Origin of the sequence: Acrocarpospora sp. B8E8 (assembly GCF_039871605.1) — a bacterium.
Taxonomy (GTDB): domain Bacteria; phylum Actinomycetota; class Actinomycetes; order Streptosporangiales; family Streptosporangiaceae; genus Acrocarpospora; species Acrocarpospora macrocephala.
On record NZ_JBDPLV010000003.1, the window covers coordinates 57,672 to 113,979 of the forward strand.

Here is a 56,308-nt window from a genome sequence, read left to right on the forward strand (position 1 = left end):
CAGGAAAGACGTGGTGAGCTGGCTCAAGCCCGCGTCGAAACTCAACGGCAGCGCCGCGAGCACCACATCGCCGGAGGTGTGACCGAGGTAGCCGGCGACGCTCTCCGCGCCCGCGAGCAGATTGCCGTGACTCAGCACGACGCCCTTCGGCGGGCCAGTGCTACCAGACGTGTAGAGAATGGCCGCGATACCCGAAATATCGGGATCGGTGCTGGTGGAGGCGGCCAGATCGGTGCTGGCGGAGGCGACCGGATCGGTGCTGGCGGAGGCGACCGGATCGGTGCTGGCGGAGGCGACCAGATCGGTGGTCGTGGAGGCGGCCGGAACAGCCGCGGCGGTCGCTCCGGCCTGGTCAGGGAGGCTCGTGCCCAAGTCTCCGACCAGCAGCGTGCGCACCGAACCGCTCAGCGTGCGACCCCGCTCAGGAGTAGTGATCAGCAGCGCGGCGCCACAGTCCTCGATCACATACTCAACCTGCCGAGCCTTAAAAAGCGGATTTATCGGGACAAAAACCCCACCAGCCGCGGCCACCGCGAACATCGCCACGACCATTTCAAGCCGCTTCTCCGCATATATCGCGACCCGAGCGCCAGGCTCCAGCCCCCGCAACCCCTCAGCCGCCCGCGCGACCCGATCACGCAGCTCACCATAGGTAAGAGTCACGTCCTTGTACGTGACAGCCACATGCTCAGCGCCCCCGAACCGCAGCAGGTCCTCGAATCGCGTAAGCATGGCTCAGCCGACCCGCTCTGACTCCAGCAGCACCGCCAGCGCCGCCCACAGCGACCCCACCGTCGCGAACGTCTCCTCATCGAGGATGTCGTCAGGCAGTTCGAGGCCGTACCCGTCCTCCAGATCGACCAGCAACTGCACGACCCCCATCGAATCCAGCCCGAGCGCCGTGAGCTCGTCGCCGGGGGTCAGCTCACCCGGCTCGGCATACGGCAGATGCCGGCGAAGAATGGCCTGGAACTCGTGAGGTATTTCCATCAGGGGTCTCCTCACAATACCTGCGCTGAATTACCTCGTTTCAGAGTCGTTGAATTCCGCGACAGGTGTCAAGCAAGAACTCTGGCAGCTTTTACCCGAAGACAATATGCCAGCGCCAACCCGGTACGGCGACCTTATTCTCATTTAGCCTGAGTGGGCTGGACTGTTCAACCGTGGGAGGCCGGGATGTCCGGTGCGAAGAACGCGAATCTCGGCTGGGGCCAGCGTTATATCTGGCTCCGCTATCACGAACTGCCACCACACGCTCGCCACGATACACACATCATTCTGAATCTAGAGATTCCATCCGGTCTGACGATCCAGAACTGCCGGGCGATCCTCAACCAGCTGGTCCGCCGCCACGAGACCCTGCGCACCACCTACCACGTCGACCCCGACGGCGACCCGTACCGGGTGGTGCTCCCACCGGCCCCGTGTCCCCTCATCGTCATGACCACCGAGAAGGACGGCACACCCATGCCGGCCGAGGTCGTGGACCAACTCGGCCGCGCCGAGTTCGACATCGCCGCGGACCTGCCGATCCGGACCGCCATCAGCACCACCGCAGGCGAGCCCCGGCGGATCGTGCTGGTCCTGAACCATCTCGCGGTGGACATGTGGACGGTCCGTGAGCTCAAGCGCGAGCTGCGGCTGAACTGCGCTGCCCTGGTGGCCCGCCGGCCCGCCGCGATCGAACCAGTCCGGCACCGCCCATCCGATCTCATCCGGTACGAGGCGACCCTGGACCCGGGCCCGGCGCTGGCCTACTGGGAGAAGGAGATCGAGACCATGCGGGCGGACGCGTTCGCCGACCGCCGCAGGCCCGACGGGCCCCCGGAGACCCGGCGGGCGACGCTGGTCTCCCCAGCCTTGCTGGCCGCCTCGCGCAGGATCGCGGCCCGCCACCGGGTGTGGCCGTCGCAGGTGCACCTGGCGGCCTACACGGCGCTGATGGCCGCCTACACCGGCGGCCCGTCCTTCGACCACCTGACGTTCACGGGCAACCGCGAGACCGGCCCGTACGCGACGGTCCTGACCTGCATGTTCTCCCCGCTGCTCATGCGCGTCGACGTAACGGACGACCCGAGTTTCGCCGAGCTACTGGCCCGGGTCGCCGACCGATTCGAGCAGGCGCGGGCGCACTCCTACGTCCCGTACGACAAGGTCGTCGAGCTGCTGGCCAAGAAGGGCGCGCGGCTGGCGTCGGAGTTCAACTTCATCAAGCAGACCAGCCGCGAGTCCCGCGCGCGGCGCAGCCGGGTCACCTGGCAGGCGCCATCGGAAGATCACGGCGCCGACACCTACGTCCGGATCGACGAGTGGAAGGACGCCGTCGTGATCGCGCTGAGCGCCGCGTCCTCGGTCATGGAGGCGGACACCATCGAGCGCTTCCTGCGCGCCATGGAAACCGCGATCCTCACCTACGACGCGACCCCGGACGGCCTGCGGACCAGCGACATCGCCGCGCTGGCCGGCTTCCCCCCAGCACCTCCGCCCAGCCAGCAGACCGACCCGACGACCGGAGTCCGATCATGAGTGAAGTGTTCGCAGAGACCATAACCAAGTCCCAGCAGCTCGTCGGTTCGGAGCAGGAGCTCCGCGCCGCCATCGACCGCGAACTCGCGTCGGCCGCCCTGGACGAGCTCGTCGTCATGGGCGGCCATTTCATGCTGTTCGAGGAGGAAGGCACCGGCAAGCTCGTCCCCGGCGTCCTGGAGGAGCAGTCCTCCGGCACGATGCGCGACCGGATCGCGGGCCGGGTCGGGATCTTCCCGAAATACACCTGGCAGCTGTCCGTCGACCTGATCACGTCGTACGCGGAACTCGTCAACGACGCCAAGCTGCTGCTGCTGATCAACGACTGGCAGTACGTCCCCACCGGCGGCCGCCCCGCCAGCCAGCTCCGCGCCGAGTTCTTCGAAAGCTTCACCGAGCTGCCGGACGGCTACCAGCAGGTCCTGCGCGAGGCGGGTCTGGACGCGGGCAGCGTGCTGCCCAGCCGCAAGCACGCGCTGGCGTTCCCGGAGACGTGGCTCAAGTACCGCTTCCAGAAGGCCGCCGACAAGTTCGTCAAGCAGGGCAAGCTGGAAAAGCGCGTGCTGGAGTCCGGCGCGAAGGACACCGAGGTCGCGTTCCTTGACGAGGCAGGCAACTACCGCACGCTGATCAGCTGCGGCATCACCGGCTGCGCCGGCGAGATCACCGAGATGATCTCGGAGGTGTACCTGGCCGGCTACCGGACCATCGTGATCTTCGCCCCGGGCGAGTGCCTGTCCCCGGTGCGCACCGGAGTGGAGATCGCGCTCAGCCTCTACCGGCTCACCGGCATGGTCGTCGTGATCGCCGACCCGGGCGGCAGCGGCGAGATGTCCACCGACGAGATCTACTCAAAACTGGTGACCGTCAGCACCTTCCGGAGCTGAGATGGACGTCATTTACCTGGACAACTGCGCCACCACCCGGGTGGACGAGGCCGTGCTCGACGCGATGCTGCCGTACCTGCGGGAGGAGTTCGGCAACCCGTCCTCCCCGCACCTGCTGGGCAAGCGGGCCCGCCGGGCGGTGGACGCGGCCACCGAGTCGGTCGCCGGACTCCTCGGCGCGGAGCCGGCGAGCATCGTGTTCACCTCGGGTGCGACCGAGAGCAACAACATCGCGCTGCTCGGCGCGTTCGCGCACGGCGACCGCGCCCCGGTCAACGCGGTGTTCTGCCCCACCGACCACAAGTCGTCGCTGTCGATCGCCCGGGCGCTGCGCGAGCGCGGCGTCGACATCCGGACCATGGCGGTCCGGGCCGACGGCGTGGTCGACCTCCCCCAGTTCGCCAACCGGCTCGACTTCGACACCCGGATAGCCACGGTGGCCTGGGTGAACAGCGAGATCGGCACGATCCAGCCGGTCCGCGAGATGGCCGCGCTCTGCCACGAGAGCGGCGCGCTGCTGCACGTCGACGCCGCCCCGGCGGCGGGCCGGATCCCGATCGACGTGACCGGCACGGCCGTCGACACGCTGGCCGTGTCCGCCCACAAGATCGGCGGCCCGAAGGGCATCGGCGTCCTCTACGTCCGCCCGGAGATCCGCCGCCGGATCCGCCCGATCATCCACGGCGGCGGCCAGTACGACCTGCGCAGCGGCACCATCCCCACCCACCTGGTGGTCGGCCTCGGCAAGGCCTGCCAGCTGGCCGCCGCCCGGATGGAGGAGGACAGGAAGAAGGTCGCGCTGCTGCGCTCGATCGCGATGGAGCTGCTCACCCGCCGCATCCCCGGCCTGCGGATCAACGGGCACCCGCGGGCCGGCGTCCCGCACGTGCTGAACCTGGTGCTGCCGGGGGTGCGCGGCGAGAGCCTGGTCGCGAGCCTGCCGTCGGTGGCGCTGTCCACCGGCTCGGCGTGCAACTCCGACTCCCAGGAGCCCTCGCCGGTGCTCACCGCGATCGGGGTGAGCGCCGAGGACGCCAACAGCTCCATCAGAATGTGCCTGAGCCCCAGCATGACGGCCGAGGAACTGGTCAGGGGACTGGACCTGGTCTGCGACCGGGCCCATGGCCTCGCCGACGTCGTGGTGGCGATGCACGGCGCTGTCCTCTGAAGACGCGGGGCCCGCCGGAACTACGGCGGACCCCTCCTCACGCGCCGCTGGCCAGGAACTTTCTGGCCGCCTGCACCCCCGCCTGGAACCTGCTGGTGGCATCCAGGTCCCGCATCAGGGTGGCGATGTGCCGGCGGCAGCTCCGTACCGACATGCCGAGCTTGCGGGCCACCACCTCATCGGTGTAACCCTTCGCCATCAACCCGGCGATGGCCTGCCGCAGGTCGTCGGCCACGTTCGCGTAGCCGGACTCGGCGCCCTCCAGCGGCATCGCGGTGTCCCACAGGTGGTCGAACAGGTCGAGCAGGAACCGCACGATGCCGTCGTGGTGCACCCGCGCCACATTGGTCTCCCCATCGGCCAGGCCGAACAGCACGACCAGCGACCGGTCGAAGACGACCGCCGAGCGCGGGATGTGGCTGACCGTGCCGATCGCGGCGCCCGCGTCGGTGAGCTGCTTCAGCTTCATCCGGGTGGACAGGTCGGCCCGGTTCCGGTGCTGGCAGATGATCCGCACGGTGACGCCGCGCGAGAGCAGCGGCAGGTACGCCTGCGCCAGCTCCTCGGCGTCATCCTCGCTGGACTGCAGGACCAGCACCTCGGTACGGCACGCGTCGCCCGCCATCTTGAGAAAGCCCCGCACCTCCAGCGACCCGACCAGATACTCGATCTGCGACGGCGCCGCGGCAGGTCCGCCGTAGTCTTCTCGGAACACGTCGATCCGCTCCCGGATCTGGTCGATCAACTCCCGCCGCTGGTAGATCTCCCGCTCCACCGAGGAGACCAGCGCGTTCGCCGCGACCTGCGGGTCCACCGGAATGAACCGGCGGGCCGCACCGTCCACGGCGCGTAACAGGCGGCTCTCGACGAGCTGGTCCACCGCCTCGTTCAGCTCGCGCATCCCGATGCCGAGCTCGACGGCGGCCACGTCGAGCGCGTCGATGGCGCCGTTCCTGGTCGCGTAGCGGTAGACACCGGTGACGTGGGCGCCCCCGGCGCGGACGGAATCGGCAAGCCACGTGGTGGTCGAATTCTTCATGGACTGTCTCCTCAGAGGGTTCTCGTGCGTCGGCTGAACAGGACGAGGGACAGGCTCAGCAGGGCGGCGGCCATCAGGGCCAGTACGGCGACGTCGAGCAGCACGTCGCCGAGCCCGGTGCCGGGCCGGGACAGGGTCAGCAGGGCGTCCATTCCCCAGGCGTGCGGGAAGAGGCGGCCGATGGCGTTGAGCACGTCGCCGGCGGCCTCGCTGGGCCACAGGCAGCCGCCGAGCATGCCGAGCACGATGCCGAGCGGCGGCCCGATCGCGGACGGCTGCGCGGACGAGCGCACCAGGCTGCCCATCAGGATCGCGGCGCCGGTGGAGACCAGCGCGAACACCCCGACGACGACGGCGACGCCGAGCGGCTCGCCCCAGGAGACGCCGAACAGCAGCGAGCTCACCACCATGATCAGCACGGCCTGGGCGGCGGCCACAAGGAACCGGCTGAGCGCCTCGCCGAACAGGACGGCGCCGCGCCGCACCGGGGCGGTGAAGGCCCGCTGCAGCATGCCGATGCGGCGGCTCTCGGCGAGCGCGGCGGCGACGGCCATGGAGTTGATGAACGTGAACAGCAGCAGGTTGGCCGGGGCGGTGTAGGCGAACCCGCGCGGGGTGCCGGACGCGGTGTCGGAGTTGACCACTTCGACGTCGGCCGAGGCGTCCTGCGCCTTCCGTACCAGCGCGGCGGCCTCGGCCGGGGTCGCGCCGGCCGACGTGGCGGCGCGGGTGGCCTCGAGGACGGCCGCGACCTTGCCGACGGCGACGTCGACGGCGCTGCGGGCGGCCATGCCGCTGCCGTTGGACTGGGTCATGACCAGCTCGAACCTGGTCGAGCCCGGCGGGATGACGAGCCCGGCGGCCAGCGAGCCCTCCCGGACGCCGGCCCGCAGCTCTTCCTTGCCGGCGACGGCGGTGATCTCCAGGTCGGGGTGCGCGCGCAGTTCCGTCAGGACGGCGGCGGCCACCGGATCGGAGCCCTGGGCGACCACGCCGACCGGCAGCCGGGACGCGGCGGTGCCGCCGCCCAGCGCCATGCCGACGAAGATGATGCTGACGAACGGCATCACCACGATGAAGAACAGGCCGACCCGGTCGCGGGAGTGGCGGCGCAGGTTGGCGGCGACGAGCGCCAGGACGGGGTGCGGTCTCATCCGAGTAGTCCCTTCCTGAAGCCCATCGCGGCGAGCCCGAAGGCGGCCACGGCGATCGCGCACAGGACGCCGATCGGCGCGGCCACCGAGGCAAGACCCGCGCCGGAGCCGGCCAGGCCGGTCAGCCCGGTGGTGGTCCAGGCGTTCGGGGTGAACAGGGCGATCTTCTGGAGCACGTCGGGCAGGTTGTAGAGCGGGACCAGGCTGCCGCCGAAGAACGCGGCCACGAACGAGATCACCATGATCACTCCGTCCGCCTGGGCGTCGGTCCTGGCCCGGCTGGCGACCAGCATGGTGATCGCGGTGGCGGCCAGCACGTGCGCGAGCAGGAGGGTGAACACGGCCACCGGATCGCCCCAGGTGGAGCCGAAGATCAGCACCGAGGAGGCCCAGGTGACGCAGACGCTGACCATGGCGAGCGCGAACCCGACGACGGCCTTGCCGGCGATCGGGACCCAGGCGTGGATCGGCCCGGCCCGCATCCGGTCCAGGGTGCCCTGCTTGCGTTCGATCAGCAGGCTGCGGAAGGACGCGCCGACCACGAAGAAGGCGAACAGCGCGGCCATGCCGGCGCCGTAGTAGACCGACAGGTCCACCTTGCCGCCAGCCATCGGGTCGTTCTCCAGGGTCAGGGCGGGTCCGGCCGCGCCGTTGCGCTCCACGAACTCCTTGACCTCGGCGGCGGGGATGCCCGCGTCCAGGGAGGCGCGGACCGCGAGCGTGCGGGCCCGCACCAGGGACGAGATCCGGTCCACGACCGCGTTCGCGACCACTCCGGCCAGCGGCGAATCAGCCGAGGTCAGCACGCCGACCTGGCCGCCCTCGCCCGCGCCGACGCTCGCGCTGAACCCCTTCGGGAACACGATCGCGGCCCCGATGTCGCCGGCGTCCAGGGCGGTCTGGGCCTGCTCGCGGCCGGGCAGGTCGCGCAGCGTCAGCACGCCGTCGAGCTCGGTCGACGCCATGACCTCGCGGCGGACGCCGGCCGGGAACTCGCCGCCGTCCAGGTCGACGAAGCCCACGGTGGCCCGCAGCGGCGGGTCGTCGCCGCCGAGCGCCACCCCGAACAGGGTGGCCATGGCCACCGGCACGATGATCGCGATGACCAGGGCGGTCCGATCCCGCACCCGGGTGCGGAGCTCCAGGGCGCTCACGGTGAGCAGCGGTCGCAACATGTCAGTCCCTGAGCGTGCTGCCGGTGAGGTGCAGGAAGGTGGCCTCGAGGTCGGGTTCGACGACCTCGACGGCGGTGACGGTGGCGATGCCGTCGACGGTGGAGATGATCGCGGGCAGCAGGTACCGGCCGCCTTCGGCGATCAGCCGGACCGACCCGGCCGCAGTGCGGGCCGCTTCGGTGACGCCGCCCACGCCGCGGAGTTTCGCGATCGCGGTCTCGACGTCACCGTCCAGGGTGAGCTCGATCCGGTCCGCGCCGCCGACCAGCTCGACCAGCTCGTGGCGGGTGCCCTCGGCGACGATGGCGCCGTGGTCGATGATGGCGACCCGGTGGCAGATCCGCTCGACCTCCTCCATGTAGTGCGAGGTGTAGAGCAGGGCCATGCCGTCGGCGACCAGGCGTTCGACGCCGTCCAGGATGGCCTTGCGGCTCTGCGGGTCGACGCCGACCGTGGGCTCGTCCAGGATGAGCAGCTCGGGGCGGTGCAGCAGGGCGGCGCCGATGTTGATGCGCCGCTTCATGCCACCGGAGTAGGTGTCGAGCTTGGCGTCGGCGCGGTCGGCGAGGCCGACCAGGTCGAGCACCTCCTCGACGCGCCCGCGCAGCGATTTGCGCGGGAGGCCGAACAGGCGGCCGAAGAAGCGCAGGTTCTCCCGGCCGGTCAGGTCCGGGTAGAGGGCGATCTCCTGCGGGACGTAGCCGATCTTCGCCTTGGCCGCCATCGGGTCGGTCGCCAGGTCGGTGCCGCCGACCACGACCGTCCCGGTGTCGGGCTTGAGCAGGCCGACCAGCATGGAGATCGTGGTGGTCTTGCCGGCGCCGTTCGGGCCCAGCAGCCCGTACGCCTCCCCCGGCGCGATGGTGAACCCGACATCGGCCACCGCGACGGCGCCGCCGTAGCTCTTGCTGAGATTTTCGCAGGTCAGGGTATTCGTCATGGCCGCCACCCCGCCACTTCGTCGGGCTCTCCCTTGGCGGCCACGTTGCCGGCGAAGGTCTGGAGTTCGAGGTCTACGCCGAGCTGGTAGTCCAGCGGCGTGTTACCGGTGACCCGGTTCCAGAGGACGTGGTTGGCCACCGCGTCGTCGCCGCCCCAGCCCTGGGACGAGCCCATCACGAACCCTGCGCCCATCACGGACTCGCCGCTGGGGTGGTTGTCGTGGATGTGGTTGTCGACCACGCTGACCCGCTCGGTGCCGATCAGCGCGATCCCGACCCCCGAGATCGGCGGGCCCGCCGCGCCCAGCGCGCCGGGGTCCTCGCCGCCGGCGGCCAGGTCGTTGCCGTAGACGTCGTTGCCGGCGATCAGGCAGTCCCGGACCCCGCCGTCCGGCTCCCCCTCGTAGGTCTGGTTGAGCAGCATCAGCCCGATCGCGTTGCCGTGGCTGGTGTTGCGCAGCACCCGTACGCCGCTGGAGTTGTCGACGAACACGCCGAACGCGTTGCCGAACGTCTCGTTGCCCTCGATGAGCGCCTCGCCGCGGGCGCAGAAGCTGACCGCGACGCCGGCGTACTGGCTGCCGGAGGCCCGGCACCGGAGCACCTCGCAGCCGGTGGTCTCGCGCACGTAGACGCCCCAGACCGCGTTGCCGGTGACCGTCACGTCCCGGACGGCGAGGCCGGTGACGGAGTGGGCGTAGATCCCGGCCCCGGAGAAGCCGCGCACCGTGAGCCCGGTGACGGTGAGGTCGCGGACGCCGTGCGCCGTGATACCGGAGACCACGCCCTCACCCGCGTCGTGCAGGTTGGGTATGCTGGCGCGGACCACCGGCCCGGGAACCAGCACGGCCCTCTCACCGCGCAGGGTCACCCCGTCGTGCCTGATCCAGACGTTGCCCGCGTACTCACCCGCGGTGAGCAGGATCGTCGCGCCTGGGCCTGCCTCGTCCAGGGCGACCTGGATCGAACCGCCGGGCTGGACCGTTCTGGTTGTGACTCCTCCGCTCCCTGAAGAGAGCGGCTTCTCGCTTTCCCCAGCTGAGGTAGCCGATGTCAGCGACGGCCAAGCCCTGACCGACGCCCTTTCAGGGCGCGAGGAAACACTATCAGGGAGGCGATTCCCCTGCCGGGCAAACCCGGCAGTCCCCTCGTTAGATCCGATGGACATCAGGCGTCCTTCCTGTCGACGTAGACGACGGCGAGGGAGACGAGCAGCCCGTCGCCGCTCCCCCAGCGGGCCGCGCCCGCCACCGGGCCGGCCAGGCGCAGGCGGGCGGCGTCCCGGCAGGCGCCGCGCAGGGTGTAGGCGGCGCCGCCGGTCAGGGCCAGGCCGGTGGCGGCGGTGAGCTCGGCCGCCGCCTCGTCGAGCAGCTCGCCGGTCCAGGCTGGCGGCGGTTCCGGCGTGGCCTCGAAGTCGTGCCAGGTGAAGCCGGGTGGACGGCCGCCGACCGCCTTGATGAAGCTCTCCTTGACCGAGAACGTCGCCGTGCCCGGGCCGAGGTCGCGCTCGGCGACGGTGGTGAGGTGGCGGGTGAAGGTCGCGCCGCCGCGCGCGGCGGCCCTGGCCAGCCGGTCGGCCGCGACGATGTCCACCCCGATCAGGACGGCCGGCGTCATCATCGGCGTGGTCATGCCGGGACCCGTCCGCAGCGGTCCAGGAACGGCTCCAGGATCGCGGTGTACTCGGCGGCCCGCTCGATCATCGGGATGTGGCCGCTGTCCGCCACAACGACGACCTCGGTCTCGGGGTATTCGGCGAGCAGCTCCAGCCAGGGGTCGACGGGGGTCATCCGGTCGTGCCGGCCCCACACGTACGCGGACGGGCAGCGCACCTTGTCCAGCGCGGGCCGTACCTGGTAGCGGCGGGTGGCCTTGATGCTGCGGGCCATGCTGACCATCGCCTCGGGCCGCAGCAGCATGGTGCCGACGCCGTCCATCTGCTCCTGGGTGAAGAACCGCTCCTCGCCGTGGAACAGCGCGGCCATCATCCGGTCGCCGAACTCCGCGCCGACCGGCCGCACGCTGGCTCGCCGGTCGAAGCTGAGGCCGACGTCGGGGTCGGGGGTGAGGCCGGGGGCGCCGCTGACCGCGATGCCGCGCACCCGGTCGGGGTGCCGCCCGGCGAGGTCGATCGCGACCAGCCCGCCGAGCGAGTTGGCGCACACGATGACATCGCCCACGCCGGCCGCGTCGCAGGTTTCGAGGAGCGCGTCGCCGAGCCGTTCGATCGACCCGGCCACCCGCCGGTCCAGGGCGCAGATGGCTTCGTGGGTGCGGAGCACCGGCCGGCCGGCCGCCGCCAGGTGCTGGTAGGGGTGCTCCCAGATCCAGCCGCCGGCGAACAGCGCGGACATGAACACCACGGTCGGCCGGTCGCCGTCCCCCGGCGCGTGCTCGAAGGTGAAGACGGTCATCGCTGCTCCAGTCACAGTAGGGGGACGTCGTCAGGGGTCCACCCACAGCCGCAGGCGGCGCCGTGCTTGACGACGGTGCCGCAGTCGGCGCAGCGGGCGTACTCGCGGATGGCCTCGGGGATCAGGACGCTGGTGAGGGCCCGGGTGCAGAGCCCGGCCTTGAAGAATCGGCGCATCGCCCGCTGGTGCGGCCGGGCGTGCACGGCGCGCACCGACTCCGGCCGGTCGAACGCGGTGAGCGTGTACTTGCGGTCGCCGATGTCGAACGTGGCGACCCCGAGGAAGCCCTTGGAGGTCCGCAGCCCTTTGACGATCTCCACGCTGAGCAGATCCACGTCGGCCGCCTCCGCCTCGTCGCGGACCTCCAGCCAGGTCAGGGTGAACGCGCCGGGCCGGTCGGTACGGCTGCTCGCGGCCCGCGCGCTGACCCCGAACTCGCGCACCTCGTCGGCGGCGGGCACGAACCTGGCCGTGTACCCGAGCGCTTCGGCGACGGCCAGCCGGTCGAAGCAGCGCCGGACCCGCCCGTCGGCGGTGACGAGGTCGGTCCCGGCGAATCGCACGGCGCGGCCGACGGCGGGCATGCCCAGGTAGGTGGCGCGGTGGTCGCCTTCGATGGTCCACCAGACGGTCGCCGCGTCCGCATCGCCGGTCACCTGCTCCACCTGGAGGCGCAGGTTCTTGAAGCGCTCCAGCACCGCCGCCGCGTGCGCGGCCAGCGCGTCACCGGCCAGCGAACCCGCGGTGTCGGGATCCTGGAACCCGGTGACCGCGGCGGCCACGGCGGCGGGATCGGCGTTCCGCCAGGCCTCCAGATGCGCTTCGGCGATCTTCCTGGCGTCCATCACACGTCCTCCGGAAGCCCGGCCGAGGCCACGGCCATCGCCAGGGCCCGGCCGGAGGTGTGGCTGAGCGAGAGCCGGATCCGCTGGTCGGTCCGGGCGGCGAGAGCCGGGCTGAGCCGTACGAAAGGAGGGTGGCCGTCGTTGCAGGCGGCGGTACGGGCGCAGGCGGCGGTGGGCTGGGGCAGGACCTCGACCTGGGCCAGGTGCTCGGCCGTCGGCGGCACCCCGAGCAGGCGCAGGACGGCGCGCTTGGCGGCCAGCCGGCCGGCCCAGTGCTGGAGCGACCTGCCTGCGCCGGAGCGCAGCCGCTCCGCGGGGGTGTAGACGTCCTCGAGCCGCATGCCGTCCAGCAGGTCGTGCGGCAGGGTGAGCCCGGCGAAGCCGACCACGGCGCTACCCCAGCGGTTCATGCCGCCGGCTCCCTGGCCAGGCGGCGCAGCGTGCCGGGGTCGGCCATGCTCAGGCAACGCGCGCCGGTCCGGCGGGACAGCCCGGCCAGCACCTTGCTGTCGCCCACCTCGACGGCGGGCCCGAGCGCGTCCACCACCGCGACGGTGTCCGTCCAGCGGACCCGGCCGGTCAGCTGGGCGATCAGCGAGTCCCTGATCAGTTCGAGATCGGTGGTGGGCCTGCCGGTGACGTTCGGGACGACCGGCACCCGGGGCGGACTCATCGGCGCGGCCCGGACGGCCTCCGCCCATCCCGGCACGGCCGCGGCCATCAGCGGCGAGTGGAACGCGTTGCCCACCGCCAGCTGCACGATCTTGCTGGCGTCGGTGGCCAGCTCGGCCAGCCGGTCCAGCGCCGCCGGCGAGCCGGAGACGACCACGTGTCCCGGCGCGTTCTCAAGCCCGACCACGAGCGGCTCTTCGGCGGTCCCGGCCAGCGCGGCCAATTCCTCGACCCGCTCGACCGGCAGGCCCATCACCGCGCGCATCCCGCCGGTGACGCCGACCCCCGACATCAGCCGCGACCTGGTCTCCACCAGCCGGACCGTGTCGGCCCGCCCGAGCACCCCGGCCGCGTGCAGCGCGGCCAGCTCGCCAACGCTGTGACCGGCCACGATGTCCGGCTCGAAACCCTCTTCTTCGAGTACGGCCAGCGCCGCCAGATTGCACGCGGTCACCGCGATCTGCGCGTGCTCGGTGGCCACCAGCCGATCCAGCGGCCCCCGCACACACAGCGCCGAGATCGGCCGCGCCAGCAGCTCGTCCACCTCGTCGAGCACGGCCCGGGCGACCGGCCGGCGGCGCAGCCAGGCGCCCATGCCGACCCGGACGGTGCCCTGACCGGGGAACAGGTAGCCGAGCATCAGAGCCGCCGGCGCGGGCGTCGCTCGGCCTGCGCGGAGTCCTCGGTGCCGAGGAAGCCCAGCAGCAGCTTGTTGACCACCTCGGGGGCATCGAGCGGAATCCAGTGACCGGCGTCCTCCACCCGCTCGTACCGCCACGGGCCCTTCACGAACTTGGCCGAACCGAGCATGCCCTCCTCGCGGAGCGCCCGGTCGCCGGCCCCCCAGATGCCGAGGGTCGGGGCCAGGATGGGCGGGAACGGCCGGGCGGGCCGCAGCTCCGACTCCGGCGAGCGGTTCGCGCGGTACCAGTTCAGCCCCGCGGTCAGCGCGCCGGGGCGGGCCATGTCGCGCAGGTAGCGGTCGTAGTCGCCGTCCCTGCCCATGATCTCCTTGAACAGCCGCCAGCCGTTGCGGCGCAGCAGCTCCTCGCTGATCCCGGGGAACTGGTAGAGCAGCATGTACCAGGAGGCGGCGCGCTGCTCGATGGACGGGTTCGCGAACACCCCCGGGTGGCCGACCGACAGCACGGCCAGGTGGTCGATCCGGCGCGGCATCAGGAACGCGTACATCCAGGCGATGGCCGCGCCCCAGTCATGGCCGACCACGTGCGGGCGGCGGATGCCGAGCTTGGTGGTGAGCGCGACGATGTCGTTGACGATCGTCTGCATGCCGTACGCCTCGATCTCCTGCGGCTTGGAGGAGTCGCCGAAGCCGCGCAGGTCCGGCGCGATCACCCGGAAGCCGCCCTCGGCGAGCGCCGGGATCTGGTGCCGCCACAGGTAGGAGGAGTCGGGGTAGCCGTGCAGCAGGATGACGGGGTCGCCCTCGCCCGCCTCGACGTAGGCGATGTCGACGTCGTTGACGCGCACCGTCTTCTTCTCAGTCATGCCGTCTCCCTGAACAACCGCTCCGCGAAGAACTCGCTGAATCCGAACTCGGGCACATCCTCGGGGGCCACCATGTTCAGCAGGCCCGTGACCTGGGCGGCGAAGTTCTTCGCCATCAACCGGCGGGCCCGCCGCCGGCGCTCGACCGCCACCTCGCCGAACTCCACGTGCAGCCGGCTGACGATGTCGGCGCCGAACGCGAGCCGGTCCAGCCGGAACTGGCGTTCTGCCACGTACGGATCGAACGCCGCCGGCGACCAGTCGTCGGAGCCGAGCAGGATGTCGCACACGGTCCGGGAGTCGCGCATCGCGCAGGACAGGCCGGTACCGAGCACGGTGTCGGCGTTGCCGGCCTCGTCGCCGATCAGCACCACGCCCTCGGCCAGCGGCGGCCCCTCCGGCACGCTCGACACCGACGGCCACACCGACAGCGGCCCGGCCGGGATCGCCTCGGTGACGGCCTTGCCGCGGTCGGGCAGGCAGTCGAGCTCGAACGCGGCCAGGAAGCGTTCGACGCCGCCCTCGCCCCGGTAGCGCAGCTTGTTCTCGGCGGGGAAGTTCAGGTAGAGGCGGGCGCGGCCGTACCCCTGCGGGAAGACCATGAACATCACGTCGCCCTCGGTGCCCATGGCCTGCACGTCGGCCGGCCAGGAGTCCAGGCCCTCGACCATCATGCCGCCGCCCCAGTGGTGCATGGAGTTGCGCATGGTGACGCCGATCTGCCGCCCGATCGTGCAGCCGCGTCCGGTCGCGCCGAGCACCAGCCGGGGGCGGATCTCGTGCTCGCCCTCGGGGGTCTTGTAGGTGACGACGGGTTCCCGCCCGGCGGTGACGTTGATCCGGGACGCGTCCATCACCAGGCGGGCGCCGGAACCGGCGGCCTGGGTGGCCATCAGCTCGCACACCGCGTGGTGCGGGAACGACATCGGGCCGCCGATGCCGGGGATGAACCGGGTCATGTCCACGGCTTCGACCTCGTCGTCGGCGACCGCCTCGTCCCAGGTCATCCACTCCCGGATCTCCCAGCCGCCGCCCGCGCCGAAGCAGTCGTACACGCCGAGCCGCTGCGCCTCGCGGATGCCCCAGGGGGCCAGCCACTCGCCGCGGACCAGGTCGTGGTAGGCGGCCTGCTTCTCCAGCAGCACCACGTCCAGCCCACCGGCGGACAGCTTGCAGGCCGCCGACGCGCCCGCGATGCCACCTCCGACGATCACGACATCGGTCATGCCTCCCACCTCTCCCAGTACGTGCGTTCCTTCGCGCTGGCCCGATCGGCCGGGCGGAACCCGGTGCCCACCGTGTAGGCGACCGGGATCATGCAGACCTGCGTGACCCCGGACGGGATGCCCAGCAGCTCGCCGACCTGCCGCTCGTGCGGGACGTGCATGCAGGTGATCGTGCTGCCGAGGCCACGGCTGCGCAGCGCCAGCTGGAAGGACCAGATGGCGGGGAAGATCGAGCCGTAGAAGATGCTGGCCCGCATCGGGCCGAGCCGGACGTGGTGGCCCGGGTCCTGCGGCGGCTTGGTCGACATGCGCTCCCGCCAGGCGGCGTCGATCGCCTCGGTGTCCGGCGGGCGGCCGAGCACGCACGGGATGACCAGGATCGGCACCCGCGCGATCGTCTCGGCCAGCACGACCACCGACTCGTTGTTGCGGCGCGCCTGCGCCGTGTTCCGCCGCCGCCCGGCGTTGGTCCACACGTCGTTGCGGTGGAACAGCCAGGACGACAGCGTCATCTCGGCGATCTTCTCCTTGACCGCCGGTTCGCTGATCACCATCCAGCGCCAGTTCTGGTGGTTGTTGGCGGTGGGCGCCTGGACGGCGACCTCCAGCGTCTCCTCGACGATCTCTCTGGGCACCGGGCGGTCCAGATCCAGGCGGCGGCGTACGGACCGGGTCGTGGTCAGCAGCCTGTCCGTCTCGCCCACGTCGAAGGGGGTCATACCGCCCCCAGCAGGACCGCGCCGCGCACCGATCCCGGCGCGGAGCTGAGCACGAGCGCCCGCCCGGGCGGTTCCGGCAGGTTCGGTTTGCTCAGGTAGTCCGCCAGCCCGCCCGCCGCCGGAGTGGTCAGACCGGTCAGCGCGGGGGCGACCCCGTCCCTGATCGCGAGCGCGGCCAGCGCGATGTTGAGCGCCCCGGTCGCGGCCTGGCAGTCGCCGGTGAGCCCGGCCGACGCGGTCAGCGGCACGCCGGGCAGCGCGGCGAGCACCGACGCGGCCTCCTCAGCGTCGCCGCCGCCGATGACCAGCTCTGGCCGCTCATCCCAGGTGGGCCCGTCGGCGTGGCTCGTGCCCAGCACCCGCGCGTAGGGCGTCCCGCCCCGCGCCGCGCAGTGCTCGGCCGCCTCCACCACGAACGCCACCGCCGCGGATCCGGGCACGCTGCCCGAATCTCGGTCGTACGGCGACACGAACGCGCCCTCGGGCACCGCCCCGACATGCTCGTCCGCGGCCACCACCAGGACGACGTCCGCCTTGCCCGCTCTGATCATCTCCAGCGCGCAGTCCAGCGCGATCGACGCCGACGCCCCGCCGTTGCAGATCGTCGTGGTCGGCCCGCGCAGCCCGAGGGTCTGGCAGACCGCGCCGCCGGTGGCGTTCAGCACCACGTTGGAGAAGCTCAGCACGGCCGGTTTGTTGGGGTTGACCGCGATGCTGTCGTCGAACCCGCCGGTGCTCTCGGCCGACCCGGCGCCGGTGGCGAACACCAGACCGACGTCGTCGAGCTCCTTGCGCGGCAGCTTCAGCCCCGCGTCCTCCCAGCTCAGCCGGGAGGCCGCGATCGCCATCCTGGACAGGTTGTTCATGTGCCGCCAGAGCGAGCGGGGCGCGAACGTCCTGCCCTCCAGGGATGGCCGCGCGCCGAGCGCCTGCCGCCCGGCCAGGATCGCCTCGGTGGTCTCGGCGATCCCGACCCCCAGCCCGCTGACCGGCCCGAGCCCGGTGATAACGGCCTCCCGCTGGGGCAACTCCTCGTACGCCCGGTCCGGGCCGGGCGTGGTCAGGATCAGCGAGACGTTGTTCCCGCCGAACGCGTAGTTGTTGGACACCACCGTGTCGATCGGAAGCTTCCGCGCCACGTTCGGCACGAAGTCCAAATCACCCGGTACGGCATCCGCCGCGAAGCCGATCGTGGGCGGCGCGATGCCGTCCCGCAGGGCGAGCACCGCGGCGACCGCCTCGACCGCGCCGGCCGCGCCCAGGGTGTGGCCGACGAACGACTTGATGCTGCTGGTCGGCACCTGCCCGGCGCGCGGCCCGAAGACCGTGCGCATGACCTTGGCCTCCATCGCGTCGTTGGCCGGGGTGCCGGTGCCGTGCCCGCTGACGTAGCCGACGTCGCCGGTGGTCAGTCCGGCGTCGGCGAGCGCCCGCCGCATCGCGGACGTGCCGCCCCGGCCGGTGGGGTCGGGGGCGGTGGCGTGGTAGGCGTCGGCCGACAGGCCGTACCCGGCGACCTCGGCCAGCGGCACCGCGCCCCGGGCCAGGGCCAGATCCAGCGGCTCCAGCAGCAGGAACGCGGCCCCCTCGCCGAGGTTCAAGCCGTCGGAGTGGCTGTAGGGACGGCAGGGTCCGGTGCTCAGGGCCTTGAGCCCGGCGAAGCCGGCGTAGGTGCCGAACAGCAGCGGGTCGACGCCGCCGGCGAGGACGGCGTCGGCCGCGCCGGTGAGGATCTTGTCCTTGGCCAGGCCGACCGCGTTGCCGCCGGCCGCGCAGGCCGTCGACACCAGGATGCGCGGGCCGCGCAGGCCCAGCCGGTCGGCGAGCACGTCCTGGGTGCGGTGCATGGGCTGGTAGTGGCCGGCCGCGTCCGGGGTGGCCTGGCATTTGCCGAGGATCATCCCGAACCGGGCGGCGTCGATGCTGGTCAGCCCCGCCTGGGCGACCGCCTGGCGGGCCGCGATCAGGGCCAGCCTGGCGGTGCGGTCCAGGGCGGCGTCGGACTCGGGCAGTTGCCGGTTGATCCACTCGTCCGGGACCTGGCCGGCGTACCTGGCCTCGAAGACCGCGAAGGCCGGGTCCTGGATGGGGGTGAGGCCCCCCTGGCCGGTGGTGAGCCGGTGCCAGAATTCGGCGGGGTCGCGGCCGATGGCACAGATGACTCCAAGGCCGGTGACGACGACGGGCCGCAGCGCCATGCTGGTCTCCTTACCTGGCGGAACCGATCAGATGATCGGGATGCTCCAGCTCTTGGGCACGATGTAGGGGCTGGTCAGCGTGGTCACACCGGTGCCCTCGACGGTGAACTCCAGACCGGCGGCGGCCAGCTCGGCGGCCACCCTGGCCAGGCCGAGGGTCGCGCCGAGGCCGACGCTGCGGACCGCGAGCACCACCTCGCCGACGTCCTCGCCGCCGGCCAGGACGCGCGCGCCCGGCTCGGGCACGGTGCCGCCGCCGGAGAAGCCGACGGTCCTGCGTCCCTGTCCGGACTCGAACGCGGCGAGCACGGCCTCCTTGCCGACGAAATCGTCCTTGGTGACGTCGACCAGCCAGTTGGCGCCGATCTCGATCACGTTCGCGCCGCCGGCGGTCTCCAGCCTGGGGATCGGCTGGCGCACCTCCAGCATGGCCAGCTCCAGCGCCTCCTGCCCGGCGGCGGTGACGTGCTCCAGGGAGGCCTGCCACAGGTCGGCGGCGGACTCGATCGGCACGATCATCTGGTAGCCGTACTCGCCGGTGAACCCGGTCCTGGCGAAGATGATCTCGATGTCGTTCCAGACGGTGTCCGCTACCGCCTCGAACGGCAGCGAGGCCAGCTCGCCGTCGATCAGCCGGCCGACCACGCCCCACGCGTACGGGCCTTCGAGCCCGAGCACGGTCAGGTCGCCGGACCGGTCGGTGATCTCCACACCCTCGTCGTTGTTGGCCCGCAGGTGCTCGATCAGCCGGTCACCGGCCCCGACCGAGCTCTCCAGCAGCAGTCCGTTCTCCCGGCCGAACGCCAGGACCTGGTCGACGACCTGCCCGCTGTCGTCCAGCACCAGGCTCATCATGCAGCGCTCGGAGGTGAGGTACTCGACGTCGCGGGCCAGCAGCCGCTGCGCGAAGTCCACGGCGGCGGGGCCGCTGATCTCGATCAGCCGGTGCCCGCTCAGGTCGAGCAGCGCGGCCCGGTCCCTGAGCACCTGGTACTCATCCGGCAGGTCGCCGAAGCGGAGCGGGACGGAGGCGTCACCGACCTGGCCGTAAACGGTGTCCCCCGGATGCACATGCGCGAGGACGGTAGTCATTGCTCACACCTTTCGTACGGCGGTGTTGCCCGCCGGATCAACGATCGTGAGGATTCCTTCGGCCGCGACCTGGCCGTCGACCCGGGCCGAGACCCGGAATTCGGCGAAGCCCGCGCCGCCCCCGGTCCGCTCGGCGGTCAGGGCGAGCTGGTCGCCGGGCACGACGGGGCGGCGGAACCGCATCGACCTGACCCCGGCCAGGTAGCTGATCCGGCTGGCCCCGGACAGGGCGAAGACCAGCCCGGCGAGCTGCGCCAGCGCCTCGATGATCACCACGCCGGGCAGCACCGCCTCGGTCGGGAAGTGCCCCTGGAACCACAGCTCGGTCCCGGTGACGTTCTTGGTGGCCGTGCCCTTCGTGCCCGGCTCGACCCTGCCGACCCGGTCCAGCAGCAGCATCGGCCAGCGATGCGGCAGCACGTCGCGGATCTGATCGTTGGTCAGCCCCGTGATGGGGGCCACCTCTGTGATCGTCATGCGGTTGCCTTGAGCTGCGGATTGACCTCGTCGGCGAGGCGGGAGACGGACCCGAAGACGGCCATCTCGCTGTCGTACAGGGCCACCCCGAACTCGGCCTCGATCGCGACGTACAGCTCCAGCACGTCCAGGCTGTCGAGTTCGAGGCCGCGCCCGAAGAGCGGCTGGTCGTCGGTGATCCAGTCGGGCTCGATCTCCAGGTCGAGGCGGGACACGATCATCTTCTTGATCTGGGTGCACGTCTGCTGGCGCTCGGCGGCCTTGGCGCGCAGCTCGTCGATGGTCATCTGTCCTCCAGGTTGGGGGTACCGGGGTCTTCAGCCGAGGCCGCCGCCGTGGGCGACCACGACAGCGCCGGAGATGTAGGACGCCTTGTCCGAGGCGAGGAAGCTGACGATCGAGGCGATCTCCTCGGGCCGCCCCATCCGGCCCAGCCGGATGCGGGACTCGTACTGCTTCCTGATCTCGGCGGGCACCCTGCGGGTCATGTCGGTGGCGACGAAACCGGGCGCGACGACGTTGGCGCGCACCCCGTGCGGGGCGGCCTCGTTGGACAGCGCCCGGGTGAACGCGATGATCGCGCCCTTGGACGCCACGTAGTTGGTCTGGCCGGGGAAGCCGCCGTCCAGGCCGCTGGTCGAGGACAGCGTCACGATCGCGCCGCTGCGCTGGTGCTGCATGAGCCGCAGGCCTTCCCGGCAGCTCAGGAACGTGCCGGTCATATTGATGTCCATCGGCTTGCGGAACTGCTCCAGGTTCATCGCGACGAGGTAGCGGTCCAGGGTGATGCCGGCACTGGTCACCAGGACGTCCAGCCGGCCGCGGGTGGTGCGGATGTCGCGGAACATCTGCCGCACCGCGTCCTCATCGGTCACATCCGCCTGTACGGCCGTCCCGGTGCCGCCGCGCTCCTCGATGAGGGCGACGACCTCCTTGGCGTCCGCCTCGGAGCGGGCGTAGTTGACGATGACGTGCGCGCCCTCGGCGGCGAGGTCGAGCGCGACGGCCCGGCCGATGCCGCGGGAACCGCCCGTAACCAGGGCCACGGAGCCTTCGGCAAAGAGACCTTCAGGAGAGAGACCTTCAGGAGAGAGCATCATCGTCTCCAGATTCGCGGGACAATCACACTGCAAATAGTCCGTATCTTCACGAATCAAGCTACTAAGGCGCGATATCACGCCTGTATCACCGAGTTATCCCAGGATTGACGCGCATTAGCGGATATATGACTCTGGCGCAATGGACGAGCTGCGCAGCGAAAAAGTTGAAGTTTTGATCGTCGGCGGCGGCCCGGTCGGGCTGGCCGCGTCCATCGAGCTGTCCCGGTACGGAATATCGTCGCTGCTCGTCGAAAGGCACCCGGGCACCTCCCTTTTCCCGAAGGCGCGGCTGGTCTCCACCCGGACCATGGAGATCCTGCGCGCCTGGGGCCTCCAGGAGGAGGTGGAGCGGGCCGGCATGCCGCGCGAGGACGTGCTGGCGGTCGGCGTCGGCACCTCGCTGAGCGCCGACGACTACCTCCGCAAGGCAGCGGCCATCGCCGAGGACGCGGCGCAGAGCCCGACCTACACCTATCTCTGCTCGCAGGACATCCTCGAAGTGATCATGCGCAGGCTCGCCGAGTCGGCCGGTGACGTGCGCTTCGGCACCACCATGACGGACCTGTGCGTCGACCGGGACGGAGTCGAGGCGGTGGTGGAATCCGGCGGTGCCGCCACCAGGGTCAGCGCCCGCTACCTGATCGCCGCCGACGGCAGCCGCAGCGGCATCCGCGAGCGGCTCGGCATCGCCGTCGAGGGCCCGCCCCCGCTCGGCCACATGGTCAGCATCATGTTCGACGCCGACTTCGACTTCCTGCCCCCCGGCCGCCGGGCCGCCCTCTCCTTCGTCCGCAGCACCCCGGGTGGCGCGATCGAGGCGGTCGACAACCGCCGCCGCTGGATCATGCAGACCGGGTACGACCCCGCCAAGGGCGGCAGCGCCGACGACTTCACCGAGGAGTACTGCCTGGCCGCGGTGCGCTCGGCGATCGGCATCCCCGATCATCCGGTCCACATCGTCGGCGTGATGCCCTGGCTCCAGCAGGCCGTGGTGGCCGCCGAGTTCGCCAGGGACCCGGTCTACCTGGTCGGGGACGCCGCGCACGTGGCCACCCCGCAGGGCGGGTTCGGCATGAACTGCGGCATCCAGGACGCGCACAATCTGGCCTGGAAGCTGGCCGCCGTCCTGCGCGGCACGGCTGGCCCGGAACTGCTGGCCACCTATGCGGTGGAACGCCGCCCTGTCGCGGCCCGTACCGTGGACGAGAGCCTGGTCAACGCCATGATCACGTTCCGGATGATGGCCGGGCTGCTGTCCATGCACGAGGCGATCGAGCAGCAGGCGGGGCGGCGCGGGTCGGAGGGTCTGGTGCTGGGATTCCACTACGAGTCGGCCGCCGTCGTGCCGGATGGCACGCCGGAGCCCGCGCCGGCGGATCCGTACCGGACGTATGTGGCGACCGCGCGGCCGGGGCACCGCGCGCCGCATGTCTGGGTGTCGCCGGGGGTGTCCACGCTCGACCTGCTCGGCCCGTCGTTCACGCTGCTCACCGCGCCAGGGAGCGGGTGGGCGCGGGCCGCGGCGGAGGTGGCGGTCGTGGAGATCGATTCGACCGAGTGGGCCGAGGAGTACGGGGTCGGCGCCGCCGGCGCGGTTCTGGTGCGCCCCGACGGCCATGTCGGGTGGCGCACCCAGAACGCGGATTTCGCCGAGCTGGAGAAGGCGCTGAGCGTCATCCTGGCCAGGTCGTGACGTGCCTGCCCCGGGAGCGCATCCGGGCCGCGCCCATCCGCAGCCGCAGCGGGTTGCCGAAGGAGTGCGCCAGCAGGTCGGTCACGGCCTGCGCCTCGACCTTGCCGACCAGCAGATCGGCCAGCTCCCTGGCGGCCTCGGTGCCGAGCGGGCGGACGAACTCGCGGTGCGCGCCCTGCCGGGCGACCAGCTCGTCCAGCGGATTGGTGCTGGTCACGAGCACCCGGCAGTTCGCGCCGCCGGGCAGCAGCGGCAGCACCTGGGCGCCGTCCCTGGCCCGGTCCAGCACCACGACCAGCCGGCGGCGGGCCGTCCAGCTGCGGAACAGCGCGACCTTCTCGGCGCGGTCGGCGGGGAGGTCGGAGCGGGGCACGCCGAGCGCGCGCAGGAACCGGTCCAGCACGACGGGGGGCTCGGCCTCGTCCAGGTCGGCGAAGAGGTGGCCGTCGGGGAACCAGTCGGCCCGATCGTGCGCCCACTGCAACGCCAGCGCGGTCTTGCCGACGCCGACCGGGCCGCTCAGCACGGTCGTGCCGGGCAGCGCCACCTCGGGGTCGGGCCGCAGCACCGCGTCCAGCGCGGCCATCTCCTCACCCCGCCCGACGAACGGCACGACCCGCGGCGGGAGCTGGGACGGCACGACCATCCCGGCCCGGGGCACGGGCTGCCGCATCAGGCTGGACTCGTCGCGCAGGATCTGCTCGTGCAGGTGGCGCAGCGCGGGGCCGGGCTCCAGGCCGATCTGGTCGCGCAGGTAGCGGCGGGTCTCCTGGTAGGTGCGCAGCGCGTCGGCGCGGCGGCCGGCCCGGTAGTGGGCCAGCATGAGCAGGGCCCGGACCCGCTCCCGGAACGGGTGCTCGGCGACCAGCGCCAGCAGTTCTGGAATCACCTGGTGGTGCTGGCCGAGCTCGATCTCCAGCTCCAGGCAGGCCTCGGCGGCCTCCAGCCGGGACTCCTCCATCCGGGCCACGTCGTAGCGCAGGCCCCGGATGTCCTCGAACGGGTTCCCGCGCCACAGCGCGAGCGCCTCCCGCAGCAGCCGGACCGCCTCTTCCCGGTTCTTGCCCGCGACCTCGCTGCGGGAGCGGGCCACCAGGGCCCGGAACTGCAGCCAGTCGACGCTGTCGGGGGCCGGGCGGATCAGGTAGCCGGGGCTGGACGTCTCGATCGCGCCGGCGCCCAGGATGCGGCGGAGCCGGGACACGCAGATGGCGATCTGGCGGCGCGCGCTGCGCGGGGCGGACCCCGCCCAGACCGTCTCGATCAGGCGGTCGACGCTGACCACGCGGCCCGCGTTGAGCACCAGGCTGGCCAGGATCGCCAGTTCGCGGCTGGCGCAGATCTGCAGCTCGGCGCCGTCCCTGAGCACCTGCATGGGGCCGAGCAGGCGGAATCTGAGGCCCTCGTCCATCATCGGGCCCGCACAGGTATCGAGAAATTTCCACATGGTAGGGAAATTGCTAGTAGGGAAGGTATTACACTGCCGTCATGCGGAGGTAACATGAAGCGATATTTTTGCGCCATTTAAGAATCTCTCCCGCAGATTGCTGGAGGGGGATCCGCTACTTCCGAACCTAATGAATAGGCCTGCTATCCCGGCACCCCTAGGCGCCCCCTGACAGCCCCCTGCGGCCGGCGCCCGATAAGGGTTCCCCTATTTCTCCGGGAACCAGCGGCGTTCGGACCGCCGCTTGTACGCTTTTGACCGGGCTTTGACCGGCGCAGGCTATCAATGGAATCAACCGGCGCGCTAAGGGGGCCAATTGCGTTACACGAGGCTCGGGCGGGACGGCCCGATGATCTCCAGTATCGGGCTCGGCACGCTCGCGCTGTCCGGGGCGTACGGGCCGGTGGACCCCGGCGACGCGTTCGACCTGATCGGCCGCGCGCTGGACGCGGGCGTCAGCTTCGTCGACACCGCCGACCAGTACGACGACGGCCAGGTCGAGCGCCTGATCGGCCGGGCGGTCGCGAGCCGCCGCGAGGAGATCGTCATCGCCACCCGGGGCAGCGGCACCGCGCAGGCGTGCGAGGCGTCGCTGAAACGGCTCGGCGTCGACGCCATCGACCTCTACTACCTGCGCCCGCAGCAGGACGCCCCGATCGAGGAGGGCATGTCCCAGCTGGCCGACCTGGTCAAAGCCGGAAAGATCCGCCATGTCGGCCTGTCCAACGGCTCGCTGCGGCAGCTCCGCGAGGCCCATGCCGTGCATCCGGTCGCCGCGCTCGCGGTGGAGTACTCGCTGTGGGGGCTGCGCGCCGAGCCCGACCTGCTGGCCGAGGTCCGGCAGCTGGGCATCAGCGTGGTGGCCGCGCGCCCGGTCGGCCGGGGGTTCCTCACCGGCCGCATCCGCTCCGCCGACCAGCTGACGCCCGGCGACTGGCGGCACCGCGACCCCCGCTTCCAGCCCGCCAGCCTGCGCCGCGAGCTGGGCCCGCTGCGCGAGGTCGAGGATGTCGCCGCCCGGCTGGACCTGGGCGCGGGCCGGCTCGCGATCGGCTGGCTGCTGTCCCAGGGCGAGCACGTCGTCCCGGTGCCGAGCACCCGCGACCAGGTGCACCTGGAGATGAACCTCGCCGCCTCCGAAGTCACCCTCGCCCCTGACATCCGGGACAAGCTCGGCCTGATCTTCCCGCCTGGGGCGGCGGGTCAGTCCGACTCCCTCCTGCTCTGAGCCGGGATCAGCGATGCGGCCAGCGCCTTGTTGACCGCGTCGATCCGGGAGACCGCGTTGAGTTTCACGAAGATGTTCCGCATGTGCCGCTTCACGGTCGCCTCGGCGAGCCCGAGCCGGCGGGCGATCTGCAGGTTGCTCAGCGCCTGCGCCGCCAGCTGCAGGATCTCCTTCTCCTTGTCGGTCAGCACCCCCGCCTGCGGGCCTTCCACCTGAGCCAGGCTGGTCCGGGACACGGCGAGCACGACCCGGCCCGGGTCCTCGTACACGCTCCGGACGGCCGCGATCAGCTCGTGCCGGTGGATGCTCTTGAGCAGGTAGCCGCTGATCCCGGCCGCCAGCAGGCGGGTGAGCAGCTGCGGGCCGTCGTACATGCTCAGAATGATGATCTGCGTGCACGGCGACAGCGCCCGGATGCGGGTGACGGTCTCGGTCACCTCGTCGCCGGGGATCTCGACGTCCAGCAGCACCACGTTCGGGCGGGTGTCCTCGACCAGTTGTACGGCGTCTGCCGAGTTGCCCGCCTCGCCGACGATGACCAGGTCGGCGGTGGATTCGAGGATCTCGCGCAGGCCCTCCCGGAACAGGGCGTGGTCGTCCACGAGCGCGACCGAGATCTTGCCGTCAGAGCTGCTCGGGCTCACGTGACTGCCTCTTGAGCGGGATGAACAGCTCGACCAGGCAACCGTTGCCCGGTTCGCTGGTGATCGCCAGCCGGCCGCCGAGCAGCTCGGCCCTTTCCCGCATCGAGGTCAGCCCGACCCCGCCGTTGCGGACCCTGGGCCGGGACGGCTCGAAGCCCCGGCCGTTGTCCTGCACGAACGCCTGGAGCACATGCGGGGCGATGTCCACCCGCATCAGGATCACCGTCGGCGTGCCGTGGGTCAGCGCGTTCCTGGTCGCCTCGCGGATGATCAGGAAGGACTCGTCCAGGACGCGCGGCTCGGCCCACGACTCGTCGCCGTTCACGTCCAGGCCGACCGAGACCGTGTCCTCCTCGACCGCTTCGAGGAAGCCGAGCAGCGCCTTCTCCAGGCTCTTGACCGGCACCTGCGGGTGCAGCTCCGAGGTGATCTGGCGGAGGTTCTCCATCGCCTCCCTGATCGCCTGCTGGGCGACCCCGATCTTGATGGCCGCCCGGGCCGGGTCGGTGCCGCGGTGCAGCTCCGACAGTGCGAGCTGCTGGTGGGCGACGCTGATGCCATGGCCGATGCGGTCGTGCAGCTCGCGCGCGATCCGGCGCCGCTCCTCCTCCTGCACCTCCTGGACCTGGTTGAGCAGGAACCCCGTGTAGCTCTCGGAGGCCTCCCTGACCCGGCGCGACAGGCTCTCCTCCATGCCGGTGGCGACCAGCGCGAACGTGTCGGAAGGGCGATCGGAATCGGCCGCTATTCGCCGCGCCAGATGCGTCAGCGCGGACTTGAAGAAAAGTGAGCCCGCCTCAAGAGAGGCCCTCGGATGAACTCCGGAAGCGGCCCTACTGATGCCGACTTCCCAGGCGTGAAATTTATAAAGGTCGTTGACCTGCACTTTTCCGGTGCGTAGCGTCGCGGCCACGTCGTCGAGGACGTACTGGGCGGTCATAAGAGCCTGGCGGATGGCGCTCGGATCCGCGGAGAGCGCGTTACCGGTGGCTTGCAGCTCCGACTCGAATTCCGCAAGGATTTCGGCCCGGCACGCATCTACGAATCTCGCTGGATCGCTCCCGGCCGCGAATTCAGCACCCAAGGAAGCCCCTCCGCTTTGGGACGCGTGAGACCCTTACTATCTCTCACTTACGTCTGCAAAGCAACATATCGTGTCAGATATTGGAGAACAGGACGGTAATGTGAACGATATGTTGTGTGGCCATGAACGCTCGGTAAGGTCTGCGCCGGCGGCTCCGATCGGCGCCGGCATCCGCCGCGCGGCCGGCCAGGGTGACCGCCACCGCGCCGACGAGCATGGCCAGCGCGGCCCAGGCGAGCGGCACCCCGAGGGCCAGGCTGACCACGCAGAATGACGCCGCCAGGATCAGCGCGGCGGCCGACATGACATTGCTGGTCACCCTCGCGCCGCAGGTCACGGCTATGGTGCGCCGGCCGGCGGCGGCGTCCCCCGCGATGTCGGACAGGTCCTTGGCCGGCACGCCGACGAGCGTCATCCAGCAGGTCGCGGCCACCGCGAACATGATGAGCGGGATCGGCGTGGACTCGCCCGTGCCGCCGATGACCACGGTGAACCCGCCCCAGTAGGCCAGCAGCCCCGACCCGCAGAGCACCACGATGGTGCCGCCGGATCGGCTCTTCAGGTGGAACGGCGCGCCCGAGTACAGGTACCCGAGGACCAGATTGGCCGCGATCACCCAGGTCATCGCGCCGGGCAGCCCGGCGGTGGCCACCAGCGACACGACCGCGGCGGCCGCGGCGACCCAGGCCGCCACGCGCGGGTCCAGGTCGCCGCGGGCGATCGGCCGGCGGGACCCGTTCACCTGGTCCTCGGTGACGTCCGAGACCCCGTTCCCGACGTAGATCGCGAAGATCGACAACACCCAGGCGGCGCCGCCCTGCAGCACCTCCGCCGGTACCGGGGCGACGGCGACCGGCAGCGCCAGCATCGCCCCCGCCAGGAACCTCAGCATGGACACGGCCAGCACGGCCGGCCGGGCCTCGACCACGCAGAATCGCAGCACTCGCGCCGCGCTCATGAGGGCGGAGGTGCCGGACGCCCGGCCCGATGCCCATGTACTTGCCATGACCGGATTGTTACGCCGGGACGGTCATCCGTTAAGGGGATAATCCGAGAGTTGTAGGCCGGAATACAACTTTGGATACCCCCCCTTACCACTCCGGGCTACTTTCCCTGAACTGCTGATTCCCGGTCTTGTCGGGTGGGGGTGACCCTTATTAGCTTGGGGCCAGCGGAATAAGGGTCGTACAACTTTCAACAAGACCTTAGGGAATCAGATGCCGGATTTCAAGCTGCTGGGCCCGACCGAGGTGCTGGACGGCGACGGCCATTCTCGCACCCCCGGTGGCCCCAAGCTCCGGCAGGTGCTGGCGCTGCTGGCGCTCAATGCGGGAAAAGTCGTCAGCGTCGACGTCTTCGTCACGGAATTGTGGGGCGAGGTCGCCAAGAAGGCCGAGATAAAGACGCTGCAGACGCATATCTACCATCTGCGCCAGGTGCTGGCCGGCGGCATCGTCGCCACCCAGGCGCCCGGCTACGCGCTGCGGGTCGATCCGCACCGGGTCGACGCCCTGGTCTTTCCCCGCCTGGTCGACCGGGCCGCCGAGCACCAGCAGGCGGGCGACCATCGGGCCGCCGAGCTGGTCCTCCGCGACGCGCTGGCCATGTGGACCGGGCCGGCGCTGGCCGATGTGCGGCTCGGGCCGGTGCTCGCGCCGTACGCGACGGCCCTGCACGAGCGGCGGCTGCGCGCGCAGGAGATGCACATGGACGCCAGGATCAGCCTGGGCCTGCACGGCGAGGTCATCGAGGAGCTGCGCATGCTGGTCGCCGCCCATCCACTCAACGAGAACTTCCACGCCCAGCTCATCACCGCGCTCAGCCACACCGGCCGGCGCACCGACGCGCGGCACGCCTACGAAGGGCTGCGCGCGCTCCTGCACGCCGAACTCGGCGTCGGGCCGTCATTCGCCATCCCCGATCCGCACGTCAGGAGCCATCCAGGAAAGGAAATCCGACGATGAAGGGTGTCGAGCGTTATTCCGGATTCACCCCCCTAGCTCTGACCGACCGCACCTGGCCGGGAAACCGCATCACCGCGGCGCCGCGCTGGCTCTCCACCGACCTCAGGGACGGCAACCAGTCGCTCGCCGATCCGATGACACCCGAGCGGAAACTCCTGATGTTCGACCTCCTGGTCGGGATCGGCTACAAGGAGATCGAGGTCGGTTTCCCGGTGGCCAGCCAGAGCGACCACGACTTCGTCCGGATGCTGATCGAAGGCGACCGGATCCCGGACGACGTCCGGATCACCGTGCTCACCCAGGCCCGCGAAGACCAGATCCGGCGCACCGTCGAGTCCGTGCGCGGCGCGAGCCGCGCGCTCGTGCACATCTACAACGCGACCTCTCCCCTGTTCCGCCGCACCGTGTTCAACCTGGGCCGGGCGGGCGTGCGGGACCTCGCCGTCCAGGGCACCCGGACGATGCTGGAGCACGCCGAGCGGGTGCTGCGCGACTGCGACCTGGCCTTCCAGTACTCCCCCGAGCTGTTCAACGAGACCGAAGCCGACTTCGCCCTCGAGGTGTGCGAGGCCGTCATGGACGTCTGGCAGCCCGAGCGCGGGCGCGGCATCATCCTCAACTTCCCGACGACGGTCGAGCGGTCGCTCCCGAACGTCTTCGCCGACCAGATCGAGTGGCTGCACCGCAACCTGTCCAGGCGCGAGCACGTCTGCCTGTCGGTGCACCCGCACAACGACCGGGGCACCGGGGTCGCCGCCGCCGAACTGGCCCTGCTGGCCGGCGCCGAGCGGATCGAAGGCTGCCTGTTCGGCAACGGCGAGCGCGCCGGCAACGTCTGCCTGGTCACGCTCGCGATGAACCTGTACAGCCACGGCGTCGACCCCGGCATCGACTTTTCCGACATCAACGCGGTCCGGCGCACGGTCGAGCGGTGCACCGGGCTGCCGGTCCACCCGCGTCACCCCTACGGCGGCGATCTCGTCTACACCGCGTTCTCCGGGTCGCACCAGGACGCCATCAAGAAGGGGTTCGACGCGCTCGAACGGCAGGCCGCCGAGACCGGGGTGCGCCCGGACGCGCTGCCGTGGCAGGTGCCGTACCTGCCGGTGGATCCCAAGAACGTGGGCCGCACGTACGAGGCGGTGGTCCGGGTGAACGGGCAGTCCGGCAAGGGCGGCGTGGCGTACATCATGAGCGCCTGGCACGGCCTGAACCTGCCGCGCGGCCTGCAGGCCGACCTGTCCGCCCGGGTGCAGCGGCAGGCCGACGCGGGCGGCGGCGAGCTGAGCCCGAGCCGGATCGGCGCCCTGTTCGCCGAGGAGTACCTCTACCACGGCGATCCGTCCGATCCGCTCCAGGTGGGCCGCGAACCGCTCGCGACGGCCCTGCACGTGGACGGCGGGTTCGACGTCAGCGGCGACCAGGCCGACGCGTTCCGCACCCTCGGCTCGGTGCTGAGCCCGTGGGGCATCCAGGTCGGCGTCGTGCACCGGACCGGGCGGCCGCTGGATCACGCGGATCTCACCCCGAACCAGACGGTCCGGTCCGGCGACGAGACCGTGATCTACGCCGAGTGCCGCAGCGGCGGAGCCGTCGCCTGGGGCGCGGGCATCGACAGGGACATCGCGGCGGCGGCCTTCTCCGCCGTCCGCGCGGCGGCCGACCGGCTCGCCCGCGACGGTCATCTGGACGGCGGCGAACCCGCCGCCCACCGGCTCGCCGCCGCTGGGCACTAGGGAGCACATGGTGGACGACAGACGTGAGGGTATGGCGACCCTGCGGGCGCTGCTGACCGAGGCGGTCGCGGGCAAGGGCAGGATCGCGATGGTCACCGGCGCGGTGGCGACCGGCAAGAGCGAACTGCTGTACGCGCTCGCCGAGCGCGCCTTCGACCTGGGCGCGCTGCCCCTGACGGCCACCGGTTCACCGGCCGAGAGCGGGCTGCCGCTGGGTGTGCTGTCCCAGCTCCTGCACCAGGCGCCGCTGCTGGACCAGCAGCGGGTCACCACGCTCCGCCTGCTGCACGAGGGCGCCCGCTCGCAGCTGCCCAGGGACCCTGCCACCGAGTCGATCGAGCACGTGGACCTGCAGATCGTGGACGCCCTCTGCACGGTCCTGCTGGAACTGGCGGAACGCTGCCCGCTGGTGATCGCGGTCGATGACGTGCACCACGCCGACCGGGCTTCCCAGCTGTGCCTGGCCTACCTGGCCAGGCGGGTCAAGTTCGCCAACGTCATGCTCGTGCTCAGCGCCGCGGAGCACAGCCCCCACCTGCGCACCCTCTTCCACACCGAGATACTCAGGCAGCCGCACTGCCGGCCGGTACGGCTCACGCACCTGTCCCGCGACGGCGTCGACGCGCGGCTCGGCGAGGACGCCGCCCGCCGGTTCGGCGCGGTCGTGCACGCGCTGAGCGGCGGCAACCGGCTGCTCGTCGACGCCCTGCTGGAGGACCTCCAGACCACCGGCGCCCCCGGCGACCGCTACGGCGAAGCGGTTCTCGCGTGCGTGCGCAGGCTCGGACCGTACGTCCAGGAAACGGCCCACGGCCTGGCGGTGCTGGGCGAGCCCGGCTCGATCGGCCGCCTGCTCGGCCGCGGCGAGAGCGAAGCCGCCGTCGCCAAGTCGCTGCAGGCGCTGGCCGGGGCCGGGCTGCTGGTCGACGGCCGGTTCCGGCACGAGGCGGCGCGCTCGGCCGTGCTGGCGGAACTGGACGCCGCCGATCGCATCCACCTGCACCGCCGCGCCGCCGAACTGGCGCACCGCGACGGCGCGACGGCCGATGTCGTGGCCGGCCACCTCCTGCACGCCAGCCACGCGGGCGACCCGTGGGCGCTGTCGGCCCTGGAGGAGGCGGCCAGGCTCGAGTTGCGCGACAACGGCGTGGAATCCGCGATCGAGTACCTCAAACTGGCCTGGCGCACCTGCGACGACGAGCGCCGCCGGGCCAGGATCGCCACCACACTGGTCCGGGCCGAGTGGCGGATCAACCCCAGCACCCCCGTCGGCCACCTGGCCGGACTGACCGACGCCCTGCACAAGGGCCACCTCGGCGGCGGCGACACCGTCGTCCTGGCCAAGGCGCTGCTCTGGCACGGCCACACCCAGGACGCCATGGACGTCCTGGGCCGCCTGCGCGAGCTCGGCGAACCCGACCAGGAGACCGCGGCCGAACTCGCCGCCGCCCGCCCGTGGTTCCGCGCCATCTACCCGTCGTTCCTGCCCCACCTGCCGGAGGTCGGCGCCGTCGTGTCCTCCTTTGGCGTCGGCCGCCGGATCCAGTCGGCCGGGGCGCTCGCCGACGTGCTCACCCACGGCCCGCGCGAGGAGACCCTGGCCACCGCCGAGCACATCCTGCGCGGCTGCCGCCTGGATGAGATGACCATGGACACGGTCGAGACGGCGCTGCTGGCCCTCACCTACACCGACCGCCCCGGTCGCGCCGCCCCCTGGTGCGACGCCTTCATCGCCGAGGCCGAGACCCGACGCGCCCCCAGCCGCCAGGCCCGCCTGGCCGCCATCCGCGCCGAGATCGGCCTCCGGGGTGGCGACCTGGCCGCGGCGGCCGCGGACGCGCGGCACGCCTTGGCGATCATCCCGGCCGGGAGCTGGGGGGTGGCCGTGGGCGGACCGCTGGGCACCCTGCTGCTGGCCGGCGCCGCGATGGGCCGCCTGGACGACTGCCTGCCCGAGTTCAACCAGCCCGTTCCCGACGCGATGCTGGACACCCGGTACGGCTTGCAGTACCTGCGGGGCAAGGGCCGCTTCAACCTGATGGCCGGCCAGCCCGACCAAGCCCTGCGGGACTTCTTGCTGTGCGGCGAGCTGATGACGCGGTGGAAGTTGGACGTTCCCAGCTTCATCGCGTGGCGTCTGGACGCCGCCGAAGCGCTGATCGCGTTGCGGAACGACGATGAGGCCCGGCGGCTGGTGAACGAGCAGCTCTCCCGGTGCGGGCGCCAGTCGCAGCGGGTGCGGGGTTCGGCGTTACGTTTGCTGGCCGCCGTCAGCGAGGTTCGCCACCGGCCGATGCTCCTGCGGCAGGCGGCCGATCTGCTCCAGGCGGGGGGCGATCGGTACGAGTACGCCCGGTTGCTGTTCGACCTCACCGAGGCCTATCACGCCACTGGCGAATATCGCCGGGCCGGGATGCTCGGGCAGCGCGCTCGCGCCCTGGCCAAGGAGTGCCACGCCGATTCGCTGCGCCGGGCGCTGCCCCGGATGGATCGGGATGATCCTGCCGGAGTTCCGGTGCTGCTCAGCGACGCCGAACGCCGGGTCGCGGAGCTTGCCGCCGAGGGGTATACGAACCGGGAGATCTCCGCGCGGCTATTCATCACGGTCAGCACGGTCGAGCAGCATATGACCCGCGTCTTCCGCAAGCTGAAGGTGTCCCGCCGAACGGAGTTGCCGGAGACCCTCGCGGACGACGCGCGAACTTAGAGCGGAATGTTGGTGTGGCGTCCTCGTGCGTAGGGGGCCTGCTCGAGGGCCTCGGCCAGGCGGAATCGAGTGGAGTCGGGGGAGATGACCTCGTCGACGACGCCGAGCGCGAGGGCGCGCTGGACGCCGCCGGAGACGCGGAGGTGCTCCTCGGTGAGGTGCGCCTTCAGGGCGGCGCGCTCGTCGTCGGGGGCGGCGGCGAGGGCCTTGCGGTGCAGGATGCCGACGGCGGATTCGGCGCCCATGACCGCGACTTCGGCGTCCGGCCAGGCGAAGACCGCGGTGGCGCCGAGGGAGCGGGAGTTCATCGCGATGTACGCGCCGCCGTACGACTTGCGGGTGATCAGGGTGACCCGGGGAACGACCGATTCGGCGAAGGCGTGCAAGAGTTTCGCGCCGCGCCGGACGACGCCATCCCATTCCTGGGCGATGCCGGGCAGATAGCCGGGTACGTCGACGAGCACCACCAAAGGCACGCCCAGCGAGTCGCACATCCGCACAAAACGGGAGGCTTTTTCGGCGGAGAGGGTGTCCAGGCAGCCGCCCTTGCGGATCGGGTTGTTGGCCAGCACGCCCACGGAGCGCCCGCCCAGGCGGCCGAGGCCGACCAGGATGTTGGCGGCCCAGCGGGGCTGGAGCTCCTGGAATCCGTCGTCGACGATCGCGTGCACGAGCGGGCGGACGTCGTACGCGCGGCGCGGCGAGTCGGGCAGGAACGCGGCCAGGTCGCGGCGTTCGGACAGCGCGCCGAGGTCGAAGCCGCCGGGCCGGGTGAAGATGCCGGTGAGGCGGCGGGCCCGCTCGTACGCCTCGTCCTCGCCGCCGACGACCACGTGAGCGACACCGGATTTGGGGCCGTGCGCCTCCGGGCCGCCGAGCCCGGCCATGTCGATGCGCTCGCCGGTGACGCTGCGGACGATCTCCGGGCCGGTGATGAAGATCCGCGCGTCCTCGGCCATGATCACGATGTCGGTGAGGGCGGGTCCGTACGCGGCGGCTCCCGCGGCGGGGCCGAGCACGACCGAGATCTGCGGGATCACACCGGAAACCCTGGTCATCGCGGCGAACATGCGACCCACGCCGTGCATCGACTCGACGCCGTCGGCCAGGCGCGCGCCGCCGGAGTGCCACAGGCCGATCACCGGGCAGCCGAGGCGTTCGGCCGCGCCGATGGCCGCCACGATGTGCTCCGCGCCGGCCGCCCCGAGCGCGCCGCCCATCCGGGTCGCGTCGGTGCAGTACGCGACGACGGGCGAGCCGTCCACCCGCCCGCATACGGCCTGAACGCCACTGTCGTCATCCGCGTGCAGGGGCACCGGCGAGTCGGGGTCAAGCAACCGGCCCAGCCGGACCGAAGGAGCCCGGTAGTCCATCTCGATTTCGACGATCGGCATGGCAGTCATTCGCGAATCCCAACAGCTCGGCGATATCGCCGAATGTGCCAAGCCGCGCCCGCCGCGGCCAACCCCTATTTTCCCCTATCCCTATTTCCAGCCCGTACGGGCAGGACCGGCAGGCCGGTGACCCGCGAAAACACGGCAATGGCAACTTGTGACCGGCACTTCTCCTGATTGACCGCCATCTCACATTCCCGTTTTCTCGTCGTGATCACGATGATCGCAACGATGGAGGAATCCCTTGTCCATATGGTCAGCACCGATGGTCGCCACCCTCCTGGCGGCCATGGCATTGCCGGCAGGCGCGGTGCACGATCCCGTGCCGACCCCGGTCACCGACGTGGCCGCATTGGTCAACCCCTTCCTCGGCACCAAAGCGGGCGCCGCGGACTTCGGGCACGGCGGCGGCGCGGGAATGAACTTCCCCGGCGCGGTCGTGCCGTTCGGAATGATGCAGTGGAGCCCCGACACCATGGAGAACGCCGGGGGCGGCTACGCGTGGGAGGACAACCGCCTGCGCGGTTTCTCGATGACGCACCTCTCCGGGCCCGGTTGCACCGGCGCGCAGGATTTCCCCGTGATCCCGATCTCCGGAAAGATCGGCCGGTCGCCCGCGACGCACGGCGCCGATTACATTCAGACGTTCAAGCATGAGAATGAGAAGGCCTCCCCTGGTTTCTACAACTCGGTTCTCGACACCGGCATCAAGACCGAGCTGTCGGCGAGCACGCGCGGCGGCGTGGGCCGGTTCGCCTTCCCGGCCGGCAAGCCGGGCACGCTCCTGCTGAACACCAGCGGCTCGGTCAACGGCGTGGACGACGGCGAGACCAGGATCAGCGGCAACACGGTGACCGGCTGGGTGCAGACGGGCGGCTTCTGCGGCCCGCCGATGCGGTACAAGGTGTACTTCCACGCCACGTTCGACCAGCCGATCCTCGGTTACGGCACCTGGAAGGACGACACCGTCACGCCGGGGGCCGCGACCGTGCGGAACGCCTCCGAGGCGAAGGTCGCCAACGCCGAGGTGGTCACCGCGGGCGACATCACGGTGAACGGGCCCGGCTCGGGGGCGTACCTGGAGTTCGATCCTGCCCGGCCGGTTCAGATGCGGGTGGGTCTGTCCTACGTGAGCCTGGCCGGCGCGAAGAACAACCTGGCCGTCGAGATCGGCCAGGACGGGGTGGACCAGGTCGCCGCGAAAGCGCGGGCCACCTGGAACACCCGGCTGGGACAGGTGAAGATCGGCGGCGGCACCACCGAGCAACGGCGCACCTTCTACAGCAACCTCTACCACGCGCTGCTCCAGCCGTACGTGTTCGAGGACGTGGACGGCACCTACACCGGCATGAATGGCCAGCCGTACAAGGTGGCGCCCGGAAAGCACCACTACGCGACGTTCTCCGGCTGGGACATCTACCGCAGCGAGGTGCAACTCCTCGCCCTGCTCGCACCGGATGTGGCGAGTGACATCGCCCAGTCGATGTACGACAACGCGCAATCGGTGGGGAACGTCTGGGACCGCTGGTCACACCAGAACGCGATCACCGGCGTCATGGTGGGCGACCCGTTCCACTCGATCCTGTCCAGCGTGTACGCCTTCGGCGCGCGCGGTTTCGACGCCCCCGCGGCGCTGGACGCGATGGCCAAGGCGGCCCGCCGGGTCGGCCCGCAGGACATCGGCCACCCGCTGCTCGGCTACGACGAGCGCCCCGGCAACGCCGACTTCATGGCCAAGGGCTACGTCCCGATGGACCCGTCGACCACCCTGGAGTACGGCGTCGCCGACTTCGGCATCGCCCAGCTGGCCGCCCGCCTGGGCAACACCGCGCTGGCGAGCGAGTTCATGAAGCGCTCGCAGGCGTGGCAGAGCACATACAACCCGGCGAACACCTGGATCCAGCCGAAGATGGCCGACGGCGCCTTCCGGTCGCCGTTCGACCCGGCCTCGATGAACTCCTACATCGAGGGCAACGGCGCGCAATACCACTGGCTGGTGCCGCACAACGTGCGCGGCCTGTTCGACTCGATGGGCGGCAACGCGGCGGCGATCTCCCGCCTGGACAACTTCTTCAAGGTCCTCAACGCGGGCCCGAACCAGCCGTACGCCTACCTCGGCAACGAGCCGTCGGCGGCCACGCCGTGGCTGTACGCATGGGCCGGCCAGCCGTACAAAACCCAAGATCTGGTACGGCGAGTCCAGAAGGAGCTCTTCACCTCGGCTCCGGACGGTCTGGTCGGAAACGACGACCTCGGCGCCATGGGTTCCTGGTACGTCTGGTCCGCGATCGGCCTGTTCCCCGCGATCCCCGGCCGGGCCGAACTGCTGGTCAACACGCCGCTGTTCGACTCGATCACGATCAAGCGCCCCGCCGGCGACCTGATCATCAACGCACCGGGTTCGGCCAACCGGTACGTGCGGACGCTGAAGGTCAACGGCGTGGCGACGACGAAGGCGTGGGTGCCGGAGACGATCGCGCAGCGCGGCGGCAAGCTGGACTTCACCACCTCGACCACCCCCAACACCGCATTCGGCTCGGCCCCCACGGACGCGCCGCCCGCGTTCAACGAGGGCGCGAAGCCGCTCCTGCTGGGCCTGAACCCCGGCAGCGGCCCAGCCGAGCCGGGCAAGACGTTCGAGACCACGATCACGGCGCGGTCGACCGGAAGCGTCGGCGGGTCGGTGCGCTGGGAAGCGAAACCGCCGCCCGGCATCTCGGTCGCCCCGATCAGCGGCACGCTCTACCCCACCTCGGGCGGCGGCGCGGCCTCACAGAAGATCACAGTGACCGTGCCCGCGAACACCCCGCTCGGCATGGTCAGCATCCCGATCATCGGATCCGGCCAGCTCAACGCCGGCATCCGGGTGAACGTCGCCAAGCCCGGCACCCCCGCCTGGCACCACAACAACGCCAGCATCGGCGACGACACCAAGCCCGGCAGCGCCAACGTGGACGGCGCCAACTTCAGCTACTCCGCCCAGGCCCTCGCCGCGGTCGGCCTCACCCCCGGCGCGACAATCAACTGGAACGGCTTCGCCTTCACCTGGCCAAACCGCAACCCCGGCGAATGGGACGACATCCAGCCCGGCACCAAACCCCTGGACGTCACAGCTCCCCCCGGCGCCACCAAGATCGCCTTCCTCGGCTCCGGCACCGGCGGCTACCCCGAGGTAGACGCGACAATCACCTACACCGACGGCACCACAACCACCACCAAACTCGGCATGAGCGACTGGCTCCTCGACTTCGGCGGCGGCCAGCCCCAGTACGGCAACGAGATCATCGCCTCCAGCCCCTACCGGCTGTACGGCGGCTCATGGGCCATGCAACCCATTCCGGCACACGTCTTCGCGGCCCAACCGATCGCCCTGAACCCGGCAAAGACCCTGAAGACCATCAAGTTCTCCCCATCCGACGACGGCATCCTGCACATCTTCACCTGGGCCTTCCTCTAAACAGCCGACGATGAGCGGGTCACCCCGAACCGGGGTGACCCGCTCATCGCTGCTTGAGCGTTCCGCTAGCGCAGGCGGACCGGCAAAGGCCGTGACACGACACAGCGCGGGCCCGATTCCCGTCGCCCGCCCCACTTCACTCCGCGACAGGTCCGACTTCTCACCAGTGAATGAAGGATGTCTCCCCTCTCCCTGTAGTTTTAGGACAGGGAAGGGAGCATGTATGACCGCGCAGGACTTCATCTCCGTCGGTGCGGGTCCTGAGCGGAACCTGCGAGCCATCCGTGCTGCGCTAGTTGTCCCGGAAGATCGCGAGGCCTTCGACGCCGGACTGAAGGCCGTGCTCGATGAGATCAGGGTGAGCCTGGATCTTGAAGCCCTGCACACCTTCGTGCACCGCTGGTGGATCTCCGCCTATGACACCACGAAGGACCCCGAAGGGCGCCGGCAGATGCATGCCCGAGCCCAACAGGCTCTGGCCAGCGAACCAGTTCCTCAGGGAAGGCCGTGGCGCGAAATCCTTGCTGCTCGTGGGATCGATGCCTAGGTGCTCAAGCTCACCATTGACCCTGTAGTGATTCAGCCAAGGGTGTCGGCGCCGCGCCGCGTGGATCCCAAGACCCACGCCGACATCGTGGGCGACTCTCGGGAGTTCGCCGACCGCCTCGGCTTCACCTGGCCGCACTGACCAGTCGGGACCTTTCGCCTGCCAGCTCCAGGATCGTCTCGCGGATGATGCGCAGCCCGGAGAGAACACGCTCCGGCCGTTCGGCTGCGCGGACAGGCCGATGCGCTGCTCAGGCCGAACCACTCGCGTACGAATCGCAGGACAACAAGGACCGCAAGCGTTCCACCCTTTAAGCAACTCATGTTGACTAATCCCAGATTAGTCAACTAAGGTTGCTTACATGCCCGCGAGTGACGCCCCCGTCCCCCAGGACCCCGCCGACGCGCTGGCAGCCGTAGTAGCGCGCTTTCCGTAGCCTTCGGCGATCTTGCGCGCTCTTTTCGGCATGGCCCATTCCGTATAGCCATGCCTGACCCCTTCATGCCCAAGGAGGCAAAATGTCAATGTTCCGCGCCCGTACGGGCCTGCTCGTCGTTGCCCTGGCTGTGGCAGGGACCGCCTTAACGACCCCCGCCTCCGCGGCCGACCGCGACCGAAGCCATGCCAAGCTCCAGCGCGCGCTCGACCAGGCCGTGGCCAACAGCGGCGGTCCCGGCATCGTCGCCGAGATCAGAGACGGTCGCTCGACACCGTGGTTCGGCACGGCAGGGGTGGCCGACATGACGACCGGTCGCAAGCGCAAATCGGGTGAGCACTTCCATATTGGAAGCTTCACCAAGGCGTTCACCGGCACGGTGGTCCTGCAACTGGTGGCCGAAGGCAAGCTGAGCCTGGACGACACGGTGGCTAAGTGGCTGCCTGGCGTGGTGGAGGAGTATCTCGGCGCGGACGGCACCAAGATCACCATTAGGCAGTTGCTCAACCACACCAGCGGACTCCCCGACGCCATCCTCGGCCAGGAGACCCCGCGGCCCGAAGCGCCCGGGAAACGCTTCATCTACTCCAAGGTCAACTACAACCTCGCGGGAATGATCGTCGAGCGTGCGACGGGCTCGACCCTCGCGGACGAGATCGACCGCCGCACCCGCCCGCTGCGCCTAACGGGAACCTACCTCCCGGGCACCGACAAAACGATCCGCGACCCGCACGCCCGCCACTATTCCAAGCTGGGCGAGACCGACCCCGACGCGGAGATCCACGACGTGACCGAGATGGACTTGAGCTGGGCCTGGGCCGCCGGCGGCATGATCTCGACGACCTCGGACCTGCACCGGTTCCTGAGCGCCCTGCTGCGCGGCCGCCTCCTCCCGCCCGCCCAGCAGAAGGAGATGTTCACGACCGTCCCGACGGACGGCTCCGGCTGGGTCCCCGGCACCAGGTACGGCCTCGGCATCTACTCCCAGAAACTCCCCTGCGGAGTCACACTATGGGGCGGTGGCGGCTACATCCAGGGCTCAACGTCATACGCGATGGGCAACCGCCGGGGCACCCACCTGCTGGTGAGCAACCTGAACGGCGACTGGAACGACTTCCAGAAGACCTTCACCACCCTCTTCACCCCTTCCTTCTGCCCAACGACCTAACCAAGACGACGGCTCCTAAAGGGGGTGGTCGTCGCCGATGATCGGGCCCGTGTGGGTGCTCACGTCCAGCGCCGTACGGGCGATGACCGTGCCGCCGGAGACGAGGGCGAGGTGGAGCCGGCCTGCTGGCCATCCCGCCGGCAGCTCGGCCTCAACCGGTACGGCGGAGCCGAGCACGAACGGTTTGGCGCTCGCGGCGGGCCCTTCGGCCCAGGTGCCGTCCACGGGAGTAGGGGCGAGCAGGCCGGTCCACGCCGTGTGGATGACGCCGTCGACCGGCTCGGGACCGTGGTGCGAGACATGCACAGGGATGGTGAAATTTCGGGACTCGGTGAGCAGGTCGCGAGCGGGTGCCACCGGAATCACGTCAACGACCAGGGTGGTCACCGCGTTCACCTCGGCGGGGCAGACCCCCGCCAGATCCTTCGCACGTCGCTCGAAGTCGAGCAGCCCGGCCGACTCGTGCTCGATGTCGTACAACTCCGTGTACACGTAGCCGGCCAGCCGGTCGTGCCGGCGCAGTTCCTGCGTCTGCCAGCGCAGGTGCCAGGCGCGTTCGACGCTGGTGAAGCCCCCGCCGTACTCGCTGTTGAGGTTCGGCACGCCCGCCAGCGGCTCGACGGCGAGCACCTTGCGCACCACGAAGTCCGGCCCCAGCTTCACCGGGAAGTCGTCGCGGTCGCCGTTCATCAAGTCGGCGACGTTCCGCGCCCAGGCCGATGGCGACTCGTCGTAGTAGTGCCAGTCGAGCAGGTCGGTCTTCACGTGGGCCCAGCCTGAGTTCTCCACAGCGGGCCGACTGGCGTCGCGCGCCTTGAGCAGGTCGTACGACCGGGCAGCCGCCTCAGCCTTCAGCGGGTCGCCCGGGATGTCCCAGTCCAGCCCCCACTCCTCGTTGTACAACCCCCAGACGACGATCGACGGAGCATTGCCGTGCAGTTCCACCATCGGCGCGATCTGCGCCTCGAAGGCGGCGACGGACTCGGCGGAGAAGCGGCCGGTGGCGGCGGGCTCGGCCCAGACCAGCATGCCCATCGTGTCGCACAGGTGGTAGAAGCGCGGATCTTCGAGCTTCAGGTGCTTGCGCACCAGGTTGTACCCAGCGGCCGCGGCGGCCTCGATGTCGGCCACCAGCGCCTCGTCCGAGGGCGGGGTGATCCCGGTCAGCGGCCAGTACCCCTGGTCGAGCACGCCGCGCACGAAGAACCGCCGGCCGTTCAGATACAGCTCCTCGCCGACCGCCTCGATCCTGCGCAACCCGGTGTACGCCGTGACCCGGTCACCCGAGGACAGCTCGGCGTCGACGTAGTACAGCTGCGGATTCTCCGGCGACCAGAGCAGCGGCTCCGCCACCGGCAACGACGCCCGCGCGACCCCGTCGACCACGGGCACCTCAACGGCACCACCCCCGCGCAAGGACAGCCGCAGCGTCCCGTCCGAGGCGAGCACCTCCACCTCGATCCCGTCGAGCGTCTCGTTCGGCCGCAGCCGCAACGCCGAGATGTGGGCGGCGGGCCGCCCCTCCAGCCACACGCTCTGCCAGATCCCCGACGACGGCGTGAAGCAGACCCCGTCGAAGTCGTCACGCGGCACGCTGCGCTGCTTGCCGTGCGCGATGTCCCGCTTGTCGAGCGGCGCGTGCACGCGGACGACGATCTCCTGCTCCCCGGGGACGAGCGCGTCGGTGATGTCGGCCTCGAACGGCGTGTACCCGCCGGCGTGCCGTACCACCTCGACGCCGTTCACCCACACGGTCGCCTCGTGGTGCACGGCGCCGAAGTGCAGGATCACCCGCTCGGTGAAGGCGGCGGGAACGGTGACGGTCCGCCGGTACCAGGCCAGGGGCACCCAGTGCCGCGCCACCCCGGACGCGGGCGTCTCCCACGCGTAGGGCACCGTGATGCGGCCCCATGCCGCGTCGGTGTCGGCGCGGAAGTCCCACTCGCCGTTCAGGCTCGCCCAGGCGTGCGACCGGTCGAAGTGGGGGCGGGGGTAGGGGGTCATGGTTCTCCGTTCCATGAAATATCAGCCTTTGACGCTGCCGGCGAGGATGCCGTTGATGAAGTGGCGCTGGAGCAGCACGAAGATCACCAACAGCGGCACCATGGCGACGCTGCCCGCGGCGAGCAGTTCGCCCCAGACGGTGGTGAAGTCGGAGCCGATCCTGTTGCCGGTGATGTTCTGCGCGAGTGTCGACAACACGACCTGCAGGGTCTGGTGCTCGGTGTCGTTGACGGCGACCACCGGCCAGACGAAGTCGTTGTAGACGTTCATGGTGGTCAGCACGGCGAGCGCGGCCAGCCCCGGCCGGATCACCGGCAGCACGACGCGGACGAAGATGCCCAGCTCCGAGGCCCCGTCCACCCGTCCGGCGTCGATGAGTTCGTTGGGGATCGCGGCGATCGTCTGGCGCATCCAGAAGATGCTGAAGGCGTCGATCGAGCCGGGCAGGATGAGCGCCTGGTAGGTGTTCACCCAGCCGAGCGCGCTCATCTCCAGCAGCAGCGGGATGATCAGCACCAGCGTCGGCAACATCAGCGTCAGCAACACCACGCCGAACAGCACGTTCTTGCCGGGGAAGGCGTACTTGGCGAACGCGTACCCGGCCAGCGGGCAGAACACCATGGTCATCGCGCCCTTGATGACCAGCACGAGCGCGGTGTTGGCGAAGCCGGTGCCGATGGGCACGTCGGCGAACATCGCCTGGTAGTTGTGCAGCGTCGGGCCCGAAAGCGTCAGCGGGTCGGTGACGATGTCGTTCGGCGGCTTGAACGAGGAGCTGATCGCCCACCAGATCGGGTAGAGGAAGCCGATCGCGAGCACGCCGAGGATCGTGTACTGGCCGATACCGGGTTTCATGACGTGCCGTCCTTGGGCCGCAGCAGCCTGACCGCGCCGAGCGAGAGCCCGAACACCAGCAACACCAGCAGGAACGAGTTCGCCGCTCCGGTGCCGAGGTCGGACGCGGAGATGTGGTCGTAGAGGTAGAGGCCCGCCGTCTCGGTGGAGCCGTAGGGCCCGCCCTGGGTGACGACGAACGGCTCGGCGAACATCTGGAACACCGCCAGCGTCTGCACCACGACCAGGAAGGCGATGCTGCGCCGTACCAGCGGAACGGTCAGCGACCAGAACTGGCGCCACCGGGAAGCGCCGTCGAGGCTGGCCGCCTCGTAGACCTGTCCCGGTACGGCCTGCAGCCCCGCCAGCAGGATGATGATCGCGAAGCCGGTCGTCTTCCACAGGACCAGCAGCGCCAGCGTCGGTTTCGACCACGTCGTCGAGGTCAGCCAGCCCACGTCGGACAGCCCGACCAGGTTGAGCACGTGGTTGACGAGCCCGTAGTCGGTGTCGAACACGACGATCCACACCTGCGCCATCGCCACCAGCGGCGTCACGAACGGCGCGATGAACGCCACCCGGAAGAACCCGCGCAGCCGCAGCTTCGCGTTCGCCAGCAGGACGGCGGCGCCCAGCCCCGCCACCACCTGGATCGGGACGATCAGCACCCACATGACGGCCGAGTTGCCCAGCGAGGCCCAGAAGTCGGGGCTGCTCAGCAGGTAGGAGTAGTTGCCGAGCCCGACGAACGTGGCCTCGCCCGCCCCACGCCACCGGGTGAAGCTGAGCTGGAGTGCGAAGATCAGCGGGTAGACGCCGAACGCGGCGAACACCAGGAAGAACGGCGACACGAACACGTACGGCGTCAGCCACGTCCGAACCCGCATCAGCCGCGGTCGATGAGGTTGCGCTGGATCTTCTTGGCCGAGTCGGCGATCACGTCGTCGGGCGACATCGTGCCTTCGATGAGCCGCTGCACGTTGTTGCCCAGGTAGTCGACCGACTGGGCCCACCACCACGGGATCGGCGCGGCGGCGGGGATCGTGCTCGCCGCCTCGGTGGCGACCTTCCACAGGTCCTGGCCCCCGAGCGCCTCGATGGGCTGGAACAGCGGCTTGGCCGGGTCGAGCGCCGGGAGGTAGCTGGGGACGGAGGTGGACAGGCCGCCCGGGTAGACGCTGTTGGGGCCGTACACGGCCTGGATGCCCTCGTCCTTGAAGCACAGGTACTCGTACAGCAACCAGGCCAGCTCGGGGTTCTTGGCCTTGGCGGGGATCACGAAGCTGCTGCCGCCCATGACGCCGCTGCGCGCCCCGCCCGGCGTCCACGCGGGCAGCGGGGCGGCGCGCCACTTGCCCTTGGTGGCCTTGAGCAGGTTCTGCGGCGCGAACGACCACCAGATGGCCCACGGCACGAACACCTGCTGGCCATTGTCGAGCGTGTTGACGTCGGCAGGCTCCAGGTAGGGCGCGTGGGTGACCAGGCCGTCGCCGGTCGCCTGCTTGATCCAGGTGAAGATCTTCTTGTACTCCGGGGAGTCGAGGCGGAGCTTGCCGCTCGCGTCGGTCAGGCTCGTGCCCTGCTGGTTGGCCAGCATCTCCAGCCACAGCTGCGACAGGAACGGGTTCTTGTCCAGGTGGATCGGCTTGCTGGCCGGGTTCTTGTCCTTGATGGTCCGCGACGCGGTGAGCAGGTCGTCGTAGGTGGCGATGCTCGCGATGTCGACGCCGGCCGCTTCGAGGATGTCCTCGCGGTACCAGAGCAGCCCGGGGTCGAGGTCCCACGGAACTCCGTAGATCTTGCCGTCGACCGTGTTCACCGAGATCTTGTACGGCGCGGTCTTGTCCTGGTACGGCGCGATCAGATCGGTCAGGTCGTACAGGTGCTCGGCCTGGCCGCCGATCTTGGCGTCGTCCCAGAAACTCCCGTCCGGCACATCGGTGCCGCTGATCAGGGTGTTGGCCAGCTTGGCGTCGATGTCGACCTGCTGGTGGTTGACCGTCACGCCGGGATAGGCCTGCTTGAACTTGGCGATCGCGGCGTCGAAGACCTTGAACAGGTCGCCCGACCGGTTCCAGATCGTGATCTCGCCCTTGACGGTCGAGGCGGTGGCGCTCGGGGCTGCCAGCTTGCTCGGTACGGCCTGGCCGCTTCCGCCTGGCGCGCAGCCGGCCACGGCCAGCGCGCCGACGCCGAGCGCGCCTTTGATGAAGCCGCGCCGCCCGATAGGGGGTGTGGACATGTGGTGCTCCTTAACCGTGCCCCGATCCGACCTTGTGAGGGCTCTGCAACGATGTAGACATCATGCATACAGCAATGCAACGATGCAAGAGCAAGTTAAGATCTAGCAAAGCCGAGCAGGGGAAGGTATAGGAGACGCATGGCCGGTCCCACTCTGCGCGACGTCGCCCGGCGCGCCAACGTCTCGATCCGCACGGTCTCGAACGTCGTCAACGGCTACGCCCCGGTCTCCGACGAGCTGCGCACCCGGGTGCAGGCCGTGCTCGACGAGCTCGGGTACCGGCCGAACCTGATCGCCAGAAACCTGCGGCAGGGCCGGACCGGCATGATCGCGCTCGTCGTGCCGGAGCTGGACGTGCCCTACTTCGCCGAGCTGGCGCGTGAGGTCATCACGGCGGCGCGCGCGCACGACTACGTGGTGATGATCGACCAGACCGACGGCGACGCCGAGCACGAGCGCGCCCTGCTCGGCCGCGACTCGCGGGCCGCCATGTTCGACGGCCTGCTGCTCAGCCCGCTGACGATCACCGCCAAGGAGCTGCGCGAACGCGGCAACCGGGTGCCGATCGTGCTGCTGGGCGAGCACATCTTCAACGGCAGTTTCCACCACGTGGCGATCGACAACGTCGCCGCCGCCTTCGACGCGACCTCCCATCTGCTGGACCTGGGCCGTACGCGGGTGGCGGCCATCGGCGACCAGCCGTACGCGACGGGCGAGACCGCGCAGTTGCGCACGATCGGCTACCGGCAGGCGCACGCGCGCCGCGGCCTGCCCGTGGCGGAGGAACTGGTCGTCCCGACGGCCCGCTTCCACCGGCGGCTGGGCGCCGAGGCGATGGACCGCCTGCTGGCCCTGCCCGAGCCGCCCGACGCGGTGTTCTGCTACAACGACCTGCTCGCCCTTGGCGCGATCCGCGCGCTGACCAGGGCGGGTGTCCGGGTGCCCGACGACGTGGCCGTGATCGGCGTCGACGACATCGAGGAGGGGCAGTACAGCACGCCGAGCCTCACGACGGTCGCCCCCGACAAGGCCGCCATCGCCCGCACAGCCGTCGACACGCTGCTGTCGGCGATCAACGGAACGGCGACATCCGGCGCGGCCGAGGTCGTCGTACCCCACCGGATGATCATCAGGGAGAGCACGGCCGGCTGAACGGGGACGCCCTGGCCCTCATTAAGCGCGCGCCATTTGATAGCCACAACTATGATAGTTGTGGCTATCAAACGCCTCTGAAATCACGTCCCTGTCACTGGTCTCGCCGCCGAAAGCGACTCTGGGCGCACGGGGCGCTCTTGCAGTAGAACGATCGCGCCGTGTTTCACCCAGGCCCCGTCTAAGCCGAGGAACACCCGGATGTCTAGGGGTGGGAGGCGGCGCGGGTCAGTAGGTCGTGGAGGAGGGTGACGACTTCGTTGGGGGCGAACCCCATGGCGTTGTCGCCGACGCTGATCTCGAAGCTGCAGCGGTCGGGGTCGGGCGAGGACCGTACCCGGCCCCAGAGTTGGATGCCGTGCTCGGCGAGGATCTGTGCGCCGGCCTGTTCGACGGCTCGCCGGGGGGCTGGGAGATGGATGTGAAACAGAGGTGTTTGTGGTGGGTTGGGGTGGGCGCGGGCGGCGCCGTCGGCGTTGACGGCCGCCGCGATGGCGATGGCGTGCTCACGGTAGGCGGGCATGCGTGGGGCGAAAGCGTCGAGGCCGACCAGGGCGGCCAGTGCCAGCGGCCAGGCGTCGCGAATGCCGCCGCCGAGCCGCTGGCGCCATACCTGGGCGGCGTCCACGGTGGCGGTGTCAGCGGCGAGTACGGCGCCGCGCACGCCCTGCAGGCTTTTGTAGAGCGAAACGTAAACCGTGTCGAACAGGGCGGCGATCTCGTCGAACGGCCGCTGGTAGTAGGTCTGGGCCTCCCACAGGCGGGCGCCGTCCAGGTGTGCGGCAGCGCCGGTCGCCCGTGCGAGGGCGACTTGGTCGCGCAGGTCCTGCCATTGCGGGAGCAGGCCGCCGAGATCACGCTGCGGCAGCTCCCAGACGACCGCCGCGAGCGGCTCGCCGATCGCCTGTAGGTCTTCCGTTGTCATCAGCTCGTGCAGGTCGCCGGTACGGCGGAGCCGCAGGCCGTGGACGGCGTTGTAGCCCTGCTCCTCCCAGACGTCGAGGTGTGATTGCGGGTGAGCGGCGAAGGTGCGGCGCCCGCGCCGGTCGGCGTGCAGGCGTAACGCGACCTGCTGCGCCATCGTCCCGCTGGGGAAGAACAGCGCGCGCTCCTTGCCGAGGAGATTGGCCAGCCGCCGTTCCAGCACCGCGACCGGACCATTAGGCCCGTCCGGTGGGGTGTCGTCGTCCACCAGCGCGAGCATCTGCTCCAGCATCACGCGCGGCTTGCGCCTGATCGGAGCGTGCAGGAACAGTGACCGTCGCACGGGCGCAGTGGTGTCGATCATGGACAACTCCTCGTTATTGCGAGACTGAGATATACCTTACCCGGGTGGGGTATGTACCGGACCGCAGGAGGTTTCCCCAGTCAGCGATACGCCTGCCTTCACCTCGGCCTGGCCGCCAGCGCCGACATTCGAGAGCGCGGGCCGGTGACCGCCGGACCGGTCCCGCCGCGGGCGCGCCGGCTGGCCGTCGCGATGCGTTCCTGGCCCGGTGAATGACAGCCTTGGCGCAGGGATCCTGCTCGGCGACGCAGATCGGGCTCACGGAGCCACCGCTCTTCCAAGCGCCGTGAACGCGTTGGGCTCTGGATTTGTCAGGGGCTGCGCGGTTCGATTAGCGGCTTGACCCAGAAGGCGGCGTCTTGAGCGGCGTGGCCATTCGCTGTCACTTGCAAGCAGATGGTTTTTGAACCTGCGTAGGGACCGAGCGGGGCGTCCAGCGAGATCAGCCTTCCGTTGGCACGGTCATCGACCTTGTCGACAATCTTCTTCTCGTTTCCCTGCTGATCGCGGACAAGAACCTGAAATCTCACATTTCCGGCGGCGGTGTATTTATCCTGAAATCCGCCAGTGGCAATGAACCAGTCATCTTCTCGCAGCTGACGAGGAAGCTTGAAACATCCTCGCAGATAGCCATCGTCATCCCAATTGGGGTGTGTCAAGAAACCGCCAGCTTTTGAACCGTCTTCAAGGGTCTCCACGTCCGGTACTACATGGCCATTCGGAGTTCCAGGCTGGCCGCCAAACTCAATCTTTCCACGACCCGAAGTCCATATGGCTCTATTTGCAATTGCCGTTAGGAAGATCGGATCCTTCTTGGGGGTAGTTATGGCCGGCACGTGCTCGGGAGTGCTTATAGTCGGCAGGTTCTTGGGAGTAGTTGTGACCGGCACGTTCCCGAGTGTCGCCAGCCTTGGCGCGATGAAGATCGTGGCCAGCACGAGCGCTGGTAGCGCCAGCAGAACAGTAGGCCACAACCATCGCCGTTGACTTTGCCTGGTCTCGATGAATGTGTTGTACTGCACATTGATGGCCTGATCTCCAGTGGAGGAGATCCCGCCCATTTCCCCACCGACGCCAATTGAACGGTCCCCGCTGGATGAGACCATTTTCACCAGGGTTGCTTCGGCTGAGGCAGGACCAGACCGCGGAGCATTGCCCGACGCACTGTGACTCCCGGCCGAGTCGGACCCGGAAACGGATCGTGCCGTGCCCGGTCGATGTTCGGACGCGGTCAATGGCTGCGAGGCAGACTGCGCCGTTCGATGCTCGCGTACCACTCCGTATCCGGCGAGGCCTAAGCTGAGCAGTCCCGCGAACGCACTGATAACGCTGCCCCATTTATCGGCGTCGTCAAGCCCGGTCTTGGCCAGCAGCACCGCCATGCCTACCAGCGCAAGCCCTGCTACTACCGCGCTCACTATCCACGGTCGGTACGCCATGATCCCATGATGGCCTGCCCGACCAGAACCAGCTGACATCTCTCACAAATCACAAGGATTGTTACGTTTAACAATAGTCGCAATTCAGCCCTGTGCGATTTTAATGTCCGGATTAGGCGGTTTCCAGTTGTACACCCAGGGGCGGACTTGACCGAGTTGGGTAGGACTGGCTGGTTGTCAGCTTCGTGGGCGTCGGCCGCGGATTACTTCGGCGACGTCGTCGAACTCGGGTAGTCCGCCCGCCGGACCGGAGACCGCGGCTACCGTGCTGGAGTGGGGCGGCTTGATCGGGAGATTGGATCGCCAGCCGATGAAGTCCGTGATCGTGCTTCCTTCCGCGCGCTCCCGCGAGGAGTAGTAGCCCTGGTAGTAGGTATCCCACATGATGGAGAAACGCAGCGGCGTTCCGGACTTGTCCGTCAACAGGTCCCACCAGACCAGGGCCGGTCCATAGGACTCGTCCGGTTCGGTCTGGGCGAGCGCCTGGAATGTCGGCGATACGGCGTAGAGGTCGGAGAAGGTTAGCTTGCCCCTATAGATGTAGACGTCCTTGTGGACACGTCCCGTCGGATCATTGAAGACGGGTCCGGCGACGAATTTCTTCTGATAGGTGTCGGACAGCAACCGCTGGAGCGTCTTCGGCTCGAATATGTTGATGATTTGGTCGGTGAAGGCGCCGCCGCTGAATGTCTTGCCGCGATAGGCCCACGTTTTCCCCTTGGGCAGTGCCGGGGCATACAGTTTGCCCGCTGTGTAGAGGCGGCCGTTCACCGCTGCGGAACGGTGGATGCCGGTCTGCGCGAGCAGGCTCTTGGCCTGCCGGTCGCCACCTGCCGCGTCCTGCTTGGCGATGGCGAGCGTGCCCGGCCGTTTGAACATGACACGCCGGGTCAAATTGGAGGCGGCGACACCACTTTTCCCGAGCTTCAGCCAGCCTTTCCGCTCGAAGTGATAGTCGAAGAGGCTAGCCATGTTGTTCACGGTGCGCCCCCGACCACCCAGCATCACCGTGCCCCATTCGATGACTTTCGCCGTACGCGCCTGGGCCATCAACCGCTTCACCGCCGCGACGGGGTTTGGGGCGGCCTCAGCGGGAGACGGGACCAGGACAACACAGGCAATGACGGCGACGCCGACTCCGGCGGTCAAAGGTTTCACGAGCACGGATTCTCGCACGACTCGGCTCCCCGGCGATCACCAAGATGGTGGATCTTGCTGAAGGCGGTAGACCAGTCGATTCCTGGCGCGGTACGACGGCCTGAACTACCGGAGATCGAACTCGCCGAGCCGTACACCACCGATGAAGGCTTCCCACTCATCTGGACGGAACACGAGCATGCCGCCTGCGCGATTCTTGGTGTCCCTGACAGCGATCACGTCATCGGTGATGGCGACCTCAACGCAGCTTGCGCCATCACCGCTGAGACTGCTCTTGTGCCATGAGGCATTCACAAGGTCTGGTCGCAGCTCCCCATCCCCTTCACAGTGGATCCTCAGGCCTTTAGATCAGGTGTCGAATTCGCCGCTCTTAACGCCTCCGAGGAAGGCTGACCACTCGTCAGCGGTGAAGATTAGCGCTGGGCCGGTCGGGTGCTTGCTGTCCCTGACGCCGACGATGCCTGGCAGATTCGACGCGACCTCGACGCAGTTGTTGCCCTGTGCCGAGCTACGCCGACTCTTCATCCACACTGCGCCCGACAGGTCGATGCCGCTCGTGCTGCCCATGCCCCCGGGCCCCCTAACCGATCACTATTCGTGCGTGGTCTTGATCATTTCCAGGTGGCTGACCGACTCGTCAGGTCCGAGTGCTATCGCCCTGAGATGGTCAAACATCGGCGTATACCGTGCGATCTCCTCCGTGTTCTCCAGATACAGGCCGTCAGTTGCCGTCTCCAGGTAGACGACCGGCGCGAAGACCTCGGGGTTCGGGAAGTCCAAGAGAACAAAAGATCGATCCATCCCGGGATGCGCGCCGATTGAGGTGCGGATGACCTGGAGAGTGATGTTCTCTCGCTCGGATACTTCGATCAGGTGGTCAATCTGCTGACGCATGGTCGCCGGGCCGCCCACTGGGCGAGTCAAGGCCGTCTCATCAACGATTGCCCAAAGCTGCGGGGCATCGTCCCGGATGAGAAGGGCCTGGCGTTCCATACGTGCGGCAACTCGTCGCTCGATGTCGCGGACAACCAGGCTTGCGCGGAGAAGCGCCCGCACGTAGCTCTCGGTTTGCAGCAAACCGGGCGTGGGCTGCGCTTGGTCGACCAGATCGCCGACAATTGGGGCTACCGCGACCAGGACACGAAACGGGTGGTCTGGCTCCGCTTAAGCTCGCCACACAACATCCCCGACGACGACCCTCCTCCATGGCCGCCGCCCCTGGTCGCAAGCCATCCGGGAGATGCCGCACGGAGGACTGGCGTACGAGATGGCGCCGGGCATGTATATCCAGGTCCCGTCCAAGGTCATACCCGATCTCGCGCCCGGGACGGCCGAGCCCGAACCTCAACGGCCCGTGCGGAGCGAGGGCCCTCGCAGAGCCGTGGTGAGGATGCGCTGCCAGGAGATCATCGAGCAGACGGCCGAGCTGATCGCCAGCGGTGAGCTCGGCGAGGGGACTCGCATGTCCAGCGTCCAGCAGCTGATGGCGGAGCACTGCGTTCCCAGCTCAGCCGCCACCTATATCCAGCGTGCGCTTCGGGAGCGAGGGATCATCCGCTTAGTTCCCGGCCTGGGCTATGTCGTCGGCGCCCCCCGACAACACTCCGGTACCGCCACGCCCGCCCGTCCAAGACCAGATCACCATGATCGCCATGGTCGTGGCCGAGAAGATCCGCACAGGCGAGATCGTCGCGCACCAGCGACTGACCACCCGCCAGCTGATGGCCGAACAGGGCATTTCCCGAGGCAGCGCCTGGTCAATCCTTCGGCGGCTGGTTTTCACATGCTGGGCGTACGACATCGAACGCAAGGGCGTAGCGCCGCGATGTGCTGTCTGGGCCGCAGGCGGCGCAGGTCGCCGGGGTCGGAGACTCGTAGGGCAGCACCAGCGGAGCCGACCACACTCGGTCAGGCTCGGTGAGACGGACACCGCCTCGGCGTGATCCTTGTCGCCGATGAGCACACCCGACCCGATCCCAGGTTCGGCAACCACACCGAAACCGGCTCGGATCAGGGCCGGGGCGAGGGCGGGGGTGATGATGGTGCGCCGTTCGGTGCCTCTCGCGTGGGAATCCGCCGATCAAGCCGGCTCTGCCAGTCGCGAACATCTGGCTCCACATATCACTTACAAAGCCAACAGGACCCTCGCCACAGGTCAGGACGGGTTCAACAGCATCAGCAGAGCATGGTGGTAGGTGGCCTGAACGGGCGGGATCGACTCAAGAGCGATCTGCTCGTCGGTGCCGTGCAACCCCCGGTAGGCGACGCCGAATCCAGCGGTGGCCGGAACTCCGAACCCGGCCAGATAGTTGCCGATGTTGGACGGCCCGGCGACCTTCGCGCTGGTGCTCAACCCTGCGGCGGCAGCGGCGCTGAGTAGCGCGGCCCGCAGCGGCTCTTGCTCAGCGAGTGCGAACGCGGGCCAGCGGGTTGTGACCTCCACGTGGGTTGGCTGCGTGCCCGGCCAGGCTGCATCGACGTCGGTGGCGGACGAGCGCAGCAGGTCCAGCGCGGCCTGATCGCCCAGGGCCGGTGTAAGGCGGACATCGATGTTGAAGGTGCACAGGTCAGGGACGGTCGAGTATCCCTCACCCCCGGTGATCGCGGTGATGGTCAGCTTTGCCGCCAGGGGAAAAGCCGAGCTGACCGGTCCGGGCAGCGGCGCCTCGTGCAGGCGGGAGATCAGCATGGCCGATTTGGCGATCGCTGACGGCGTGGTCTTGCTGGCTCCTGAGTGGCCGGCGACGCCGTGGACATGCATGCGGGCGCGCAGGACACCGCGGCCACCGACCACGACGTGGTCCAGGCCCGGATAGCCGATCATCACCCCGTCCACCCGAGTGGGAGGCTGGTCCTCGAAGTAGGCCTTGGCTCCACCGAACGCGCCGGTGTGCTCGTCGACGTCGAACAGCAGCGAGACGCTGCCCGACCACTGGTCGGCCGTCTGCTGGAGCCGGGCGGCGACGTGGGCGAAGATCGCCGCTCCAACTTTGGAGTCTGAGGACCCGCGTCCGTGCAGCCACCCGCCGGTGATCTCCCCCGAGGTCGGCGGGTAGGTCCAGGCGTTCTCATCTCCGAACGGGGCGGTGTCCAGGCAGGCATCAAGCACATAGTGAGGGCCTCGACCGGCCCCGGTGATCTCACAGGCCAGCGCGACCGTCGTCCCGGCTGGCCCAGCCAACCGCCGACAGGGCAGAGCATGTTCGGTCAGCCAGGCCGCCATGTAATCCAGCACTGGGTCGTAAGGGTCGATGCCGCCGCGGCTGGGGATGCGCACCAGGTCCCGCGTCAGCTTCACCACCGCGTCATAATCCTCATGAGCGGCCTTCAGCGGCCCCCGGTCATCCAGGACACCGTTGTCGTGCCGTGTCATATCTGTGCACTCCGTTCCCGCAGCACGTCTAGCGCGGCGACGTCCTCGATGGTCTCCACCATGCCCAGGTGCAGCGTCTTGACGCCCAGACTCCGATCATGCGGGTCGCGCAGCCGCAGCAGCGCCAGCAGATGGTCCTTGAGCACCTGGTGGTGGGGCAGGCCGAACAGAACCCGGTAATAGACAGCGAAGGCCGCTCGGCCAGCACCGCCTCGATGGCTTCCGAATACTTCCCGTCACGCGACCGGGAACCCATCACCACCAGGCATTCCCGGGCACCGGTGACCGTGGCCAGCATCTCCCGCTGTAGCTGCGGGTGCGGACCTGCGGGCCCCGGAGCGGTGGCACCCTGCGATTGGCATCTTTATGTCCCTGCTTGCGGGGAAGACGTCCCGGCTGCGGCCGTCGGGTTCGTATCCGGGTGGATGCGCAGGAAGGCGGTCGCCGCACTGCGGGCCCGCCGGGTGATCTCCTGAGGGTCCGGCGAATCGGTGATGCACAGCAGCAGGCCGATCATCAGGTCACCCCACAGCAGCCCGGCGAACTGCTCGGCCATCTCCTGCGGGAGGCCGCTGAGCAATCCGTACGACTTGGCCTTGGCCATGATCGCCGTCAGAACGGCGCGGCTGGCCTGGCGCCCGAAGGAGTCCAGCGCGTGGGCGACCTCAGGCGCGCGCACCGCTTCGGCGATCGCCAGCCTGAAGACGGCGATGACCGTGGAATTCGTTGTTTCGGACAGGAGCTGCGTGCCGAAGGCGACGAGCGCGTGTTCAAGAGTTTGGCGGTCGTGGGGCTCGGGCAGACCAGCGGGCGTCCGCACTCGCTCGACCCGCTCACGGATGCAGGCCGCGAGCATTTCCTGCTTGTTGCCGACCAGAGCATAAAGCTCCCGCTTTGAGACCCGCGCGCGCTTGGCGATCTCGAGCGTACTGGTCTTGGCGTAGCCAGCCTCCATGAACGCCGAGAAGGCCGCTTCGAGGATGCGCTGGCGAGCCGGCTTCTCGCCGGCGGCCTCCCCACATGGTTTCGACATCGCCGCTTCAGACACTGCATCCCCTTGACTCGGTACCGAGGAGTACCATACCGTCAATCACTGGTACCGACCGGTACCAGACCGAGGCGATGTCAAGGAGGCAAGGCCTGGTGGAGGGAACAGTGCTCGTGACCGGCGCGGCCGGCGGCGTACAGGGCAAGACCGGGCGGCGCGTCACCGAGTTACTGCGGGAGCGAGGCGTGCCGGTCCGCGCCATGGTCCGCACACTTGATGACCGGGCCGAATACCTGCGCAGCCTCGGCGCGGAGGTGGTGGTTGGCGACTTCCTCGACTTCCAGTCCATCCAGAAGGTCGTAGACGGCGTTTCCACCGTCTATTTCGCTTACCCCGTCCAGCACGGCCTGCTCGACGCGACCGTCAACATGGCGGTCGCGGCTCGCGACGCTGGAGTCACGCGGCTCGTCGACATGGTGATGCTGATCTCGACCCCGGATGCGCCGACGCCGCGCTTGCGGGAGAACTACCTGTCCGAGCAGGTTTTCGAGTGGGCCGGGATCGGCGCCGCGCATGTGCGGGCCACGGTGTTCTTCGAGAACATCCGCGCCCTGGCGAGCGCGACGATCGCCTCGGGCGTGTTCATGGCGCCCTTCGGCGACGACAGCACCGTGATCCCCCTGGTCGCCGGAAACGACGTGGCGCGGGTGGCCGCCGGACTGCTCACCGCCGAGGACCTACCCGCGGGCAGTTCCTACTCGCTGATCGGCCAGCTCCTGACGGTGAAGGAAATCGTCACGGCCCTGGAGCACGGGCTCGGCCGGGAGGTCAGATACCAGGACGTGTCCGACGAGTTCTGGGCGGAGGCGGCCAGCAGCCGCATCAACGCCCACGCGGTCGCGCACCTGTCCAAGCTGTGGACTACCTTCCGCACTCGGCGGGTGGATTACACGGAGTACAACGGACCAGCCACCATCGAGAAGCTGGGCGGCCGCAGGCCGCACACGTTCGCGGCGTTCGTGGCCGAGGAGAAGCTCAACTTCCCGGCGAAGACAGGAAGTTGAGCGGGCTGAGCAGGAGTCACGCGCCGGGCGCCTGCCGTGTCGAAGCAAAGCAGGGCGGTCGGGCCTCAGTCAGTCGCCAATCTCCATCCTGTCATTGCTCGTCACCAGCTGGTCGCGGA

General features: G+C 69.5%; 52 protein-coding genes (1 of these 52 running past the window's edge). 13 read left to right on the forward strand and 39 right to left on the reverse strand.

Going from position 1 to position 56,308, the window contains the following annotated elements; all coding sequences use genetic code 11:
• Both ABGB08_RS04360 and ABGB08_RS04365 read right to left on the reverse strand, forming a co-directional pair.
• Positions 1-732, reverse strand: the 5' portion of a protein-coding gene (locus ABGB08_RS04360) for an acyl-CoA ligase (AMP-forming), exosortase A system-associated (RefSeq protein ID WP_347586502.1). Its footprint begins 855 nt before the window's first position; only the first 732 of its 1,587 coding nucleotides appear in the window; the start codon lies at positions 730-732; its stop codon lies off the left edge, out of view.
• Positions 733-735: 3 nt separating this feature from the next.
• A complete protein-coding gene (locus tag ABGB08_RS04365) occupies positions 736-990 on the reverse strand; it encodes a phosphopantetheine-binding protein (RefSeq protein ID WP_347586504.1) in 255 nt (84 codons plus the stop codon).
• A gap of 186 nt (positions 991-1,176) precedes the next feature.
• On the opposite strand from ABGB08_RS04365, the gene ABGB08_RS04370 reads away from it, so the two are divergent.
• The 3 genes from ABGB08_RS04370 to ABGB08_RS04380 are packed head-to-tail and all read left to right on the forward strand — an operon-like array spanning position 1,177 to position 4,581.
• Positions 1,177-2,526 carry a condensation domain-containing protein gene (locus ABGB08_RS04370; RefSeq protein ID WP_347586506.1) on the forward strand — a complete coding sequence of 450 codons (1,350 nt, stop codon included), beginning with the start codon at positions 1,177-1,179 and terminating at the stop codon, positions 2,524-2,526.
• Positions 2,523-3,413 carry an LPD16 domain-containing protein gene (locus ABGB08_RS04375; protein WP_347586508.1) on the forward strand — a complete coding sequence of 297 codons (891 nt, stop codon included), beginning with the start codon at positions 2,523-2,525 and terminating at the stop codon, positions 3,411-3,413. Before ABGB08_RS04370 ends, ABGB08_RS04375 begins: the two co-directional genes overlap by 4 nt.
• A gap of 1 nt (position 3,414) precedes the next feature.
• Positions 3,415-4,581: a cysteine desulfurase family protein gene (locus ABGB08_RS04380; protein ID WP_347586510.1), complete on the forward strand. Its 1,167-nt coding sequence runs from the start codon at positions 3,415-3,417 to the stop codon at positions 4,579-4,581.
• A 37-nt stretch (positions 4,582-4,618) separates the two neighbouring features.
• Here the strand turns inward: ABGB08_RS04380 and ABGB08_RS04385 are convergent, their stop codons facing one another.
• Genes ABGB08_RS04385 through fabG form a run of 18 tightly spaced genes read right to left on the reverse strand, consistent with a single transcriptional unit; the run spans position 4,619 to position 21,088 of the window.
• On the reverse strand, positions 4,619-5,620 hold the full coding sequence (locus ABGB08_RS04385; protein WP_347586512.1) for a hypothetical protein: 1,002 nt from the start codon (positions 5,618-5,620) through the stop codon (positions 4,619-4,621).
• Positions 5,621-5,631: 11 nt separating this feature from the next.
• Positions 5,632-6,774 carry an ABC transporter permease gene (locus ABGB08_RS04390; RefSeq protein ID WP_347586514.1) on the reverse strand — a complete coding sequence of 381 codons (1,143 nt, stop codon included), beginning with the start codon at positions 6,772-6,774 and terminating at the stop codon, positions 5,632-5,634.
• Complete coding sequence (locus ABGB08_RS04395) at positions 6,771-7,949, reverse strand: ABC transporter permease (RefSeq protein WP_347586516.1); 1,179 nt, start codon at positions 7,947-7,949, stop codon at positions 6,771-6,773. Before ABGB08_RS04395 ends, ABGB08_RS04390 begins: the two co-directional genes overlap by 4 nt.
• Before the next feature lies 1 nt (position 7,950).
• A complete protein-coding gene (locus ABGB08_RS04400) occupies positions 7,951-8,889 on the reverse strand; it encodes an ABC transporter ATP-binding protein (RefSeq protein ID WP_347586518.1) in 939 nt (312 codons plus the stop codon).
• Positions 8,886-10,058, reverse strand: a complete 1,173-nt coding sequence (locus tag ABGB08_RS04405; protein ID WP_347586520.1) for a right-handed parallel beta-helix repeat-containing protein — start codon at positions 10,056-10,058, stop codon at positions 8,886-8,888. The genes ABGB08_RS04400 and ABGB08_RS04405 overlap by 4 nt, the downstream gene beginning before the upstream one ends.
• Positions 10,058-10,522 (reverse strand): 4'-phosphopantetheinyl transferase superfamily protein, encoded by a 465-nt coding sequence (locus tag ABGB08_RS04410; RefSeq protein ID WP_347586522.1) that lies wholly within the window; start codon positions 10,520-10,522, stop codon positions 10,058-10,060. The genes ABGB08_RS04405 and ABGB08_RS04410 overlap by 1 nt, the downstream gene beginning before the upstream one ends.
• Entirely contained in the window at positions 10,519-11,304 is a 786-nt protein-coding gene (locus tag ABGB08_RS04415) for an alpha/beta fold hydrolase (RefSeq protein WP_347586524.1), read from the reverse strand. The genes ABGB08_RS04410 and ABGB08_RS04415 overlap by 4 nt, the downstream gene beginning before the upstream one ends.
• Positions 11,305-11,315: 11 nt before the next feature.
• Entirely contained in the window at positions 11,316-12,149 is an 834-nt protein-coding gene (locus tag ABGB08_RS04420; protein WP_347586526.1) for an ester cyclase, read from the reverse strand.
• Entirely contained in the window at positions 12,149-12,559 is a 411-nt protein-coding gene (locus tag ABGB08_RS04425) for a phosphopantetheinyl transferase (protein WP_347586528.1), read from the reverse strand. The genes ABGB08_RS04420 and ABGB08_RS04425 overlap by 1 nt, the downstream gene beginning before the upstream one ends.
• Positions 12,556-13,461: an ACP S-malonyltransferase gene (locus ABGB08_RS04430; RefSeq protein WP_347586530.1), complete on the reverse strand. Its 906-nt coding sequence runs from the start codon at positions 13,459-13,461 to the stop codon at positions 12,556-12,558. The genes ABGB08_RS04425 and ABGB08_RS04430 overlap by 4 nt, the downstream gene beginning before the upstream one ends.
• Complete coding sequence (locus ABGB08_RS04435) at positions 13,461-14,330, reverse strand: alpha/beta hydrolase (RefSeq protein ID WP_347586533.1); 870 nt, start codon at positions 14,328-14,330, stop codon at positions 13,461-13,463. Before ABGB08_RS04435 ends, ABGB08_RS04430 begins: the two co-directional genes overlap by 1 nt.
• Positions 14,327-15,556: an FAD-dependent oxidoreductase gene (locus ABGB08_RS04440; protein WP_347586535.1), complete on the reverse strand. Its 1,230-nt coding sequence runs from the start codon at positions 15,554-15,556 to the stop codon at positions 14,327-14,329. Before ABGB08_RS04440 ends, ABGB08_RS04435 begins: the two co-directional genes overlap by 4 nt.
• Positions 15,553-16,275 (reverse strand): nitroreductase family protein, encoded by a 723-nt coding sequence (locus ABGB08_RS04445; RefSeq protein ID WP_155360223.1) that lies wholly within the window; start codon positions 16,273-16,275, stop codon positions 15,553-15,555. The genes ABGB08_RS04440 and ABGB08_RS04445 overlap by 4 nt, the downstream gene beginning before the upstream one ends.
• The gene (locus ABGB08_RS04450) at positions 16,272-18,473 is read right to left on the reverse strand and encodes a beta-ketoacyl-[acyl-carrier-protein] synthase family protein (protein ID WP_347586538.1); all 2,202 of its coding nucleotides are present in this window, start codon (positions 18,471-18,473) and stop codon (positions 16,272-16,274) included. The genes ABGB08_RS04445 and ABGB08_RS04450 overlap by 4 nt, the downstream gene beginning before the upstream one ends.
• A 27-nt stretch (positions 18,474-18,500) precedes the next feature.
• Positions 18,501-19,565 carry a glycine cleavage T C-terminal barrel domain-containing protein gene (locus ABGB08_RS04455; RefSeq protein ID WP_347586540.1) on the reverse strand — a complete coding sequence of 355 codons (1,065 nt, stop codon included), beginning with the start codon at positions 19,563-19,565 and terminating at the stop codon, positions 18,501-18,503.
• A gap of 3 nt (positions 19,566-19,568) precedes the next feature.
• Entirely contained in the window at positions 19,569-20,042 is a 474-nt protein-coding gene (gene fabZ, locus ABGB08_RS04460) for a 3-hydroxyacyl-ACP dehydratase FabZ (RefSeq protein ID WP_347586542.1), read from the reverse strand.
• Positions 20,039-20,329, reverse strand: coding sequence for a phosphopantetheine-binding protein (locus ABGB08_RS04465; RefSeq protein ID WP_155346508.1), 291 nt, complete (start codon positions 20,327-20,329; stop codon positions 20,039-20,041). Before ABGB08_RS04465 ends, fabZ begins: the two co-directional genes overlap by 4 nt.
• Positions 20,330-20,359: 30 nt before the next feature.
• A complete protein-coding gene (gene fabG / locus ABGB08_RS04470) occupies positions 20,360-21,088 on the reverse strand; it encodes a 3-oxoacyl-ACP reductase FabG (protein ID WP_347586545.1) in 729 nt (242 codons plus the stop codon).
• Between the two features lie 193 nt (positions 21,089-21,281).
• Between fabG and ABGB08_RS04475 the strand changes: the two genes are divergently transcribed.
• A complete protein-coding gene (locus tag ABGB08_RS04475) occupies positions 21,282-22,835 on the forward strand; it encodes an FAD-dependent monooxygenase (RefSeq protein ID WP_347586547.1) in 1,554 nt (517 codons plus the stop codon).
• Here the strand turns inward: ABGB08_RS04475 and ABGB08_RS04480 are convergent.
• Complete coding sequence (locus tag ABGB08_RS04480) at positions 22,816-24,282, reverse strand: BTAD domain-containing putative transcriptional regulator (protein ID WP_347586549.1); 1,467 nt, start codon at positions 24,280-24,282, stop codon at positions 22,816-22,818. The genes ABGB08_RS04475 and ABGB08_RS04480 overlap by 20 nt on opposite strands.
• A 316-nt stretch (positions 24,283-24,598) precedes the next feature.
• Between ABGB08_RS04480 and ABGB08_RS04485 the strand changes: the two genes are divergently transcribed.
• Positions 24,599-25,510, forward strand: a complete 912-nt coding sequence (locus ABGB08_RS04485) for an aldo/keto reductase (RefSeq protein ID WP_347586552.1) — start codon at positions 24,599-24,601, stop codon at positions 25,508-25,510.
• Here ABGB08_RS04485 and ABGB08_RS04490 read toward each other — a convergent pair.
• The 3 genes from ABGB08_RS04490 to ABGB08_RS04500 all read right to left on the reverse strand — a co-directional run bounded on the left by ABGB08_RS04490 (position 25,486) and on the right by ABGB08_RS04500 (position 28,244).
• Positions 25,486-26,154, reverse strand: a complete 669-nt coding sequence (locus ABGB08_RS04490; protein ID WP_347586554.1) for a response regulator transcription factor — start codon at positions 26,152-26,154, stop codon at positions 25,486-25,488. The two genes, ABGB08_RS04485 and ABGB08_RS04490, sit on opposite strands and share 25 nt — an antisense overlap.
• Positions 26,135-27,238, reverse strand: a complete 1,104-nt coding sequence (locus ABGB08_RS04495) for a histidine kinase (protein ID WP_347586556.1) — start codon at positions 27,236-27,238, stop codon at positions 26,135-26,137. Before ABGB08_RS04495 ends, ABGB08_RS04490 begins: the two co-directional genes overlap by 20 nt.
• Positions 27,239-27,311: 73 nt before the next feature.
• Positions 27,312-28,244, reverse strand: coding sequence for a UbiA family prenyltransferase (locus ABGB08_RS04500; protein ID WP_347586558.1), 933 nt, complete (start codon positions 28,242-28,244; stop codon positions 27,312-27,314).
• Positions 28,245-28,455: 211 nt separating this feature from the next.
• Between ABGB08_RS04500 and ABGB08_RS04505 the strand changes: the two genes are divergently transcribed.
• From ABGB08_RS04505 to ABGB08_RS04515, 3 genes are read left to right on the forward strand one after another with little or no spacing between them, the layout of a single operon-like run.
• Positions 28,456-29,202: an AfsR/SARP family transcriptional regulator gene (locus ABGB08_RS04505; protein WP_347586560.1), complete on the forward strand. Its 747-nt coding sequence runs from the start codon at positions 28,456-28,458 to the stop codon at positions 29,200-29,202.
• On the forward strand, positions 29,199-30,938 hold the full coding sequence (locus ABGB08_RS04510; protein ID WP_347586562.1) for a 2-isopropylmalate synthase: 1,740 nt from the start codon (positions 29,199-29,201) through the stop codon (positions 30,936-30,938). The genes ABGB08_RS04505 and ABGB08_RS04510 overlap by 4 nt, the downstream gene beginning before the upstream one ends.
• Before the next feature lie 7 nt (positions 30,939-30,945).
• Positions 30,946-33,645 (forward strand): AAA family ATPase, encoded by a 2,700-nt coding sequence (locus ABGB08_RS04515; RefSeq protein WP_347586564.1) that lies wholly within the window; start codon positions 30,946-30,948, stop codon positions 33,643-33,645.
• On the opposite strand, the gene ABGB08_RS04520 is transcribed toward ABGB08_RS04515, so the two are convergent.
• Entirely contained in the window at positions 33,642-35,018 is a 1,377-nt protein-coding gene (locus ABGB08_RS04520; RefSeq protein ID WP_347586844.1) for a carboxyl transferase domain-containing protein, read from the reverse strand. The two genes, ABGB08_RS04515 and ABGB08_RS04520, sit on opposite strands and share 4 nt — an antisense overlap.
• A gap of 286 nt (positions 35,019-35,304) precedes the next feature.
• On the opposite strand from ABGB08_RS04520, the gene ABGB08_RS04525 reads away from it, so the two are divergent.
• From ABGB08_RS04525 to ABGB08_RS04535, 3 genes are all read left to right on the forward strand, one after another.
• Positions 35,305-38,496 carry a GH92 family glycosyl hydrolase gene (locus ABGB08_RS04525; RefSeq protein WP_347586566.1) on the forward strand — a complete coding sequence of 1,064 codons (3,192 nt, stop codon included), beginning with the start codon at positions 35,305-35,307 and terminating at the stop codon, positions 38,494-38,496.
• Between the two features lie 223 nt (positions 38,497-38,719).
• The gene (locus ABGB08_RS04530; RefSeq protein ID WP_347586568.1) at positions 38,720-39,043 is read left to right on the forward strand and encodes a DUF6247 family protein; all 324 of its coding nucleotides are present in this window, start codon (positions 38,720-38,722) and stop codon (positions 39,041-39,043) included.
• Positions 39,044-39,561: 518 nt separating this feature from the next.
• A complete protein-coding gene (locus ABGB08_RS04535) occupies positions 39,562-40,647 on the forward strand; it encodes a serine hydrolase domain-containing protein (protein ID WP_347586570.1) in 1,086 nt (361 codons plus the stop codon).
• Between the two features lie 15 nt (positions 40,648-40,662).
• Here the strand turns inward: ABGB08_RS04535 and ABGB08_RS04540 are convergent, their stop codons facing one another.
• From ABGB08_RS04540 to ABGB08_RS04555, 4 genes are read right to left on the reverse strand one after another with little or no spacing between them, the layout of a single operon-like run.
• Positions 40,663-42,651, reverse strand: coding sequence for a sugar-binding domain-containing protein (locus ABGB08_RS04540; protein ID WP_347586572.1), 1,989 nt, complete (start codon positions 42,649-42,651; stop codon positions 40,663-40,665).
• Between the two features lie 21 nt (positions 42,652-42,672).
• Positions 42,673-43,506 carry a carbohydrate ABC transporter permease gene (locus ABGB08_RS04545; RefSeq protein ID WP_347586574.1) on the reverse strand — a complete coding sequence of 278 codons (834 nt, stop codon included), beginning with the start codon at positions 43,504-43,506 and terminating at the stop codon, positions 42,673-42,675.
• Positions 43,503-44,372: a sugar ABC transporter permease gene (locus ABGB08_RS04550; RefSeq protein ID WP_347586576.1), complete on the reverse strand. Its 870-nt coding sequence runs from the start codon at positions 44,370-44,372 to the stop codon at positions 43,503-43,505. Before ABGB08_RS04550 ends, ABGB08_RS04545 begins: the two co-directional genes overlap by 4 nt.
• A complete protein-coding gene (locus ABGB08_RS04555; protein WP_347586578.1) occupies positions 44,372-45,727 on the reverse strand; it encodes a sugar ABC transporter substrate-binding protein in 1,356 nt (451 codons plus the stop codon). The genes ABGB08_RS04550 and ABGB08_RS04555 overlap by 1 nt, the downstream gene beginning before the upstream one ends.
• Positions 45,728-45,865: 138 nt before the next feature.
• On the opposite strand from ABGB08_RS04555, the gene ABGB08_RS04560 reads away from it, so the two are divergent.
• Complete coding sequence (locus ABGB08_RS04560) at positions 45,866-46,879, forward strand: LacI family DNA-binding transcriptional regulator (RefSeq protein ID WP_347586580.1); 1,014 nt, start codon at positions 45,866-45,868, stop codon at positions 46,877-46,879.
• Between the two features lie 205 nt (positions 46,880-47,084).
• Here ABGB08_RS04560 and ABGB08_RS04565 read toward each other — a convergent pair whose 3' ends face one another.
• From ABGB08_RS04565 to ABGB08_RS04610, 10 genes are all read right to left on the reverse strand, one after another.
• The gene (locus ABGB08_RS04565) at positions 47,085-48,167 is read right to left on the reverse strand and encodes a beta-eliminating lyase-related protein (RefSeq protein WP_347586582.1); all 1,083 of its coding nucleotides are present in this window, start codon (positions 48,165-48,167) and stop codon (positions 47,085-47,087) included.
• Positions 48,168-48,478: 311 nt separating this feature from the next.
• Complete coding sequence (locus ABGB08_RS04570) at positions 48,479-49,606, reverse strand: hypothetical protein (RefSeq protein WP_347586584.1); 1,128 nt, start codon at positions 49,604-49,606, stop codon at positions 48,479-48,481.
• Between the two features lie 177 nt (positions 49,607-49,783).
• Entirely contained in the window at positions 49,784-50,782 is a 999-nt protein-coding gene (locus ABGB08_RS04575) for a hypothetical protein (protein WP_347586586.1), read from the reverse strand.
• Positions 50,783-50,869: 87 nt separating this feature from the next.
• Positions 50,870-51,058 (reverse strand): DUF397 domain-containing protein, encoded by a 189-nt coding sequence (locus tag ABGB08_RS04580; RefSeq protein ID WP_347586588.1) that lies wholly within the window; start codon positions 51,056-51,058, stop codon positions 50,870-50,872.
• A gap of 54 nt (positions 51,059-51,112) precedes the next feature.
• On the reverse strand, positions 51,113-51,331 hold the full coding sequence (locus ABGB08_RS04585; protein WP_347586590.1) for a DUF397 domain-containing protein: 219 nt from the start codon (positions 51,329-51,331) through the stop codon (positions 51,113-51,115).
• 24 nt (positions 51,332-51,355) lie between these two features.
• Positions 51,356-51,841: a DUF5753 domain-containing protein gene (locus ABGB08_RS04590; protein WP_347586592.1), complete on the reverse strand. Its 486-nt coding sequence runs from the start codon at positions 51,839-51,841 to the stop codon at positions 51,356-51,358.
• 267 nt (positions 51,842-52,108) lie between these two features.
• Entirely contained in the window at positions 52,109-52,282 is a 174-nt protein-coding gene (locus ABGB08_RS04595; protein ID WP_347586594.1) for a hypothetical protein, read from the reverse strand.
• 637 nt (positions 52,283-52,919) lie between these two features.
• Entirely contained in the window at positions 52,920-54,137 is a 1,218-nt protein-coding gene (locus ABGB08_RS04600) for a M20/M25/M40 family metallo-hydrolase (RefSeq protein WP_347586596.1), read from the reverse strand.
• A complete protein-coding gene (locus tag ABGB08_RS04605) occupies positions 54,134-54,283 on the reverse strand; it encodes a hypothetical protein (RefSeq protein ID WP_347586598.1) in 150 nt (49 codons plus the stop codon). Before ABGB08_RS04605 ends, ABGB08_RS04600 begins: the two co-directional genes overlap by 4 nt.
• 218 nt (positions 54,284-54,501) lie before the next feature.
• Positions 54,502-55,185: a TetR/AcrR family transcriptional regulator gene (locus tag ABGB08_RS04610; RefSeq protein ID WP_347586600.1), complete on the reverse strand. Its 684-nt coding sequence runs from the start codon at positions 55,183-55,185 to the stop codon at positions 54,502-54,504.
• A gap of 95 nt (positions 55,186-55,280) precedes the next feature.
• Here ABGB08_RS04610 and ABGB08_RS04615 point away from each other — a divergent pair, with 95 nt between their 5' ends.
• Positions 55,281-56,189 carry an NmrA family NAD(P)-binding protein gene (locus ABGB08_RS04615; RefSeq protein WP_347586602.1) on the forward strand — a complete coding sequence of 303 codons (909 nt, stop codon included), beginning with the start codon at positions 55,281-55,283 and terminating at the stop codon, positions 56,187-56,189.
• Positions 56,190-56,308: the final 119 nt, after the last annotated feature.

What these genes read in the sequence shown, in the direction of transcription:
- ABGB08_RS04365 (WP_347586504.1), bottom strand. Translation starts at nt 990, where the DNA reads ATGGAAATACCTCACGAGTTCCAGGCCATTCTTCGCCGGCATCTGCCG.
- ABGB08_RS04370 (WP_347586506.1), top strand. Translation starts at nt 1,177, where the DNA reads ATGTCCGGTGCGAAGAACGCGAATCTCGGCTGGGGCCAGCGTTATATC.
- ABGB08_RS04375 (WP_347586508.1), top strand. Translation starts at nt 2,523, where the DNA reads ATGAGTGAAGTGTTCGCAGAGACCATAACCAAGTCCCAGCAGCTCGTC.
- ABGB08_RS04380 (WP_347586510.1), top strand. Translation starts at nt 3,415, where the DNA reads ATGGACGTCATTTACCTGGACAACTGCGCCACCACCCGGGTGGACGAG.
- ABGB08_RS04385 (WP_347586512.1), bottom strand. Translation starts at nt 5,620, where the DNA reads ATGAAGAATTCGACCACCACGTGGCTTGCCGATTCCGTCCGCGCCGGG.
- ABGB08_RS04390 (WP_347586514.1), bottom strand. Translation starts at nt 6,774, where the DNA reads ATGAGACCGCACCCCGTCCTGGCGCTCGTCGCCGCCAACCTGCGCCGC.
- ABGB08_RS04395 (WP_347586516.1), bottom strand. Translation starts at nt 7,949, where the DNA reads ATGTTGCGACCGCTGCTCACCGTGAGCGCCCTGGAGCTCCGCACCCGG.
- ABGB08_RS04400 (WP_347586518.1), bottom strand. Translation starts at nt 8,889, where the DNA reads ATGACGAATACCCTGACCTGCGAAAATCTCAGCAAGAGCTACGGCGGC.
- ABGB08_RS04405 (WP_347586520.1), bottom strand. Translation starts at nt 10,058, where the DNA reads ATGTCCATCGGATCTAACGAGGGGACTGCCGGGTTTGCCCGGCAGGGG.
- ABGB08_RS04410 (WP_347586522.1), bottom strand. Translation starts at nt 10,522, where the DNA reads ATGACCACGCCGATGATGACGCCGGCCGTCCTGATCGGGGTGGACATC.
- ABGB08_RS04415 (WP_347586524.1), bottom strand. Translation starts at nt 11,304, where the DNA reads ATGACCGTCTTCACCTTCGAGCACGCGCCGGGGGACGGCGACCGGCCG.
- ABGB08_RS04420 (WP_347586526.1), bottom strand. Translation starts at nt 12,149, where the DNA reads ATGGACGCCAGGAAGATCGCCGAAGCGCATCTGGAGGCCTGGCGGAAC.
- ABGB08_RS04425 (WP_347586528.1), bottom strand. Translation starts at nt 12,559, where the DNA reads ATGAACCGCTGGGGTAGCGCCGTGGTCGGCTTCGCCGGGCTCACCCTG.
- ABGB08_RS04430 (WP_347586530.1), bottom strand. Translation starts at nt 13,461, where the DNA reads ATGCTCGGCTACCTGTTCCCCGGTCAGGGCACCGTCCGGGTCGGCATG.
- ABGB08_RS04435 (WP_347586533.1), bottom strand. Translation starts at nt 14,330, where the DNA reads ATGACTGAGAAGAAGACGGTGCGCGTCAACGACGTCGACATCGCCTAC.
- ABGB08_RS04440 (WP_347586535.1), bottom strand. Translation starts at nt 15,556, where the DNA reads ATGACCGATGTCGTGATCGTCGGAGGTGGCATCGCGGGCGCGTCGGCG.
- ABGB08_RS04445 (WP_155360223.1), bottom strand. Translation starts at nt 16,275, where the DNA reads ATGACCCCCTTCGACGTGGGCGAGACGGACAGGCTGCTGACCACGACC.
- ABGB08_RS04450 (WP_347586538.1), bottom strand. Translation starts at nt 18,473, where the DNA reads ATGGCGCTGCGGCCCGTCGTCGTCACCGGCCTTGGAGTCATCTGTGCC.
- ABGB08_RS04455 (WP_347586540.1), bottom strand. Translation starts at nt 19,565, where the DNA reads ATGACTACCGTCCTCGCGCATGTGCATCCGGGGGACACCGTTTACGGC.
- fabZ (WP_347586542.1), bottom strand. Translation starts at nt 20,042, where the DNA reads ATGACGATCACAGAGGTGGCCCCCATCACGGGGCTGACCAACGATCAG.
- ABGB08_RS04465 (WP_155346508.1), bottom strand. Translation starts at nt 20,329, where the DNA reads ATGACCATCGACGAGCTGCGCGCCAAGGCCGCCGAGCGCCAGCAGACG.
- ABGB08_RS04475 (WP_347586547.1), top strand. Translation starts at nt 21,282, where the DNA reads ATGGACGAGCTGCGCAGCGAAAAAGTTGAAGTTTTGATCGTCGGCGGC.
- ABGB08_RS04480 (WP_347586549.1), bottom strand. Translation starts at nt 24,282, where the DNA reads ATGTGGAAATTTCTCGATACCTGTGCGGGCCCGATGATGGACGAGGGC.
- ABGB08_RS04500 (WP_347586558.1), bottom strand. Translation starts at nt 28,244, where the DNA reads ATGGCAAGTACATGGGCATCGGGCCGGGCGTCCGGCACCTCCGCCCTC.
- ABGB08_RS04505 (WP_347586560.1), top strand. Translation starts at nt 28,456, where the DNA reads ATGCCGGATTTCAAGCTGCTGGGCCCGACCGAGGTGCTGGACGGCGAC.
- ABGB08_RS04510 (WP_347586562.1), top strand. Translation starts at nt 29,199, where the DNA reads ATGAAGGGTGTCGAGCGTTATTCCGGATTCACCCCCCTAGCTCTGACC.
- ABGB08_RS04515 (WP_347586564.1), top strand. Translation starts at nt 30,946, where the DNA reads ATGGTGGACGACAGACGTGAGGGTATGGCGACCCTGCGGGCGCTGCTG.
- ABGB08_RS04520 (WP_347586844.1), bottom strand. Translation starts at nt 35,018, where the DNA reads ATGGACTACCGGGCTCCTTCGGTCCGGCTGGGCCGGTTGCTTGACCCC.
- ABGB08_RS04525 (WP_347586566.1), top strand. Translation starts at nt 35,305, where the DNA reads ATGGTCGCCACCCTCCTGGCGGCCATGGCATTGCCGGCAGGCGCGGTG.
- ABGB08_RS04530 (WP_347586568.1), top strand. Translation starts at nt 38,720, where the DNA reads ATGACCGCGCAGGACTTCATCTCCGTCGGTGCGGGTCCTGAGCGGAAC.
- ABGB08_RS04535 (WP_347586570.1), top strand. Translation starts at nt 39,562, where the DNA reads ATGTCAATGTTCCGCGCCCGTACGGGCCTGCTCGTCGTTGCCCTGGCT.
- ABGB08_RS04540 (WP_347586572.1), bottom strand. Translation starts at nt 42,651, where the DNA reads ATGACCCCCTACCCCCGCCCCCACTTCGACCGGTCGCACGCCTGGGCG.
- ABGB08_RS04545 (WP_347586574.1), bottom strand. Translation starts at nt 43,506, where the DNA reads ATGAAACCCGGTATCGGCCAGTACACGATCCTCGGCGTGCTCGCGATC.
- ABGB08_RS04550 (WP_347586576.1), bottom strand. Translation starts at nt 44,372, where the DNA reads ATGCGGGTTCGGACGTGGCTGACGCCGTACGTGTTCGTGTCGCCGTTC.
- ABGB08_RS04555 (WP_347586578.1), bottom strand. Translation starts at nt 45,727, where the DNA reads ATGTCCACACCCCCTATCGGGCGGCGCGGCTTCATCAAAGGCGCGCTC.
- ABGB08_RS04560 (WP_347586580.1), top strand. Translation starts at nt 45,866, where the DNA reads ATGGCCGGTCCCACTCTGCGCGACGTCGCCCGGCGCGCCAACGTCTCG.
- ABGB08_RS04565 (WP_347586582.1), bottom strand. Translation starts at nt 48,167, where the DNA reads ATGATCGACACCACTGCGCCCGTGCGACGGTCACTGTTCCTGCACGCT.
- ABGB08_RS04570 (WP_347586584.1), bottom strand. Translation starts at nt 49,606, where the DNA reads ATGGCGTACCGACCGTGGATAGTGAGCGCGGTAGTAGCAGGGCTTGCG.
- ABGB08_RS04585 (WP_347586590.1), bottom strand. Translation starts at nt 51,331, where the DNA reads ATGGGCAGCACGAGCGGCATCGACCTGTCGGGCGCAGTGTGGATGAAG.
- ABGB08_RS04600 (WP_347586596.1), bottom strand. Translation starts at nt 54,137, where the DNA reads ATGACACGGCACGACAACGGTGTCCTGGATGACCGGGGGCCGCTGAAG.